The following is a 57,671-nucleotide window of genomic DNA, read 5'->3' on the forward strand; positions in this document are numbered from 1 at the left end:
AGCAGCTGGCCAAGACACTGTGTCATACCGGAGAGACCTCCCGAAAGGGCCTTCTGTTGGCGCAGAACCCCATTTCGACGTCTCTCCGGTTTCACTTCCTCAGCAACTCATGAATAATGCGGGCTAGAGACCGTCGGTAGACAGCGCGAGAACGTTCCCGCCCATGTCCGCCACGTACACCTGCTGTCCGTCACAGGCCGGGGCTGCGAAGACGTACAGTCCCGGGGAGACCTTGTACTGGCTCCGCACCGCGCCGGTCGTTGCATCGAGGATCGTAAGGGTCCCGGCGCCGGAGACGACGCAGACCTTCCCGTCTGCCTCGACCGGAGGTGTCGGGACATAGCCGGTCGGCGCCTCGGCGACCCACAGCACGTTGCCCTCCGGACCACGCTTGCTGACGCGCCCGTCACTGTGGCGGACGTACACGCTCTGACCATCCGCAGCCGCGCCGACCGCGGCGCACTTGTCCTCGCCAAGCAGCAACTGACCGGTCGTTGCGTCCAGGACGGAGAGCTTGTAAGCGCGGTCGGTGACGAACACCTTGCCCTGGCAGTAGACCGGGCCGCAGTCGGCCGGACTGTAGTAGCGCACTGCACCGGCCTCCTTCTCCGTCCCCTTGCTGACGCCACTCCACAGCACCTTGCCGTCTGCCAGGCTCAAAGCGTGGACATAGCGATCCCAGGCCCCGAAGTAGAAGGCTTCCGGACCGGCGGCTGCCGGCGTCTCAATGGTGTAGTCAGCGGCCCTGGTCCGCCAGAGCAACTGCCCGGTCTCGCGGTCCAGCGCCACGACCTCTCCCCCATTGGTGCCGCAAACAACCGTGTTGCCCTGGACGGTCGGCGTGGAGTACATGGGCGAACCGGCGTCGTAGGTCCAGACGAACTTGCCCTCCGCCGTGACAGCGCGGAGTTGCCCGTCTGCCGAAGCGAAGCACACCCGGCCATCGCCCAGCGAGACGATGCCTGAACGCACCTCGCCGCCGGTCGTCATGCGCCACAGGCTCCCGCCTGAGGATGCCTCCAGGCAGGAGACCGACCCATCATTGCTGCCCACGAAAAGCCGACCATCTACCGCCAGCGGCGTTGACTGGCAGGAGCCGAGAAGCTGCTGACGCCAGGCGATTCGCACCGGTCCGCCCTGGAGCCAGAAGGAAAGGCTGTGAGTGGTCACAAGCCCGGCGGCGTCCGTGAACTCCATGCGCAGGACATGAGCCCCGGGACTGAGTCCCTCGCGGTCGAGCTGCACCGTCCAGCGCTCCGGTCCACCTCCGATGCTGCCCTTGAGCTCGCCGTCGAGGAGACAGCGTGCGCCCGTTGCGCCAGGGGCACCGACCGTTGCTTCCCAGGTGAGCGGATCCTCAGCGCCGAAGACCTTGCCGTCGTCAGGCACTGCGGCTACTGAGAGGAAGGGCGACCGCTGGGGCAGCGGCTTCTCAAGGAGCTCTGTGAGCTTCTGCTCACCGTTCAGGAACTGGTGGCAGACGCGGATCACGTTGTCCTTGACCGAGATGATTCCGTAGCCACGGGTGTCGCTGTAGGTGTTGCCGCCCATGACCGCATCGAAGCCGGCGATCTTCATCGCCCGGGCACCGTGGCCGTGACCGACCAGCAACAGTACGACGTTGCGGGTCTGCAACACTTCCAGCAGACGCGCGGAGTCGTAGGCGCTCGCGAACTCGCTGCCCCCCAGGGGATGGTGGCAGAAGAAGAAGACCGGCTGCTCGGCAGGCGTGCGCTCGAACTCGCTGCGGAGCCAGTTGAGGCCCTCGGCGCTCACAGACGGGCGCGGGTCCTGCGCTGAGGCGGTGTCGAAACCGACGAACTTCGCGCCGCTGTACTCGAAGGCGTAATAGACCGATCCCTGGATCTGGCGCAGGCGCGGACGCGAGCAATCCCAGGTGTTATCGTGGTTGCCGAGCTCCAAGTAGACGGGCAGACCACGATCTCGCCACAAGCTCTGGAACTGATCCCAGGCGCCGGCTCCGCCACCGAACTCGTTGAGGTCGCCGGTCACGATCGCAAGCCCAGGCGCCGGAACCGTGATGCCGAAGGGCGTCAGGGCGATCTCCTTCCCCACCGGGAGGGCCTTGACAGTCTCCTTGGTCTGCGCCAGGGCAAAGGGAACATGGCAGTCAGACAGGTGCAGGATCGTGAAGTCCTGTACGCCCCAGGTGGTACCTGCGAGCAGCAGCGCGGAGGCTACGATAGTGGTTCGGAGCATGCCGTCACCTCGTCGGCGCAAGGGTCGCCGTGGTTGGTGGTCGAACTGGCCATTTCGCACGGATCCTCTGCTCTACCTCCCGCCCTTGCGGGAAACTCGTCAGGCAGACTGGACGTTAGGTCATACATGGAGCATACTCTTGGGTGGTAGTCGCCGTGGATACGAGGAGTGAGACGGAGATAGTCGCATGAACACAGTGAAGACGGTTCTTCTCATGGCTCTACTGACCGGCCTGCTGGTTGGGGTCGGCGATCTGGTTGCAGGGCAGACCGGCATGCTGGTTGCACTGGGCCTGGCGGTACTGATGAACTTCGCCGGCTACTGGTTCTCGGACAAGATCGTTCTGACCATGTACCGGGCCCAGCCCGTCGATGAAGTCTCCGCACCAGGACTGTACCGGATCGTGCGGCGACTGACTTCTGCTGCGAACCTACCGATGCCGCAGGTGTACATCATCCCGGACCCTTCCCCCAATGCTTTCGCGACGGGCCGGGATCCGCAGCACGCCGCGGTCGCAGCAACGGAAGGCATTCTGCGCCTCCTCAACGAGGAAGAGCTGGAAGGCGTGATTGCGCACGAGCTGACTCACGTCCAGAACCGGGACATCCTCATCGGTAGCATGGCCGCGACGCTGGCCGGTGCTCTCATGATCCTGGTGCGCATGTTCGCCTGGTCGACGATGTTTTTTGGAGGCGGCCGCAGCGATGATGAAGGCGGCAACCCTCTCGCCGCACTGGCCATGATCATCTTCGCGCCACTTGCCGCGAGCCTGATCCAGATGGCGATCTCGCGATCCAGGGAGTACCAGGCAGACGCCGGTGCGGCGCAGCTCACCGGACGCCCTCTGGGACTTGCAAGAGCGCTTGCGAAGCTGCAGCAGGGCGTCGAGTATGCGCCGATGGACGCCGAGCCGACCACCGCACATATGTTCATCGTGAGCCCTCTCACCGGCCGGTCGGTGCTGAATCTGTTCAGCACTCATCCGCCGATCGAGGAGCGTATCGCCCGTCTTGAGCGGATGGCGCACCACAGCTAGCTCCGCCGCAAGCACACTTTCTTCCTCTTTGTGAGCCACCCCAGCAGGGGTGGCTCTTTTTGTGTCTGGGGCGGTGCACAGCAGGCCATCCCGTCCAGTCAACAACCCAAAAGTACCGCTTGACACAACCAAGGGGCAATTGCCATGATGATGGCGGCAGGCATCGAGCCTGGCCGCGTAGACGACCTTGATTCGGAAAGGACAAGGTGGTTCCCATGCGACGCAGATTTGGTTTCACCCTGATCGAGTTGTTGGTGGTCATCGCGATCATCGCGATCCTGGCGGCGATCCTGTTCCCGGTCTTCGCCAGGGCACGTGAAAAGGCGCGCCAGTCGAGTTGCCAGAGCAACGAGAAACAGCTCATGCTGGCCTACCTGGCCTACATCCAGGACTACGACGAGCGGACCCCGAACCAGTGGTTCTTCTCCTCAACTGCCGGCACGGGGTACATGTGGGTCGACGCGATCATGCCGTACGTCAAGAACCTGCAGATCTTCGACTGTCCCTCGGCCGGGCGACGCACCACATTGTACACGACGGTCAATGGTCTTGGCTTCTACGCCATGAACGCAGGAAGCGTCAGCTACGGGATCAACACCTGCTACTGGGGCGGCTATGCGGGCTCGGCGAGCGGACCTCCGGCCAACCCGATAAACGGTCGCAACCTGGCACAGATCAAGGTGCCGGCTGAGACCGTGTGTCTGCTCGACGCCACCTACACCGAGTACGGTGCCCAGTATGACATCTGGAGCAGCATCTACTCGACGCCCCTCAAAGACCCTCCCTACCGGCACAACGACATGGCCAACGTGTCCTTCATCGACGGTCACGTGAAGGCAATGCCGCGGGGCGGCCTGGCCGCGCTCCATACCGTCTCGGGTGTGGGTGTGTACTACCTGTTCACCATCCAGGAAGACTAGGCTCCGAACTACCTGTGACAAGTACAGCAGAAGCCACCCCTCTGGGGGTGGCTTCTGCCCTTCTGGGTCGCAAGAATAGAGGCCTGTTGCCACGGTAGCGGCTGCAAAATGCCACTTGACATGAAGGTGCCTCAGTCTCCATGATTATAGTTAACAGGCGAATAGCCTGATCACATCATCAGCACGGATTCTGAAAGGGCAAGGTGATCTGGATGCGACGGAAATCTGGCTTTACCCTGATTGAGTTGCTGGTGGTCATCGCTATCATTGCTATCCTGGCGGCGATTCTCTTTCCCGTATTCGCCAGGGCACGTGAGAAGGCGCGCCAGTCGAGCTGCCAGAGCAACGAGAAGCAGCTTATGCTGGCCTACCTGGCCTACATCCAGGACTACGACGAGCGGACCCCGAACCAGTGGTTCTTCTCCTCCACCGGCGGCACGGGGTACACGTGGGTAGATGCCCTTATGCCCTACGTCAAGAACCTGCAGATCTTCGACTGCCCCTCGGCGGGGCGACGCACCACTCTGTACACGACTCCCAATGGCCTCGGCTTCATTGGCGTCAACTCCGGTTCGGTGAGCTACGGAATCAACACCTGCTACTGGGGCGGCTACGCGGGCTCGGCCAGTGGCCCGCCCGCCAACAACGTGAATGGTCGCAACCTCGGTCTCATCAAGGTCCCGGCTGAGACAGTGACATTTCTCGACTGGACCTACACCGAGTACGGCAACCAGTACGACGTCTCCGCCAACATCTACAACGTGCCCCTTGCGGACCCGCCCTACCGACACAACGAGATGGCCAACGCGTCCTTCATGGATGGCCATGTCAAGTCCTACCCTCGGGGCGGCCTGGCCTCGCAGCACACCGTGAGTGGTGTGGGCGTATACTACCTGTTCACCATCCAGGAAGACTAGGCTCCGAACTACCTCTAGCATGTGCGATACGGCCAGACCCTTGCGGGTCTGGCCGTATCGATTCCGTCGGAGGCTTTGCCGGAGACTCCCTGCCACCAAACGCTCCTGGGACGTCCCCGTTATAAGCGCAGTTACACCTGCGGGCTGTCGAGGCATACGCAGCCATCGCGCTGGGCCTTCGCAACGCGCTCCACGTCGGGCCCGTCAATGCTCTCCAGCGAGCGCAGACCCGGGACGCAGTGCGGCCCGCAGTTGCACACGTAGTTCCAGGGCTTGCCGTCGACCACGCCGTCGAGCTTCTCCCACATCTTCAGCGTCTCGGCGCACAGGGTGATCGGCGTCTGCGGACTCAGGCGCCTGGACTCGGCGATGAAGTGGCGGTAGATCTCCTCCTTCACCTCGAAGGGGAAGGGACGCATGCCCTGCTCGCTCTGCGGCCACTTGTCGCCGACTTCCTTCTCCAGCTTCCAGGCGGCGTCGACGAAGCCCGGATCCAGGGCGTCGAGCCCCAGCGTTTCATCCATCTCGGCAACGCTGTCGAAGAAGACCGTCTCCATGCTCAGGTTCTCTGGCTGTACAGTGGAGTACAGGCACTCGAGCATGTGGGTGATCTCCTCGCGCCAGTTGCGCACGGGGATGATCGGCTTGCACTTGAACCGCACGTGGTAGCCGGCTTCCTGACACTTGCGAGCCGCCTCCAGGCGCTCCTCCAAAGTCCCGGTGCGCGCTTCATAGCGGCGACTGACGGTGTGGGTGGAGAGTGTCCACAGCATTATCGTATGGCCCTTGTGATCGAGGTTCAGCAGGTGGTCGACGTTAGCGCTCTTGCTGAACAGGATCAGGAACTCCTTTTCACGCTGCGCGAAGTCGTTCACCAGCATCTCGCAGGCGCCGTACTCGGGCTCAATCGCCAGCACGTCCTGCTCGACGTCATAGCGGAAGGTCTCCTGCCAGGGGTTCGCCGCCATCAGCTCATGGACGTGCTCGACGAACTCCTCGAGGTTGAGGTTGATGACGTACACCGAGCCGCGCTGGCAGTAGGAACAGCGGTGAACGCAGCCCCAGGCGCTGTGCAGGTCGTGTAGGCTCCAGCAGATCCAGCCCGGGTCCCACTTACGACGACCCTCGAGGTGATAGAAGGGAGAGGCCCCCAGCATGGCCTGGATGCGACTGCCGGTGAACCATTGCTTGCAGTCACCGTACTGAGCGTGTGCCTCCACGCAGCGCTTGAACAGGTCGCTTTGCGAGATCGCTTGACGCTCCTCCGGAGTCACCCAGCGCGACGCGTTGAAGATGAGGTCGGGGTCGCCGACGGTGCGGTACGCTCCCTGCCTGACCTCACCGATCCACCCCTGCGCCCGGATGACTTCCGGAAGCTCTTCCGCCTTGAGGACCTGCACCTCGGAGGGCTCGCGCCCCATTCCGCGCACCATTCGGGTCATGCGCTCGACGCAACGCGGGTCATCGGCCGCCCAGTCCATCAGATACAGGTTCTTGGGCTTCATCTCGTACATGACGGGTCTTCTCCTTGTGCGATCACGAGAACTGGGGCAGGTGTGCCTTGTGCGCGGCCAGCAGGTCATCCGCCAGTCGTGTGGCTGCCCTCAAGTCAGTTACGCAACGATCATAGAGCAGGGCCTGCACGAGCAGCTCATGGCTCCCCTGCAAGGCCGCCTCCACGGTGAGCTCAACCCCGTACAGCGCTTCCGTCACCCAGGCAGCTACCCCCACCGGAACCGGCGGCAGGGACAGCGGCAAGCACCCGGCCTGATAGGCCGCCACAGGCATCTCCAGCACGAACCCGGCCGGTATCTGCGGCACGACTTGGTTCGGGACGTTCATCGGGAACACCTCCCCGCAGTCGCCGGACAGGGAGTCCAGGATCGGCACCAGCGCCTCGTGTTCGCCGAGGACGCGATTGAACAGCCCGTCCTCCAGGGGCTCCTCGCCACGGGCCTGTCGCGCCATCTGCTCGAACCGCAGCTCGCCGTTGTGGATCGTCTCGAGGATGTTGTAGGCATCCCGGCCGATGGTCATCCCATAGTAGTTGCCGGCACCGAAGCGCTCCGGGAAGAACTCCATTGCATGCCGGTCGAGGACTGCCGGGAAGGCATTATAGGTGCGGAAGAGCTCCCACGAAAAGGGGTTCTCGTCCTCCGGTAGACTCGTCATCCGCTCCCTGATCCGCGGCCACAGGTCCTCGCCCTCCAGCGTCACGTGGGTGATGAAGGTCAGGTGGTTGATGCCCACATAGAGCGCGGACACCTCACGGTAGGGCACCTGGATCAGCCCGCACAGGTAGCGCAAGGTCCCCTGCACACCATGACACAGTCCGACCACTCCGCGCGAGCCCGCTGCGCCCGTCTTGGTCAGGGCACGACAGATGGCCGCCATCGGGTTGCTGTAGTTGAAGAAGTACGCCTGCGGACAGAGCCGGGCAAGGTCGCGGGCGATGTCGATCATGGGCGGGATCTGCCGCAGCGCCCGGGAGATTCCGCCGGCCATCACCGTGTCGCCCACTGGCTGACGTATGCCATGCTCCAGCGGGACGGTGATGTCGTCCTCCCAAGCCTTGCGCCCGCCGACCGCGATGGTGGTGACGACAGCATCGGCTCCAGGCAGCAGGTCGCACCGGTCGGTGGAGGCCTCAACCTTGACCGGCACACCCTTCTTCTGTACCATCCTTTGCACCAAGCCCTGCGCAACACCGAGGGCCTGCTCGTTGATATCCACCAGCCCGATCGTCCAATCGGCTTCCCTGGTGGAGCTCAGAACGTCGGCCACCAGCCCCACGGTGAAGGACGCACTTCCGGCACCAACCAACACCAGCTTGCGGGGGGTCACAGGCTGCCTCCTCGCGGCGAAGTGTGCCCCAGTTCGCCGGAACACGACCGGTGTCCTGCGCTGTCCTTTTCCAGGGGCGGAGGCCGTCCCGCACGGAGACGTCATCATGCAAGACCTTGTACGTTGCCGCACCCTTCTCGCAGGCACCCTTTGTATGCTCCTCGGGCTGCTATCCCACCCCGGTTGGAGTGAGCCGCCTGGGCTGAGTGCAGCCGTCTCGCCTAGCCTGGCCTCACCCGCCGAGGGCGCGATCAAGCTCGTCGGAACGACGGCCATGGCCGGTGAGGGCAAGGACTACAAACTCCTGGCACCCGGCGAGAAGGTCACCGTCGTCTCGATCACTGGGCCGGCCGTCATCCATCGCCTCTGGTCGACCTCCAGCCTGACCGACGAGACGAAGCTGACGATGAAGCTCGACGGCAAAGACCAGGTCCTGTGGTCGGCGGCGAAGCTTCCCGAGGGCCAGGCGGCCGGTGATCCCCTGCGGGCTATGGACGGCCAGGCCTACTGGTCGTATCTGCCGGTGAAGGTTGGGCAGAAGGCCGAGTTCATCGCCCAGGACCTGCGCGAGAAGTCCGGGAGCGAACCGGCGACAGAGGACAACGGCAACAAGTTCTATGTTCAGGTTGGCTACACCCAGGGCGAGACCGGGATGGCGCCTGCGTCGCTGGTGGCGAAGCTGCGCGCTACCCTCACGCAGGTTCTCACAGACCCGCTCAAGATGCCGGCGTTGGCCGCCGAGCAGAGCGGCGGGCAGCCGCCGAAGCTGGATACTTTTCCGCTGGAACTCGGCAAGCCCCTCAAGCTGACGGACGGCCCGAACTGGGTCGTGCGAGAACTATGCCTCGACACTACCGGCGCGACCTTCGAGCAGCTCGCGGCGACGCGGCTGATCCTGCGGTCCGACGGCTCTCGGGACGCCTGCGTAGATGTGCCTTTGCCCTGTCTGTTTGGGGCGTTCTGGGCTGCCACCGAGTACAAGGGGTTCTACACGGCGATCCAGCAGGGCAAGCTCTTCTTGCGGCTGCCAATCCCCGAGGGTCAGGGACTGGAGTTCGAGCTTCAGCCCTACCAGAAGGGGTCGCCGCTGAAGTCTGCCAGGCTCACCCTCTCCCGCGAGTACGTCAGCCAGGCTCCGGCGTACCGGTTCTGCACCGAGTACCGGGCGCTCATGGCTCAGTCGGGCCAGCCCCTGCGCCTTGCCGAGATCCAGGGCGAAGGCGTGTTCATCGGCTCGCTCTTCGCGGCCGACGGATGCTCACACCGCACCCTCACCTTCCTTGAGGGCAACGAGCAGATCTACGTCGACGGAGCTGAGAAGCCGTCGTGGGAGGGCACCGGGTCGGAGGACTACTTCAATGCCGCCTGGTTCTTCAGCGCCGGCGTCAACGCCCGCGTCTTCCACGGCCTTACCGAGATGCTGCAGGGACCGCCGCCGCGCATCAGCGCATACCGGTTCCTGATCCCGGATCGCATCAGCTTCACCAAGAGCCTGCGCTTCGACATGCAGCACGGCAGCCGCAACACCTCACCGGACACGCTCTACAAGTGCGTGAGCCTGTGGTACCAGAAGGCGCCCTGCAAGGTGATAGAGCCCAGGGAGGCCGCCGCAGCGGCCCCGGGAGCATCGACGCCGGAGGGTACGGCTGCAGGTCAGCAGGGAGGTCAGGAGGCACCGGGTACCGACCCGCTCACCCCGATCCTGCTGGGTGTGGTCGTGCTGTTGGCAGTCCTGGCCGGGATTCGCTACCTGCGACGGTCCAGGTAGTCCCAGGCTGAGCAAACAGGAGGATACAAGGAAAGAGACGCCCTCTGCAGGGCGTCTCTTTGCACTTCGGTAGCAGTTGGCGCGGCGGCTACGAGACTACTCCTCGGAGATAGCCTCAACCGGGCACTCGCCACTGCACAGGTCACAGTCGGTGCACTTCTCGGGGTCGATAACGTAGCACTTGTCGCCCTCGGCGATGGCCTCACAAGGGCAGACCTCGGCGCAAGAGCCGCAAGAGGTGCACTTATCGCAATCAATGACGTGTGGCATTCAGACAGACTCCTCTCTCTCTGAGCAAATGCGGCCGGAGACCAAGTCCGGCCCTACGAAAAGTTACCATGCTCCCTGCTGCGCGTCAAGGTCTCTTGCATCCCCGGGAGCGCAGCCGACAGCCCGTGCCCGGTCTACTTGAGCACCCACACACGCGCTGGGCCAATCAGCCCCGAGGTGCGCGAATCCTTGTCATACAGGTTCACCAGGGAGTTGGCCACCTCCACGGTTATCTCATTGCGCCCGGGCTTGACCGCACTGGTGATGTCCACCTGGAAGGGCGGCCACAGGCGCACCGCCACCTCTTCCCCATTCACGACGATACGACAGCAGTCATGCACCTCGCCCGGATCGAGGATGACCCGGTGCCCGGTGCAGTACTCAGCCGAGATCTCGACGCGCTGAGTGTGAGCAGCGATCCCCACGAAGTGCGCGTAGCCCTGCTCGTTGAAGGGCCCGTGGACCTGTCGCTGCGGCGCGCAGAGGCGATCCTCAAGCACCGCGAAATCGCCAATCAGGTACGCGGGCTCGTTAAGGTGCTCGAAGGGCTCCAGCAGACTGAGCACGTGGATCTCCAGCGTGTTGATGCCAGTCTCGACGAGGTCCGTGAGGTCGGTCTCCAGGAAGTACCGATCCTGCCAGGTCGAAGGCACCAGTGGGCCGGCCTGCTCGCCGTTGATGTAGATCTCCACATTGCGCCTGCGACTCAGGAAGCCCACGTGGGACGGGATAGACTGCTGCACGTCATCCAACACCAGCCGCAGCTGGCGGGGCTTCTCAGCAACCTCAAAGGTCGTGCGATAGCTGTTCACCTGGCCGGGGATCCCGACATGGTGCCGCACACCGGCCTGTCGATCGCGGGCGACGTAGGTCCAGCGGTCCAGGATGAGCACGTTCTCAGCTTGCGGCGAGAAGTCCCAATGGGCATCCAGGGGGATCTTCTCGACGACCTCACGATCGGGCGCCGCCACAGACTGCTCGGGTAGCTCCTCGCCTTCGGTCACCACGACGAGCCGTGCCTCTGAGGGCTCCAGCTCCACCGGGTAGCACAGGCGCCCCTCTTCCTGCTTTCCGCCGAAAAGGTTCGTGGTCTTGCCGGTCTCGAGGTGCCACTCCTGCAGCAGTCCCTGAGCCATGATACGGAGCGTGCCCTTCTGGCTCTCCGCCGAGCGGTTGACCAGAAGATAGTAGTTGCGCTCGGGCGCACCTTCCTCTCCAGAGAGCTTCTCCGCGCGATGGCAGCAGAGGAGGTCCTCGACGGGTCGGCGCTCGTCGTCGTCCAGCATGACGTCCGGGCTGACCAGGTGCGGGATGTTCTGTAGGAGCCACAGCTGCAAGTCCTCGCCGACATGCGCATGAGCCAGGGCCACGCCTCCGGCCTCGTTCTCGTTACGGTGGTCCTCACCGTTGGAGTCAGGACCAAACACGTGCGCAAGGACCTCGGCTAGCTCGTCAGCACTCTCTCGCTCCGCACACTCTGAGGGCAACTCTCCAAGCGCGAGGATGCGGCCACCGCCGTCAAAGAACCGCTTGAGGAATCGCGCGGTCTCCAGGCTGATCACGCGGCAGCCCGGGAGCACCAGCAGCGGGTACGTCTCCTCGGACTCGGCGAAGGCAAGGCGTCCGTCCTGTACCTGTGCCCGCAGCAGCTGGCTCTCGTCGGCGAAGTCGTAGTCATGATGAAGACGCAGGAACAGATCGGAGACGCGGTTGAACAGCTTCTGCGCCTCCGGCTCGCGCACCGTCTCACCGTTCTCGAACATGTCGACCTGCACCGTACGGATCGGTTGCAGCACCAGCGCATCACTGACGTGGCGTCCCGCCGATTCGAGCACGGACAGTCGTGCCAGGTAGTCGGCCCAGTGTCGGTACCAGGGCCAGAAGGGTGAGTGGTAGAACTCCGTGGGCGGCCAGTCGGTCTTCCGGAAGCCCTGGAAGCTGTAGTAGAAGGCGTGCGGGATGAACATGTTCACGCCCAGGCAGGCCATGAAGTTGGCATCGAGACGCCGGGCAGATAGGGTGTGGCCGTGCCCGCTGCCACCGAAGCTCTCGCACATGACCCGAGGCTTGCCCTGGAGGTGTGCCACCGAAGACCCGCATTTGGAGGCCAGGATACGGAAGGGGTTCTCCTTCGTGCCGACACCGTGCCCCAGGTAGTCGAGGCCGGGCCGATGGAAGTTCTCCAGGACGCGAATCTGGTTGCCCTGCGAGCGGACCGCGCCCCACAAGGGGTCCTCGAGAGTGTGGCCGATGTAGTCCAGACCATGCTCGGCCGCCCAGCCCGACAGGTTCCCGTGATAGGCCTCGATGTACCAAGTCGTCAGGGCGTCGTAGTAGTCGCAGCGGATCTGGTGCGTCTCAGGTCCCACGTCGCGCAGGAGGGCCAGCAGCCAGGGTCGCAGGTCATAGCCCTTCAGGGCCTCGAATCTGTCGCAGAAGTCGCGCGTCCAGGCGAGGATCACCCCGGGCAGCGTCCTCTGCGGATCGTCGACGCATGTGCGCATGGCGGCTGTCCCGAAGAACCCATCATGGATCATCAATCCGGGCTCGTCGGTGAAGATGCCCTTCACCGTCTTGCCGAAGTCCTCACGGAAGCGCAGGTAGGGCTGATAGGCCATCTGCTTGAAGGTGTTGACGGCCTCGGGGTTCATCGTGTCGAGGTAGTAGGCGCGGTCCCAGGTCACCCGCTCGGCCACCGGGCACTCCCACAGGGGTACCACGAGCCACTTGCCCGGAGGCGCCTGCCACTGGAGCTTGCCGTCGGCGTAGGCCTCGGTGATGTCTCGACACGGCGGCGTGGAGCCGTCTGTCGAGGCCGGGAGCACGACCTGGCCGTCGTCATCCATCTTCCACGCCTGAATGCCCAGTAGCGTGTTGTCGTCGGCCTCCAGGGTCGTCTGGTACGTCACACCGCCGCTGACCACGATCTGCTGCACCCGCAGGTAGCGCATGCGGAACTCGGGATGCGGCCGGGTGAGCTTGCCGCCGACGGTGCCACTGGGCCAGTCGTCCTCGTCGTAGAGCCAGGCCTCCATGCCCCGCTTCTTGAGCTCGTCGATGCACACGCCGATCATGTCCAGCCACTCGTCGGACATGTACTCGACGAGGAGTCCATGCCGGCAGTGCAGGACCACACCGCCAACACCTTTCTCGTCCATCTCAGCGATCTGGCGTCGCAGCTCGGGTTCGTCGAAGCCGCGGTTGAGGAACCAGAAGGGCATGATGCGATGAGACTTGGGAGGGTTGGCGAAGAGGTCGCGGGTATCAGGCATGATGCTGCCTTTCGCTGACGATGTCCGTGCTTGCCGTCTGAGCAAAGTCCGACCCCAGGGCCACAGCAGGGCACTTCTGAGCGCCCCTGGACCGGCCCACAACAGCGCAACCATAGCACGACCCGGCTTGTGGGTGCAAGTCGGCCGGGCAGCGTCGGACTTGACGCCGACGCTGCCTCCACCGTGCAAAGCCCTGGCCTCTCACTGAGGCGGTTACTGTCGCAACTGCCGGGACTCCATGATCGCCTGCAGGTCGGACCGCATCTTGTCGGCGGTACTCGCGGGCAGGTCACCGATCTCGAAGTTGCGGTCAAACTCAAGCGTGAACTGGTAGGTGAAGGTGTACGCCTTGGCGCCGGAGGCCTGGGCCGGGACCTCGATATCCCAGCGCAGGATTCCGCGCGGGCGCTCGCTGCTCAGGTAAAGCGCATCGGTGCTCAGGGCCGGCTGCGGCTCGGCCAGCGTTACCGTCACCTGGTTGTCGGGCGGCTGCGGCAGTCGATCGTAGACCCGTACCTTCACGGGCTGGTCCGTGAAGTTCTGCAGCCGCAGGCGGTAGGTGTACTTGACCACCTTGTTTCCACCGCGGTACTCCGTGGTCTTGTCCTCCAGCTCGCGCGCTGCACGCAGGCGGGTTTCGGTGCCGAAGCCCACGGTCAGGCTCTGGCCACGAGCGACGAGTCCCAGCGACCCGACGCCGGCGAAGGCCCGCTCCAGATAGGCATTGTAGGAGCCTGCGAGGAGCGCGTACTCGCTGCTATTGACGGCTTCGGCTGCCTGGTAGACGTAGTCGGTGAGCAGGGGCACCGCGGTGTAGTAGAAGCTCGACGCCAGCTCCGGCGCGGCGATGCGGAACATCTGCTGGTCACGGCGACTCTGCAGGCTGATCCGTCCGGGGATGGCGTAGTCGACCGCCAGTCCCTCCATGGTGGGCGTTACTGACGTCCGCGCCATCTTCACCACTTCGTCCGGTGCACTGAGCTCAACGTTCTGCAGCCGTCCCGCCAGGTAGTTCGAGGCCACAAGGCCCTCCTGCTCGGCAAGTCCTGCTTCCACCTGGGCGGGAATCCCGGCTGCCTGAGCCTTCTGGCGAGGTGCTTCCCCGCCCTGAGGACCCATCTGGGCCTGCTGGGCCACTGTCGCGCCCCGAATCTGCTCCGACAGCTCACGCTTGCGCGCCGTGTAGGTCTGCAGCGTGTCAGCCTCCACTCCCGCATGTGCTGTCTTCTCGCCTGCTGCGGCAGCGCTCACAAGGTTGACCTTCAGTGGGGTGAGAACGGGTGCCGAGGCCTGCATCTTGGGATAGGTCGTTGAGAGCGTGAGGCTGACGTCCGGCCAGTCCTCGCCACTCATCTGCGTCACGACGGCATGGTACTCCACCTGCAGCGTGTCTCGCTTATCGTTGAGCCGGACACTGTAGGCCGGAGCCCAGCCGACGTTGTTGACCAGATAGCTGAGGGCGACCCGAGCAGCCCCGGCCTGGTCGGCCTCCAGGAACACCACGGCCTCGCGCTGTGTCTTGGTGTCGCTCGCCGTCAACTCGGCGCGCTTCTTAGTCAGAAGGCCGAGGGCCTCCTGAGCGTCTGTCTGCTGGTTCTGCAGGAGTAGCGACTGCTTGGCCGCGTCATCGCGCTCCTGGAAGAGGAACTTCGCTGTGCCCTCCAGTACCGTCGGGTTGAGTGTCCCCTTCTGAAGCTCCTCGCTGACCTTGGTCGCGGAGAAGTTCTCCAGGGCTGAGAGGAACTCGTTGCGCCTGTTGAGCACTTCGAGCTGCGACTCGATCGAGAGTATGTCCTGATTGGACTTCTTGATCTGCTCGTCGAGGGCCCGCACTTCGGGCCTTGGCTCGGCTTCGACCGCGGAACTGCGGAAGCGGACCGAGCGGATGGAGATGCCACCCTCGCCCGTGGCATAGAGCGACTCAGGAAGGATCGACTCGGGCAAGCTGCCGACCACCAGCTCCTGGGGCCCCTGCGCCGCCTGGAAGTCGACCTCCCGCGTCACCAGGGCCTGCCCACGGTACACCTTCACCTCGCTGATCTTGCCGGTCGTCTGACAGAACACGAGGACCGGAAGCAGCCAGAGACACACGACCAGTGCAACCGACACGACGCGTCGCGTCTGCATCATCGAGTACCTCCCGTCTGGATTGTGCAGGTGATCGTCACCGAAGAGGAGGTCCACGGTCAAGAAGGCAGACCCCTGCGAGCGCAGGAGAGCACGCAGGCCGGCGGACCTCAGTTGTGAGTTCCGGAGGGGCCGTCAGATGAGCGGGACGAGAGCAGGGAGAGAGTGCGGAGGCTGTGAGGTTAGGGGACGGGGCTAGGGTTCGCCCCGTCCCCCGAGACGGGTCAGGATTGGTGCCCCGTCAGGCTACTTGTTGCTCTCGATCCTGGCCTGCACCGCGTCAATCTCGGCCCCGCTGGTCAGTACGCCGAACTCCAGCGAGTACTCCACGACCTCACCCGGCTGCAGGATAACCAGAGTACCGTCCTCGCGGTACTTCTTGCGGCCCTCAACGCGGCAGTTGGCGGGCTCCAGACCTGTGACGTAGGTGCCCTGATCGGGCATCTTCCACTGGGTGAAGTAGGGCAGCGTCGTCTTGTCGTAGGTGAGGTAGGCACCCAGACCGCGACCACCGGCTGCCTCACGGTTCGCCAGGGCAACGGTCGCCTTGTTGTCGCCGTCGACGGCCATGTCGTGGTAGAAGCACTGCTCCTCGTAGTTCGGCGTGGGAGCCTGGAACTTGCGCCACTCGTCGATCCCGGCGGCCGCGATATCATCCCGCGGGAGCGTCTCGCGCGAGTTGACCAAGTACTTCGTGCTGTCTTGGCACAGCGGGAAGCCGAAGTTGCAGTGGTAGACCTGCATGTGCTCCTGCGGCTTGTGACCCAGGTTCTCCACGCGGTCGTGGACCCAGATCTTGTTCTCGCCGAGCTTCGCGCAGACCTTGCGGGTCATCTGCAGGTTGGCCTTGAAAACCTGAGCTTCCGTGACCTTGCCCTGGCACCAGAAGGTGTACTCGTTGCCCTGCCACTCGCCATCCACGTACAGGTTCTTGGCCGGGGTGTGCGAGACGCGACCGTGCAACCCCAGGCCACCTACCAGGTCATAGGAGCCGTCCGCCTGCACCGCCGGATAGCCCTCGGGACCATAGGGGGACGGATCAGCGCAGGGCGCACCGGCCCAGCTCAAGCCACAGGTCAGCAGCAAGCCACCGTGGAAACTGCGCAGCCAGTTGAAGCCCTCCGGGTCGAAATAAGGCGCTGCGACGTCACCGGTATGCGAACGCCAGGCCAGGGACTCTCCGGACCACTCGCAGTCGCCGATGTCCATCCCGCGACCCGCGAGGACCACGAACCGAAGTCCCGCCCCTGTACGGAATTCGACCGCCTCACAACCGGCGGTGTTCCCCTCCACCAGCATCATGCGCTTCGCGCCACCGACCTGATCGACGCTGCCCACGTGGCGCAGCAGTTCCGCCTTGCTCCAGTCTTTGCCGAACAGCTTTGGCATAGGAAAGCCTCCTTGTAAGTTACGCACAGCAAGGGATCGCTTGCACAGTCGAAGGCCGCGACGCCCCGGAAGCAGAGCACGGACCGTCGCGGCCCTTTTGTCCTTCGTCAGCACCTGTCAACCCGACCGGCACGTGCCGGGATGAGGGCCTTGCAGGGCTGGTAGCTACTTCTCGTCCTCGGACACCGTCTTCGTTCCACACTCGGCGCAGAACTTCGCACCGGGCTGAAGTTTGGCACCGCACTCGCTGCAGAAGGCGCCGCCTTTGAGCTTCTCCCCGCAACTGGGGCAGAACTTGGCGTTGACCTCCAGGGAGTGCCCGCATTTCGGGCACGACGCCACGATGGTCTCGCGCCAGTTCTCGGTGGCGAGCTTCTTGTCTTCACTGGCCATCGCGGCGTGTGCCCAGACTTCCTCCACAGAGCGACTGGCCTGAGCCGCCGACATCTCCACACCCAAGTCGGGGGCACACTCCTTGCACAGCCCTCGTTTCTCGTTCCAGCAGCTATCGCGGCAGACCCACCTGGAACACCGCGGGCACTGGGCGAAGTCAGGCTTGAGCTCGGTCATGGCCTCCTGGAAGGCAGCGTCGTGCGCACGCTCCCAGGCCGCCGACTTCACACGCTCGCCGACGTCGGCAGCCCCTCCGAGGATGCCACCGAGGAAACCGCCGGCGACGTTTAGGACCTCCGACACGGTGCCGGTAGCCCAGGTCTTGAACTGACTCCGGAAGCCGGAGCCGCACCGGTCGCAGTAGAACTCGAACTGGAACCCGCGATCGGTGCACTGATCATTGTAGTTGCGGGTGAACTGGATCTTCTCGCTCATTGACTACTCCTTTACGAAGCCGAACTGGGCCAGTGCTGCCCTGGTCTTGGCATACGCATCTCGACGGACCTCGGAGACGCGACTACAGGGCCTTCACTTCGACACTGAGGCCGCTCAACCTCTTGGCGGTAGCCTTCGCAGACGACCACGGGTGGTCGGCGATCTTGCCGCCATAGACGAGCAGCCAGGGACTGTCGGCATCCACGTATTTCTGCCCGGGCTGGAGGGTCACCGGGTCGGCAAGCACTCTCCGGGCGTCGGGGTGCTGCCCGCCGCCGGCGTCAAGCCAGAAGTTGGTGGTGATTGCGTTGGTCAGGGGCCAGCACCCGTAGGCATATCCCAGTTTGGCATCCTGCCAGACACCACCGGCGGCCGAGTAGTAGTTGGGAACATCGGTCACTCCGGCGGTATGATCGTCCTCGGCGCTACCACCGACGAGCCCGTTGAGGTAGAAGAAGTAGCTCTTCAGGATCAGGGGCCGGTCTGAGATGTTCTCGACGTAGTTCAGGCGGGCCAGGAACCAGTTGGTTCCCACCGGGACCAGCAACTGATGGCTGATGCGGAAGCCCACAGGTTGTGCCTGCTGAGCCTGCTGCTTGCCTGCCTCGTCAACGGTGGTGATGGGTGCCGCCGAGCCGCCGGTGGTCGTCACGTTCACCACGCAGGCTGCCGGGCCGAGGCTGATCTGCGGCATGCCTCCGGTGGTCAGGTCTCCGGCATCGGCCTTGACCCACTGGTTCTGCCCATCGACCTCCTGCCAGATCAGCGGATTGTAGCTGCCCAGGAGTGTATTGCCCAGGGAGACGCGGTCCACGACGTTGCCCTCGGAGGGCTTGTTCCACTCGAACTTCAGCGCACCGTTGCTGAGGGTGACGGCGGCCTCGCTGGTCTGCACCTCGATGCCGGGCTTCGGCGCTGCGGATACCCGACCGGTCGAGCGGTAGACCAGAAGCGTGCGGCAGGCCCAGGCCGGCAGATCGGCCATCGACACGGCAATCTGATCGCCAACGACCTGCGACGCAAGCGGGGTGCCGTCGACCGTGGCCACACAAAGCTGTGCGGCACCGGTGGTGGTCTTGTAGCGAGCTGCGAGCGGCAGGTCGGCAAGGCGCACGAACACCACAGCGTCTTTCTGGGGCTCCGCGCTGGCGTTCGTAACAACCAGGGCGGCTGCAGACCTGCTCTGGTCTGCTACCGGTGCCTTGATGCCCGGCACCCACAGCGGCTTCGCGACGAGGTTGTCGGATAGATTCTGATCGCCGCTGGTGTGGTCCGGATCGACCTCCACAACCACGAGGTGCCCGCCGGGAGCGGCGCCCCGAATCACCGGCGCCGGCATCTCTGCACCCGGGGCAAGAGTCATCTCAGTGTCCTTGACCTCGCCATCGAAGCGCACGCGGACCTTCGTGGTCACCGCGGAGTCTCCGTGATTGCAGACCTTCAGGTCCTCGGTGACTCCCAGTTGCGGGTAGTCGCCGCCGTGCAGCTTCGCCGCGGTCGGGTTCACCTTGGTTGCCATCGCCGTCAGCTCGGGATAGGGGACGTCGTCCTCGCTGACCAGACCGTAGTTGGAGTCCTCGGGGAAGGTGTCCGAGATGCCCAGAGCCGGCTCGTCAACCCACATGAAGAAGTCGCTGCCGACCATGAAGGGCAGTCGGAAGAGCATTCCCTGGTAGATCCGGAAGCACTGGCTGCGCTGCGTCTGGGTGTCCACGCGCATCCCTGCGCCGTGCTTGCAGGGCAGACCGGAGTCCAGAGCCGGGAAGGACCACTCGGTCAGCATCATGGGCTTCTGCGCCATCTTGTAGTAATCGGAGTACAGCGCGATCAGGTCGGAGACGTCCTCGGTCTCCAGGTCAATCCGCGGGTACGAGTTGAAGGTGACGATGTCGCAGTACTTCCCGTTGATGTCCCAGATGCCGGCCGGTGCGTTGCCCGCGAACCGGCAACCAATGATCATGTGGTTCGGGTCGTGGCGGCGAATGGCTTCCGTGGTGTACTTGAAGTACATCTCGGCCACGAGACGGGTGTAGCCGAGCTTGTCGGCCTTTACCGCCTCGAGGTTCGGCCCCGTGAGAGTGGACAGGCCCTGGAGTTCGTCAAAGAACTTGAGGCTGATGCCCCAGGCCTTGTTCAGGTCGGCCACCGTCGGGTACTTGTCCTGCAGGTACTTGATCAGGGCCGTCTTCGCCGTATGGCCGGCCGGCTTGAGCATGGCCTCGTCGAACAGGCCGGTCTCGACGTGCGCCTTGCCGTACCACTCCAGCTCGTTGTCCAGGAAGTAGCCGAAGAGCCACGGGTCGCTCTTCTTCTCGGCGCAGGCCTCGCGAGCGCGTCGATCACAGTAAGCCGGCCACTTGGGGCTGAAGACGTTCGGGAAACCCGTCCAGGTGGTCTTCTCGACGATGTTGTCGCTGCTCGAGAAGCTGGAACCAAAGGAGATGAACTCGGTGTGGGTGAGGCCCTTGTAGCGAGCCTCCTGGCCATTGCCCGCCCCGATGAGGTTGAAGCCCCAGGACTTCAGCCGGTCGGTCGCCTGGATGGCCCAGGCGTTCCGGTCGCCCTGCCACTTCGCCTCGTTCTTCCGCTGATAGGGCGAGTAGCCCAGGGTCTGGCACCCATGGCCGTTATAGCGGCAATGGTCGGTCCCGATCGCGTAGAAGGCGTTCCCCTTGGGATCAACCAGCCACCAGCGTCCGTCCTTCTGGATCGTGCGGAAGAAGCCCGTCGCCGGTGCGGTGAAGGTGCCATTGCCGGCCACTCCATAGGGCGGGGCTGTCTTCTCTGCAGCCGGAGTCTCGGGGACAGGATCGGCGGCCACGATCTTGACGTCGTCGAAGCTGCCCTGGAGATTGCCGACCTGCAGGTGCGGCCGGCCTTGCGTCACAGCGTCACCAGTGAACTCCACAACCTTCCTCGCCAGCCTCTTGCCGGCCATGTCCGACACCTCGCCCTCCACGCCCTTCGCGGTCAGGCTGATGCGCAGACGATAGGGTGTGTCAAACTGCCAGTTGAGGTTCATTCCGTCGTCCATGACAGTCTTGGTGCCTGCGCTTGTCGGCCACGCGCTGTCTTTGCCTTGCGCGAGCTCTACCAGATGCCGGGAGTTCTGGTTGTCCGGTGACTCCACCAAGGCCAGGTGCCAGCGGTTGCCCGGGGAGTCGATGAAGCCCAGACCGACGACCTTCCATTCGGGGTTGGTGGCCTTGCGCACCAGAACCGTCGCTTCCATGGTAAGGGTGCGGTAGCGTGGCTGGTCGGCCAGCATGGCCGGGCTGCCCCCGCCCGAGAACTGGTACTTGCCGTCGCGAACCTCCCAACTTACCACGTCGGTCGACCACGTCGGACTGCCATCACTCCCGGCGACATAGCCGGAGAAGTCATCCGTAACAGTTACGGGTTGCGCGAGGGTTGCTGCGCAGACCATCAACGCGGCTACAGCTAGGACATAACGCATGTAGGTCACCTCTTGTCGCTTACTGGCGAGCGAGTGCCGACATGGGTAGGCTCGCCTCGCCACTGAGTTTTCATCAGAGTTGGTAGGTTCGGCACGAAGCCCTCAGACCCCTTCCTCGCTGCGAGGGCTTTGGCCTTGTGCGGAGCTTGCAGTCGGTGTACAATGCGTACCGTACTGAGTTCGGCCTCTCGTGCTCTGGGTGCGAGGGCGAACTCGGGGCACAGTCAGTCATACTACCTTCGGCGTTCAGTTCCGTTGCCCGTCTGCGCGACCCCGTTGAGAGCGCAGGCCTGGCACACCCTCTCTCTCCGGAGAGCTAACGGTACCAGGCTTCACGACCCAGGGGCCACCGCAGGCTGGAATCGGTTGACACAGGACCCGTCACGTGCTATCGTATGGGTCCGCCTCCCCGTGCATCGGGAGGTGAACCCGTTTTGGAGGGCGTGCGAAGTGGCACAGTATCGTAGGGACAGGGAGCAGCAGGACGAATTCCAGGATCGCGTCATTCGCATTGACCGCACCCGCAAGACCGTGAAGGGCGGGCGTATCTCCAGTTCGCGTGTCTGCGCAGTGGTCGGCGACGGGAAGGGTAGCGTGGGCTTTGGCATGGGCCGCGCCCTGAGCGCAACCGACGGCATCGCTAAGGCGCTCGCGCAGGCCAAGAAGCGCATGATCCGCGTTCCGATGGATGGGTACACCATTCCCCATGCAGTACAGGCCAAGGTTGGTGGAGCAGTCATTCTCCTCAAGCCGGCTTCGCGTGGTACCGGGATCATTGCCGGTGGCGCAGTGCGTCAGATCATGGAAGTCAGCGGCATCCGCGACGTCTTAACCAAGTCCCTGGGAAGCGGCAACGTCATGAACCGCGCCAAGGCCTGCTTCAAGGCACTGCAGTTGCTCCGCAACCCGGCAGACGTGGCGGCCCTGCGTGGCAAGACCTCCCACGACATCCTCGGCCGTGACATTGAGGACCCGTACGCCGATGCAGCCGCTCTGGCCGCCGCAGAAGAGCGCCGCAAGAGCGCCTTGGGCTCCAGCAAGGATGACGAGAGCGACAACGGGTAGCCTTCCGTTGCCCTGAAGGTCGTGACCATAGCTGTTGAAAGGGAGAGAGCCGAGGCTCTCTCCCTTTTTTTGTTGTGCCTGGAGACTCGTCGGCCTTCTGGCGAAAGCCATCGTCGGTGCTCAACGCCGCAGCCGGGGCCCGTGCCCAGAAGCCTGCTTGGACGGTCGTGACCAGAACTGATAGAAGGGAGAGAGCCGTGGCTCTCTCCCTTTTTGTTGTGCCTGGAGACTCGTCAGCCTTCTGGCGAAAGCCATCGTCGGTGCTCAACGCCGCAGCCACGGCTCGTGCCCAGAAGCCTGCCTGGACGGTGGAGCCCTTCTACCGGTGGCGCCGAGAGGCACCGCGTTGGTCGGTTGTTCAATGAAGATGGGGGGTCGGTAGGGGAAGACGGCCGGAAGCCCAATCAGGAATCGTCAAATCGGGCCTGCCCCGGGGCAGAAGCAGGCCCGATTCGAGTGCGCGTCCCATGAGCTTCGAGAAAGCGGTGGGTGTGGGCCGCGCAGACCCTCAAACTCAGCCTGGGCGCAAGTCTAGGGGGTGACTTGAGCTGTGTTGAGGGCCGTGGTACAGGCCTGAGTGCGATCGTAGCTTCGTAGCGTGGTGCGACCTGTGCAGCCTTGTACAAGTTCACCCTAACATATCTGCACAGCCTTGTCAACCCCCAATCGCGAATCGCGCGTACTTCCCCGGGGTCCCCGGCCGGGAACACCAGACCACGCGGGGGCACACACGCGCACTTGCGCCGCCGCCTGGACCGGCGACGGCGCGGGCTACGAGCGTGGAAGACAGGCCTTACCTAACGATGGGGACGCCGCTTGTTGAGGAAACGTTGCATGCGCTCCGAGGCCATCTCGGTCTCTTTGCGCTCGGAGACAACGTCAAACCACGCCAGCAGAGGACAGACGACGACGGCCACCAGGAGTATCTTGAGGGCGGCTGAGAGGTTCCAGCAGGCCCCCACCCCGACGATGCCCAGGGTCAGAAGGCAGTAGCCGGTGATGCGCACTACCCACGGATCCTGGTCAAGGTAGTGAGCGACCATACGCGCTCCCAGCACGGCGAGCGCGCCTCCGGCGACGGCAGCGAAGGCGAACCTGAGCCAGTACTCCTCCATCATCCGACATCCCTCCAGTCTGGTAGGACGGCTCCGACCAGGCAACGCTGCTGTACTTCCCAACTGCTCGGGGGTCGTACCGGCGTGGCGAAGGACTGCTTCGGTCGCCTCGAGTCGCAGGGCACCTGCAACCTTCCCTCGGATGCCCTGGACCCGTGTGGCTCGCTCAACCTACGACTTCAGGGATGCAACTGCAGACCTACCACCCCAGCCGCTTGCGCATCCATCCAGGGAGAACGGGCGGGTACTCGTTGCACAACAGGTGCAGCGGCGCTTCGTCCTCGTCGATCGCCGGGAAGCGCGCCACATTGTCGAGGAAGCGGTTGTCGTGCTCGTCGTCATTGACCTTCGAGACCTCGCCAACCAAGGCCGTGCCATGGCCCTCCTCAGCCCAGAAGGTGTGGTAGTTGAAGGAGGGCAGAGTGATGCTCATTCCGGGCGTCAGACAGAGGGTGGCACCGGGCTCCACCTCGTAGCGGTGCCCATCCACGTTGACCGGCACGGGGTTCTCCTTGTCGAGCTCTTCCGTGCCCGGGGTCGAGTTGTAGACCCTCACCATCAGGTTGCCGCCAGCGCGGCAGATGATGTCCTCCATCTTGTCGAAGTGGAAATGATAGGGGGTGTACTGGTTCTCCTTGACAACCAGCAGCTTCTCGCAGTAGGGCTTGTCGTACTGGCTCGAGCCGCCCGGGAAGCCGTTGCGAATCGTGAACAGAGCCAGGCCGACCTTGTTGAAGTCGCCGCTGCCATAGTCAGTGAGGTCCCAGCCAAGCTTGCAGTCGCGGATCTCGTCGTACTCGTGTCCGGCCTTCAGCCACTCCTCCGGTGACCAGAACCCCCACGAAGGCAGGTTGAACTGATACTGCCGACACAGGCCGATGATCTCGCCTAGGACCTCGTTGATCTCAGAGCGTTTCATGAATACTCTCCTTCTGGAACATGCCCAAACCAGGCCGAGAACCGCCCACTGAGCCTTGCCATACCCTTCGCACGTGCGCAGTTCGCTTCGGATTCATGATACCTGCTTGCCCCAGGAGCCGCAAGACCTGCGCTGCCGAACCTCACCCCAGCGAGACCAGGGTGCCCGTGTCTGCCGCCTTCTTGGCAGCCAGAGCCAGAAGCAGCGCCCGCTTGCCGTCCTCGCCGGTCACTGCCGGAGCCTGGTCCCCGGCGATTGCCGCCAGGAAGTTCCGCATCTGCAGAAGGTAGAAGTCGTCACGTTCGAACTCGCACCTATGGCTGCGCCAGGACCGATCATGCTCGGTGTATAGTCGAACCTCGTTGTCCTCGTAGCTCCACTCGATGGTGCCCTTGTCCCCCACCAACTCAAGCCCGCGCTTGTAGTTGAGCTGGAAGTCGTTCAGATGAGCGGTAGCCATCACGCCATCCCCGAAGCGCAGGAGCAGCATCGCCGCGTCCTCCACGTCCTCATCAACCGCGAGCGCATAGTGGCCTGTCTGCGCCTGAACCTGCAGCGCAGGCCCCAGCAGCCACTGGATGTAGTCGAGTTCATGGGTCGCGTTGTACAGCACGCCGCCACCTGTCGCTGCATGAGCCCAGTACAGTTGCGCATACTCCGGCCGGTACTTCCCGATGAAGGAGCCACACTTGATCGCAGCGAGACGAACCGTGCCGATGGCCCCTGTGTCCAGCAGCGCTTTGACCTCGTGCAGATTCGGATGGTGCCGCAGCACGTAGCCAACCTGCAGCACGCGTGACTTGCTCCGACACAGGTCGATCAGCTCGTCCACGCCGTCCGGCACGGTCGAGATCGGCTTCTCCACGAACAGATGGCAGCCTGCTTCGGCGGCTCTCATGGCCTGCGGAAGGTGCTGATCGGTCGGCGTACACACCAGCACGGCATCCTGCTGCGCGAGATCGGCCTCGTCGTAGGAGCCCAGAGTGTGGGCGACGCCGTACAGCTCGCGCATGGCTTCCTGGCGTTCAGGGCGCGGGTCACAGGCTGTGAGCTCCACACCACCGATCTTGGTCAGACACCGCAGGTGACGCTCACCAATGGAACCGCAGCCGAGAACCAGGGCACGCAGCATAAAGACCTCCGAGTCGATAGCAGTGGGGACGACACCATATTCGACCGCCAGAGCGCCATACCTTCGTGATCTCCCCGACGGCAGAGGTGTGCAGGCAGCCACGGGGAACCTGTGCCCAAGGACCTATCGGTACCGCTGGAAGGGCGCCAGACAGGGCCTTGCGGTGCCCGTTGCCATCCTTGTCAGGGAGGCTCCTGTGCCATGACCGCACGCGAACGCTGGCACGCTATCCTGCACCATGAGCCGGTCGACCGCCTGCCCTATAGCTTCGGCGGACCACGTGCCTCGACTTTCGCTGCCTGGCGGCGGCAAGGGCTGTCTGAGGAACTCCAGCGCAATTGGGGCAGTTTCACCGGTAGCGACGGCGGGATGGGCATCGGCAAGCTCTACTGCGGACCTCTGCCGCCCTTTGAGGAACGGGTCCTTTCCGAGGAGGGCAACCTGCGCATCTGGATCGACCACTGGGGCGTCAAGCGCATGGACGCCATTCACCAACCAACCGAGGGCTTTGCGACCCGCAAGTACCTTGAGTTCCCGGTGCGCGACAAGGCAACCTGGGAGGAGATGAAGACCCACTTCGACCCCCACACACCGGAGCGGACCGAGCCGTCGCAGGCGACGACGACCCTCAACCCGGACGGCTACCGCCACAACCTCGGCGGTCAGTCGTGGCGCGACCTTATCGACCGGTGCAACTCGTCGCAGGTCCCCGTCGGGTTCACGGTGCCCTGTCTGTACTGGACCGCCCGAGATTGGTGCGGCTTCGAGGGCCTGTCGATGCTGTTCTATGACCAGCCCTCACTTGTGCATGACATGTTCGAGTTCTGGACCTGGTTCCTCATCGAGCTTCTCGACGAGCCCCTCACGCATCTCAAGGCCGACTACGTCATCCTCAACGAAGACATGGCCTTCAAGGGCCAGTCGATGATCTCCCCCGCTGCGATGCGGGAGTTCATGCTGCCCCGGTACAAGCGTCTCTACGAGTTCTTCCACAGCAAGGGCCTCGACGCGGTCTTCATGGACTCCGACGGCTACAACGGGCAGATACTCGAGGCGATGTACCCCGCGGCCATCGACGGCATCACTCCCATGGAGATTGCCGCCGGCAACGACCCGGCGCAGTACCTGGCACGCTACCCAGGTCTGTACCTGGAGGGCGGAATCGACAAGCGGGAGATGCGCTTCTCGCGCGAACAACTCCGGGCCGAGGTGAAGCGGCGTTACGAGACAGCGTGGGAGTACGGGCGATACGTTCCGCACGTGGACCACGGGGTGCCACCCGACATCCCGCTTCGCAACTACCTGTACTACGTGGAACTCGCGCAGGGCTTCGCACGAGGTGAGGACCTGGAGACCTACGAGCCGGCCTGTGAACTCGAGAAGCAGTTGGGGCCCATCGAGGAGATGTTTGACCCACGCTCGGCCCTTGCGGCGGCCTACGGTGACGAGGAGGATTCCTGAGCTGCTGAGAACCTGCCGGTAGGGCTCAATCTGCATCGGCTGGCGGCTGGTACAGGCCCTGATCCTGTGGGAAGCGCTTCCTGAGGCCGTCGTAGAAGGCCTCTGCACTCAAGGGCGGGCGCCATCCATGGGCGACCCATTGCTGCAGGACGCGCACGAAGAGCATCCTTGCGCTCCGTTCCTCGTCAGTGAGCGGCGTTGCCTTCTGGGGCGTCGCCGCACCACCCTTGCCCGGATCGCCTCGCAGCTCCCGCAGCCGCGCCTCCACGAATCGCCATACGGCCTCCTCGTCATCGCAGCCCGAGGTGCTCTCGCCTTCGGCACCGGACGCAGCCCCCTTCCCCTCCTCCAGGTCGAAGGGCTTGAGAGCGGAGATGACCAGGTCCTTCTGCACCGCGTTCAGCGTTGAGGCCTGCTTGAAGCTGGGTTGGCGCTTGTCGAGAATCCGCACATCGACGACCAGGAACCCGGCGTCCTTGAGGGCCTGCTGGATCGCCGCCCAGACCTCGTTCTGCGAGTTATGGAACTCGACCGTGATCCAGCGTCCGGGCTTAAGGATGCGCCGGAACTCCGAGAAGCACGCCTGCAGAAGCGCCTTGTAGTCCGCGACACTCTTGCGCTGGCGCCGGCTCACGACCGCCTCCGCCCGCTGAGCCGTGCAGATCCCCAGCCAGCTTTCCCACAGGAAGTTGACCTCCGAGTACAGGATGTTCTGGCCGAAGGGCGGGTCCGTGAAGATGTAGTCCACGCAGTCGTCGGGGATGTTGGGCAGCGAGGTCCCTGACTGGGTCGAGATACGGATGTCGTAGAGGTGTGCGGACGCAGACCGCGCGCAGTCGGCCTCCAGGCGCTGCAACATCCGCCCGGCGCTCCGGAACCTGCGCTCCAGCGTTCGGATCACGTTCACTTCGCGGCGCATACGCGGGAAGTACAACACGAGGGGCACCGGTCCCTGGTAGGCCCGGCGCATTCGGGTGAACCCGATCGAGACGTTGAGGATGGTCTGATAGGCAAAATGGCGAACCCGCGCGGGGGCCTCAAGCTCCTGCGCAAACTGTAGAGCCGCGGCGAGAGCCCACAGCGACCGCCGAAAGTAGAAGTCCTCGACCTTCCGCACCCCTGTGTGGTAGCCGCGCCGCCACATGTCGCCCCAGCCTTCAGTCGTGGTCTCGCGGTTCATCATCCAGTTGTCGGGGAACCAGTAGGGGATCTGCTGCGAGGCGACTGCCTCGAGGATTGCCAGGTCCTCAGGGCCCGCCTCGAACTCGGTTGCTTCTTCTGCGGTGGGTCCAGCGTCTTCGTCCTGAGACACGTCGGACCTGCGACGCTTGTGCCGCTCCCAGACGCCGGCTGCCCGCAGCGAAGCCGGTGTGTAACGCACCCTCAGAGGGATCTCGCGGGTGACCCCACTCTCCTCCAGCACCCGCTGCAGCCTGCGTCTGCCGATGGGGCGACCGCACTCGGGGCACACAATCCCTGACGTCGGTCGCCGGGCGGCCAGGTCAAAGCCGAAATCCGCGAAGGGGGCCACGTGGTCGCAGTACGGGCACCGGTACACTTCGCTCCACACCACGTAGTCGGTCTCGCGCCCATCCGGCAGTCGGTATAACCAGTCGCACTCCTCACGCAGCCGACTGAGCACCTGGGCGAAGGCCTCCTGGACAGCCCCCGCGTCGACCGGCAGACAGTACGCAGCAGCAAGAGCTGTCGCCGCAGGAGACAAGTCCGCGAGGAGAGCTCGACGGCCTGTCAGGCGTGCAGCGACCCCGGTCATTCCCGAACCGCAGAAGCCGTCGAAAACGATATCGCCTGCACTCGTGAAATGCTCGATGTAGCGACTGATCGCGCGGGGAGGAACCTTGGTGTGGTAGATCTGGCCCTTGTAGATGGGATCGCCGCGCCCTTCACTGATGTCGGCGGCGAAGGGCGCGGCGATGGAAGCGGTATCAGGGGAGTTATCCTTCACGAACTCGCCGATGAAGGGGTTGGGACACGGCGTGTACTCGGGTGCGAGAGCGACCTGCAGGAGCGTCTCGTCGTCGCCAATCGGACAGCCCTCGACCGACCTCAATTCCGCGAGACCGGCAACAAGACGCTGGTGGCAACCCGAGTTGTCTCCGCGCAGGTAGATCACCTCAGAGTGCGCCGCGTGCGGCAGGATTGGCCCCGCTGCTACTTGAGTTCGGCGACAACCGACTTCATATAGCGCACATCGATTCGGCACTGGTCGACAACCGAGTCCGGCGGCAGGTTCGCATACTCGCAGTGGAAGCTGATCGGTCCCCCGAAGTTCGTGTCCTTGAGTATCTGCATGACCTGCGGGAAGTTGCCAAAGCCCATACCCAGCGGGAACATGTCGATCCGCCACTCGGACTTGCCATCGCGGACATACCGCTGCCGGACGAGGTCCTTGAAGGCCAAGGCCGACATGTAGTCCTTGACGATGTCCAGGGCCATCGGGTAGGGCTCGCCGACGATGGACAGGTGACCCACGTCGGTGAACACACCGACGAGCCTGGGGTCGAAGCCCTTCATGATGTTCATGACCGAGCAGGAGTTCAGGCCCATGGTGCTGCCCGAGTGGTTGTGGACGATGGGCTTCACACCGGTCTTCTCTGCCAGCTTGGCGAAGCCCTCCAGGCGCTGGCGGCACCGGTCGATGGTGGCCCAGTACCCGCCCTCCTCCATGTACCAGTAGCCGAGTTTCACGAGCTTCACGCCAGCCTCCGCGCAGGCCTCGAGCAGCGGCTCGGCGTAGTCGATTCCGGCCTCGGTGAAGTCGCCCGGGGTGGTGATGAGCGGGATGCAGAGCCCGTTGTCCGCGAACATCTTGGCGGCCCTGGGCAACTCGGTCTTGGCGTTCTCGGGGTTCACCGGGTAGCCAGGACGGACACACAGATCGGCGCCCTCGACCCCCGCGTGCTTGAGGCCATCGATGATCTGCTCCAGTCCCCAGCCTGTGAGATGCTTGGTGAACATGATCCACGGTCGCATGGGAACGTCTCCTTTGGCGCTTGGCGTCGCCCGCACGGTGACGGGCGCTTGCTTGTCGTGGAAGGCGCACTGACGGACATGACTTCGCCGCGGGAGGCCCACAGACCTCCTCTGATCGGAGCGTCTCACTAGCTCGTCGTGGGATCAGGGATTCGAACTGGAGGCCTCGTCCGTGTGGGGCTTGAGGGGACGCCAGCGAGCATCTTCGGGGATACGCACATCGATGTATTCGGGCTGGCTGCGCAGGGAGTGGGCGTAGCGCTCAATGGCTGCCGCGCAGATCATCTTGCGGACGAGGTTATCAGGGCCGCCAAGCCGCACCTGCGTGCCGGTCGGAGTCGTCAAGGTGAAGGCGTAGCGTTGGCTCAGGTCGAGGGTGAAACCCAGCCCCATTCCGCCACGTCTGGCGCCCTGGATGCACTCCAGTGTCGCCTGCACACTGTCGGCGTCCAGGCGTCCACCGGTGATTCCCTGGGCATCCAATCGCACGACGACGCGGGGCTGACTGGGCAGAGGGCGCGTCGTGTGGAACAGAAGAACGCCCTCCTGATCGACCAGGGCATAGTCCTTCACGTCCCGCAGCGCGAAGACGGGCTGCCGCTCAGTCACCTGCATCGTGATGCGCCCTGGCAGCTCGCGAAGGATCTCGACACGCAATACCCGGGGACACGCACCAGCCTGTTGGGCCAGGCGACTGATGGGCAGAAAGACGGTGTTGGCTCTTGGCGGGAGTCGGATAAGGTCCCGCACCTCGCGCGCCACCGAAAGATCATCAGCGCGGACGACGACTTCACGCACCAGGAAAAGGTCGGAACGGAGCAACCCCAACAGCGCCGAACCAACGACAACCACGAAGGCAGGGGCGAGGGCACGGAGAACGAACCGCCAGGTCATGTGCCCGGAGGGCCCTCTGGCTTCGTAACGAGCGCCCGCCGGCGCGAGGGTTGGTGCGGACTGGCTACGTTGCATGGCTGCAGAGACTACCGATTCAGATTGCTGGTCCAGACGGCGGTAAGGCTTGCCCCGGCCCGTCTCTGGACACTCCCGAACCGGGATATCGCCAGCTCGCAGCAGTGCTCGCAAAGCAGGGAAGTGCCCCGTGGATCTGCGCTGGCTGCCTCAGACAAGGAGCTCGGCCAACTGCTGACCGACCTTGTAGATATCGCCGGCCCCAAGCGTGAGCACGAGGTCGCCCGGACGCACCAGTTCCTTCAGCGCCTGCGCGAGCTGGGTCTTGTCACGAACCAGCTCGAGGGGCTTGTCGGGCTCGTTGCGCCGGATTTCGTCCACCAGATGGCTGACATCGAAGAACTCCAGGCCATCGTCGCGAGGCTGGTAGATGTCGGTCAAGACCACCAGATCGGCGTCGCGGAAGGACTGCCCGAACTCGGTGAGCAGGTCCCGTGTGCGGCTGCGTAGATGGGGCTGGAACACAGCTACCAGTCGCCCTTCATGGGTCTTCCGAGCCGCCGCAAGCGTCGCCTGGATCTCCGTCGGATGATGGGCGTAGTCGTCGACGATCCGGACACCCTTGCACTCGGCCACGAACTCGAAGCGCCGTCCAATCGTGTGGTAGGTGGCCACTCCCCGGGCCGCCTCGCACAGGTCAAGACCGGAGGCGACGGCGCACCCAAGGGCCGCGAGCGCATTGCTGACCATGTGCTCGCCCATCACCTGGAGGTGAACGTCGCAGACTTTCTCGTCATGGTACAGCAACTCGAAGTCGGAGCCTTGCGCCGTGATCTGCACCTTCCGGGCCTGCAGGTCGGCAGGGACGTGCAGCCCGTAGGATAGATGATGCGCTGTCGGTGAGGTCTCGGCTACCCGAGTGACTACCGGCGAGTCGGCGTTGTAGACGATGAAGCCTTCTCGGTCGGCAACAGCGGCAAAGCGCTCGAAGGCATGGATGACCCCCTCGATGCTCCCATGCTGGTCGAGGTGATCGGCCTCGATACTCGTGATGACCTGCGAAGTGCCCACATAGTGCACGAAGCTGCCATCGCTCTCGCAGGCCTCGAAGATCACGGCATCACCGTCGCCAAGCCGGAAGTTGCCGCCCAGAAGCGGCGATTCGGCCCCGACGAAGACCGTCGGATCGGTCCCGGCGGCCAGGAAGACAGTGGCAGCCATGGCCGTTGTGCTCGACTTGCCATGAGTTCCCGAGATTGCGATCCCGTGCTTGCCCCGGCACATCCAGGCAAGGAGCTCCGACCGGTGATGGATCGGGATGCCGGCGACCTTGGCAGCAACGATCTCCGGGTTGCCGTCGGGCACCGCGGTCGTGCGGATCACGACCTTCGAGCCGGTAACGTTGCTGGCCGCATGGCCGATGTGGACGGTCGCACCGTCTGCGCGCAAAGCCTGCACGGTCGGGCTATCGGCGATGTCCGAGCCCGAAACGGTGAACCCGAGCTTGAGCAAGGCGTGGGCGAGGCCGCTCATGCTGACCCCGCCAATGCCGGCGAAGAACACGTGTTGGTTTTTGTCCAGTTCCATAGCAGTAACGGCGGAGACCAGGCTTCCGCCAGGGCCACGGCAGCATAGGTGTATCACACAAGAGGGCACGTCGCCGCACACGGCAGACGGCTGCCCGGAGATCCATTGTAGACCAGCCCTCCGGGAGTGGCAAGCGGCATTGCGGTCCGGCGGCAGGGCCGTTAGGTCTCGGCCCTGGCTTTGGCCACTTCCTCGAGGATCGCAGCGATTCGCTCGGCAGCATCAGGCTGCGAAGCCAGTCTAGCTGCTTCCCGCATCGCCAGCAGCTTCACCCGGTCCGCCTGGAGTTCACTGACCCGATCCAGCAGCCACTGCGCGGTGAGGTCGGCATTGTCCACCACAAGGGCCGCTCCTCTGTCGACCAGAGGGGCCGCATTGAGCTTCTGATGCGCCGCCGCGTAAGGATACGGCACGATCAGCATCGGCAGGCCCAGGACGCTCATCTCGGCCAGACTGCTGGCGCCGCCGCGAGTGAGGGCAAGATCGGCGGCGGCGATCGGCACCCAGGGCTCCTCATGGAAGGCGAGACACTGGTAGCGAGGGGTGTCGCCCACGGCCTCTGAGGCCTTGCGAGCGATGTCCTCGTAGTCCAGCGAGCCGGTCAAGTGCAGCACATGTACGTCCGGCAGCTCCAGAAGGCGCGGCAAGGCCTCGACCGTGGCGTAGTTCAGTGTACGAGCGCCCTGGCTGCCGCCGGAGACAAGCAAGACGAAGGCCTCCGGGGCGATCCCGAGCTGTGCCCGGGACGCCTCCGTGGTGGTCTGGAGGAACTCGCGACGCACCGGCTGCCCGGTGACCGTGGTCTTCTCGGGTGGGAACTGTGCCGCCGCTACCTCGTAGTGCGTGGTGATCCGCGTAGCCCAGCGAGCAAGAAGCCTGTTCGCACGGTCGGGATGGGCGTCGGAGGCGTGGCAGACCGTCGGGATGTGAAGTTGCGAGGCCGCCAGAATCCCGGCTACGCTCACATAGCCTCCGGCACCAAACACCACATCCGGCTTGAACTCGCGCAGGATCGGGAGACACCGCCGAGCGCTCTGCCACAGAGCCCAGAGCGCGGCCAGCGACTTCAGCGACAGACCGTAGGGGAAGGGCCGGGCAGGGATCAGCCGGTGCGGCAGATGGTGCTCGGTGAGGATCTTGCTGTCCAGGCGGCCTTCAGCGCCGATGAAGAGCACCTCAGCGCCCGTATCGGCCACCAGTCTCTGGGCAACAGCAACGGAGGGGAACAGATGCCCGGCTGTACCCCCTCCCATCAGAATCGCACGCACGCGTTACTCTTCCCTTTCGAGGGGCTTGTATCGGGAGATTGACAGGACGATCCCCGCCGCCATCATCGAGGAGAGCAGGCTACTGCCGCCATAGCTGATGAAGGGCAGCGTCAGCCCGGTGCAGGGGACGGAGACGGTGGCGACGGCGATGTTGATCAGCGCCTGCAAGCCGAGCATGACCCCGATTCCGCAACCCATGTACCACGCCGTGGGTACCGCAGCCCGCTCAGCGATCTTGAAGGTCCGCCCGGCCAGCCACAAGAACATCAGCAGCAACCCGACCCCGCCGGCAAGGCCCAATTCGCCACCGATCACGCAGAAGATGCTATCCGTGTGCGGAGCGGGCAGTGGCCCCCACTTGTCAGGGCTCATCCCCAGTCCGAGACCGCAGATGCCGCCCCGAGCCAGGGTCGCCAGCATCTGGCATAGCTGGTAGCCGCCATCAAGCCGATTGCTGTCACTGTTGAGGAAGGTCTCGATTCGCTGCCAGCGCGCCGGTGACGACATGGCATACACCACGCCCACGAGCCCGCCGCAGCCCGCGAGAGCCGACACCAGCAGCAGGCTGAAGCCACGGATGAACAGCATGCTCAGGGTCACGCCCACCACCAGCAGCGACATCCCGAGGTCTTTCTGCAGGAACAGCAGAGCGATCAGGAACACGCCCAGGGCACCCGAGACACGGCCCAGCATGTGCAGCAGGGTGTAGCGCTTGTCGACAGGTCGGGCGAGGATCCGCGCCAACAGCAGGATGTAGACCAGTTTGACGAACTCACTCGGCTGGATGCGAACGCCCTCGCTGAGCCTCAGCCAGCAAGCCGAACCGGCTGTCTCGTCGGCGAAGGGTCCGAACCGACACAGGATCATCGCCAGGAGCCCCAGCGCGGACGCAACGCCAAGGACACCGTCTGACACCAGGCATCGCGGGCCGACGTAGGCCAGCGCGATCATTGCGACGAGGCCAAGACCCGCGAAGGCTAGCTGCCGGTACAGGAAATACAGGGGATGCGTACCGTACAGCAGGGTCTGCGCGGTCGGGAAGCTCGCCGAGAACACAAAGACGATGCCGATGACTACCAGGCACATCACGATCCGCGCATAGACGGGGTCGACGGAGTTCCGAGTCACCGGAACACCGTCCAGCAGTGTCGCACTCGGGCTCGCAAGTTGTACGGCCACGATCGCTCACTCCTGGGTGCGAGGCCTGGAGGCCAGACGCTGTGCTGCCTCCGCGAACAGGTCACCACGCCGGGCGTAGCTCTCGAACATGTCCAGCGACGAACATCCAGGGCAGAGCGCCACGGTGTCTCCGGGTACGGCCAGGGAGGCTGCCAGGCTAACCGCTTCCTCCATCGAGGACACCCGATGACACAGCTCGGGACGCCCCACGGCCTCTGCGATTCGGGGCGCACACTCCCCCATTAGGATAACCGCTTTCGCACGCTCGGCCAAGCACCGGCCGAAGTCCGCGAAATCGGTGTCCTTCTCCTTGCCGCCGCCGACCACGATCACCGGTCCCCGAATCCCCGCGAGGTCCGCGATGGCTGATGCCGGATTGGTGGCCTTCGAGTCGTCGATGTAGGTCACGCCGCCGAAGTCGCCCACGGGGGTCATCAGGTGGTCGGCGGGTCGGTAGGCACGCAAAGCTCCCGGCATCGTCTCGGCGGGCACCCCACAGATCCTGGCCGCCAGAGCCGCCGTAAGCGCATTGATCACATGATGGTCGGCCTGCAGAACAAGGTCGCTGCGTGAGGCTACCTTGCAGCTCTCCTCGCCGGGAAGCTGAAGGACCAGATCCTCGTCTTCGAGGCGAGCGTTCGCCTTCGGGTCGATCAGGGATACCGTCAGCTTCTGGGCCTCGATCTCCACTTCGGACCTTCGCCGCGCCTGCGGGTCGTCGATGCAGAAGATCGCCCAGTCTTCCGGCGTCTGATTGCGGAACAGGAGCTGCTTGGCAGCCACGTAGGCTTCGAAGTCCGGGTACCGCTCGAGGTGGTCCTCAGTGATGTTAAGCAGGGCCGCGATGTGCGGATGGAAGTGAACGGTCGTTTCGAGCTGGAAGCTGCTGATCTCGACCACAACGACCTCGAGCTCCGCCGATCGCTCCATCTGTCCGATGAGAGGCACGCCGATGTTGCCGGCGACTACGTGGCCCTTGCCGGCGCCCTGAAGCAGTGCCCCCAGCGAGGTGACCGTCGTGCCTTTCCCGCAGGTGCCGGTTACAGCAACCATCGGTGCGTCGCAGAACCGGTAGGCCAGCTCCACCTCACCAAGGATCTCAGCTCCCGCATCGCGAGCAGCCGTCACCAGGGGCGAGGCAACCGGCACGCCAGGGCTGAGGACCAGCATGTCCAAAGAGCCAGGGATCGTCTCGGCGGTGTACGGCGCCTCAACCCGTGCGGCGAGCTGCAGCGTCTGCCGAGTCTCGACCGGCAGGCTGTCCAGGGCGCGGGTATCAAAGGCCGTCACCTGCGCCCCATGCTCGGCCAGGAAGCGGACACAGGCAGCGCCCGTGCGCGCTAGACCGACCACACCCACGCGCTTGCCGGAGAGGTCCCGGTCACCAGTGTAGAGGCAGCTTCGGGCTGCGTCCGTCATGCTTGCCATCCCAGAAGGCCCCGGAGGGCCGCCAAAAGTAAGAGTGGGGTCAGAGGACCGCGGCGACCGCGAAGAGCGCGAGCCCTACAGCAGCGGCCACGATTCCGACGATCCAGAACATCCAGACGACGGCCGTCTCATTCATGCCGAGGAGCTCGAAATGGTGATGGATGGGTGCCATCCGGAAGATGCGCTTGCCGGTGGACTTGAAGCTGATCACCTGCAAGATGACGGACAGGGCCTCCATCACAAACACCACGCCGACGACAGCGAAGAGCAGCTCGACGCGGGCCATGACGGCCACCGTGGCCAGGGCCGCTCCGAGCCCCAGACTGCCGACATCACCCATCCAGACCTGCGCCGGCTTGTAGTTGAACACCAGGAACCCAAGGGTCACCCCTGCCAGAACGAGGCAGAGGGCCCCGAGGCCTGCATCACCCTCATGCGCGACCGGGAGCAGCAGCCCGAGCGCGGCCGTCGCGGTCAGACCCGCGGCGAGCCCGTCCAGCCCGTCGCTGAGGTTCACCGCATTGGCGCCGCCGACGATCACGAACACCCCAAGGGCGATCGCAGCCCACAGCGGCCACTGCCCGCTACCGATCCATGTAGCGGCTGCATGGGTCGAACTGTCCGTCAGAGCAGCGACGACTGTAACGAAGATCGCGACAGCAAACTCGGCACCCAGCCGGTAACGCGCCAGGATGCCCTTTGACTTCACATTGGTGAGCTTATGCAGGTCATCCAGCAGACCGACGAGAGCAAAGGCTGCGATGGAAAGCAGGCACAGCCACACCTTGAGGGTGAGTGCCTTGAAGAAAAGGGCGGCCAGAGGGGTTAGCACCAGCAGCGCCAACACCATGGGCAAGCCACCCATGGACGGCGTACCGGCCTTCTCCAGGTGGCTTTCCGGAACATCCTCGCGCACGTGCTGCTTGGCGGTCAGACGTCGAAGTCGCGGCAGGGCTAGCTGGATGGCAAACGTGCTTACTACACCCGCGCCGTACAGAAGGGCCACGGGAAGCAACTGCTCAGGCAACATCCACAAGCCCCCTGACGACAGCTTCCAGCTTCATCCCTCGCGAAGCTTTCACGAGAACGGTATCCCCCGGTTCCAGCACGGGCAGCAGCAGCGCCAGCGCTTCCTCCGTCCCTGACAGGGCATTGACCTGGATGCCCAGGGCTTCCGCCTCAAGGGCTGCGAAGGCTGCTTCACTGCCGATGGTGATCAGCCATTCAACACCGGCCTCCACTGCGAGTCGCCCCATCCTGCGATGGGCCTCCTCCGAGACCGGCCCCAGCTCCAACATGTCCCCGAAGACGAAGATATGCCGACCGGCGGACTGCGCCAGAACCTTGAGCGCCTCCGGCGTCGAGGTCGGGCTTGCATTGTAGGCGTCGTTGATGACAGTGAAGCCACCAGGCGACTGCAACACTTCAGACCGCATCCCGGCGCCTTCGTAGCTCTCAAGCCCCACTCGCACGGTCTCCAGCGACAACCCGGCACAGATCCCGGCGGCGGCAGCGGCCAGAGCATTCGCAATGTTGTGCCGTCCCGGTAGCTGCAGCGTGACCGGCACCCGCGCAGCCCCCAGACGAAGAGCGAAACGGGCCGGTTCGACCCCGGCGAGGTGAACATCCTCGGCCCACAGGTGGAACTCCACATCCTCCGGCGCGGGGCCAAATCCGAAGGAAGCCACGCGACAGGGCGCCATCTCACTCAGCAACCCGAAGAAGAAGTCGTCGGCGTTGAGCACCGCATGGCCCTCTGGTGGTAGCGCTGTTAGCAGTTCGGCCTTTGCCTTGGCGATGGCCTCGCGGCTTCCCAGGCGCCCAACGTGGGCCTCACCGATGTTCGTGATGACCCCAAGGTGTGGCCTGCATAGCTTGGCCAGGTACCCGATCTCGCCCGGCCCGCGCATGGCCAGCTCAAGCACGCAGTACCGGTGCTCGGGCTCAAGCTGAAGCAGCAGGCGCGGGATACCTACCTCGTTGTTCTCCGTGCCGCGAGTCACCAACGACGGAGCCTCAAGCTGCACAATGCTGCCCAGGAAGTCCTTTGTCGTCGTCTTGCCTGCGCTGCCGGTGACAGCAAGGAAGGTCGCCTTCGATTCGGAGCGACAGACCGCCCCGAGCTTCCCGTAGGCGATGAGAGTGTCGGGGACGATCAACTGCGGGCAGGCAACCTCAACCGGCCTCGACACCAGGACGGCAAGGGCACCCTTCGCGCATGCGTCGGCAACGAAGTTGTGCCCGTCATGGCTCTCACCCTTGAGGGCGACGAACAAAGAGCCGGGTGGGAGGTTACGCGTGTCGGTGGAGACGCTCTGAATCGGGGCCTCCAACTCGGGGCCACGGAGCTCAGCGTCACAGACCTGGACAAGCTGGGCGAGTGTTAGTGGTTTCATCGTGGGCTGCAGTCGCTTGCGTGATGGGTTGGGTTTGCGCCATGACGCCCGGCCGAACACCTTGCTGGGTCGTCAGTCGGTGTGCTATCCCGTGCACGTCGCCCTTTCAGCCGCGGGCTGCCATGGCCTCACGGGCCACCTCGCGGTCGTCGAAGTCGATGCGTCGATCGGCAAACTCCTGGTACGTCTCATGCCCCTTGCCCGCGATGACGACCATGTCACCGGGCTCACACATTCCGACTGCCTTGAGGATGGCCGCACGGCGGTCCACTTCCACCGTGTAGTTGTCCTTCTGGATGCCGCCCCGAATGTCCTCGATGATTGCCAGCGGATTCTCTGAGCGAGGGTTGTCGCTGGTGACCACGGTCAGGTCCGAGTTCTCGGAAGCGATCTTGCCCATGATCGGCCGCTTGCCCCGGTCGCGGTCTCCCCCACAGCCCATCACACAGATCAGACGCCGGGGTGATAGAGCCCGGGCTGCCGACAGTGTGTTCTCCAGGGCATCGGGAGTGTGTGCGTAGTCCACGATCACTGCGTAGGGCTGGCTTCCGGAGACGCGCTGGAACCGTCCCGGCACTGCCTCGAGGCTCTCCAGACCATGCACAAGGTCGTCGACCTCGACGCCGAGACCATAGCAGCAGGCCGCGGCAGCAAGGGCGTTGTGAACGTTGAAATGCCCGGTGAGGTGCAGCTTGATTGGTCGCACGACCGACCCGATGACCAACTCGAAGCTCACGCCCTGGGCCGTAGTGTTGATGCTTCGCGCCCGGACCTGGCTGCCACCGTTCGTCCCGTAACCAATCACCTTGCAGTGCGCTTCCTCAGCCACACGAACGCCCGACGGGTCATCCATGTTCACCGCGCCCACCATCGGGCGCGACGGGTCAGAGGTGTCGGCGTAGTTGGTGAAGAGCTGCAGCTTGGCCTGGAAGTACTCATCAAAGCCGGCGTGGTAATCCAGGTGGTCCTGTGTAAGGTTGGTGAACACCGACCCGGCGAAGCAGCAGCCGTAGACGCGGTCCAGATCCAGCGCGTGGCTGGACACTTCCATCGCGACGTGGGTGATGTCGGCGGCCCGCATGTCGGCCAGCAGAGCCTGCAACTCGATGGCATCCGGGGTGGTTCGCTCACCAGAGCGCCAGGCGCCAGCGATTTGGCGTCCCAACGTACCGATGACTCCGGTGCGATGCCCGGCGGCGCGGAGGATCGACTCCAGCATCAGCGACACGGTGGTCTTGCCGTTCGTACCGGTGACGCCAATCAGACTCAGCGCACGCGAGGGGTGGTCGTAGAATTCGTCGGCCAGGACGGCAGCGGCGCGACGCGAGTTCGGCACACGCAAGGACACCACACCGCAGGACGGGTCCGGCGCATAGGTCTCGTCCTCAAGGACGATCGCCCGGGCGCCGTTCTCGACGGCCTGCGGCACATAGCGATGGCCGTCCGTTGCGAAACCGCGGATCGCGACGAACAGGTCGCCCGGTCGGACGCGACGAGAGTCCGCGCAGATGCCGCTGATGGTCGGGTTATCGGCTGGTATCTGACTGAGGCCCAGAGGACGCAACAGCGACTGTAGTTCAGCAGATCGGGATTGGTTCGAGGTCATCGTGTAGACACTACGCCGTTTGGCACTCGAGTGCAAGAGAGCCCGGGAGAAGAGCCAGCCCGTTTGTGTCATGGCAGAGTACACTGTTTCCATGGCGTATCCCCCTGGTGTGTGCAGCCCTCTCTATGGCGGTTTTCAACCATTCCTGCGATGAAGTCAGGAGATACCGTACGAGCACGCCTGCGTTGCCGAAGGCTCTGTCCCGGTGCCCTGAGGCACCCTGAGTCGGCTCAGGCCGGTTGCCCCTTGTCGTCCGTTGTGTTCTTCGAAGGCGGAGCTGCATCCCACTTGGGAAATAGACCGGGCTGCGTCAGCAGGTACTCGGCGATGCGCCGCGCGATGGGTGCGGCGACATCAGAGCCATGGTCGCCCGTCTGCGGCCTCTCGACCGAGACGCTGATCACAAAGTCCGGCTGTCGGTCCACTGGCGCCGTCAGGACAAACCCCATCACATAGTCACGAGGCCCATCCATCCAGCGGTGGTTCTCATTGTCGAAGATCTGCGCGGTGGCGGTCTTCCCCCCAACGGCAAACCCGGGAATGGCGGCCGCCTTTCCGGTCCCGCCGTCGACGACGTAGCGCGCGAGGCGTCGCATGATCGCAGAGGTCTGTGGAGAGCAGACCCGCCGCAAGGCGCGAGGCTGCATGACGTAGGACTCGCCGGTCACCGGGTTCACGTAGCCGGCCGCGATGTGGGGCTGGTACATGATGCCCCCGTTCATGATGGCGCAGAGAGCCGCTGTGAGCTGCAGATCGGAGACCTGCACGCTCTGTCCGAAGCCGAGGCAAGCGAGGTCTCGCTCGCGCATCTTCGCAGGATCCCGAAGCACTCCGGCAACCTCGCCTGACAGCCCGGCCTCGGGAAGCTCACCGATACCACAACGCTTCAGGAAGGCGCAGAACCGCTCCGCTCCCAGACGCTTGGCGACCTGGGCGGCGCACAGGTTACAGGACTGGGCCAGGATGCCACCTGGTGTCAGGGCGCCGTGACCCCTGCCCGCCCACTGCCCCCAGCACTTGAGTGGACGCCCGCCAACCATCGCCGTGCCCGCACAGTAGAAGGTCGAGTTCTCGTCGATCACGCCGGCATCCAGAGCAGCAGCGATCGTGAGCAGCTTGAAGGAGCTGCCGGGGTCCATGGCACGAGCGACCGGTCGGTTCACCAGCGCAGCCTCGGAAATGGGAGCGCGGTGGCCACGGGCCTTGCTGATCTCATTGGGGTCGAAGTTCGGTCGGCACGACATGGCAAGAACCGACCCGTCGTGGGCAGACATGACCACGACGTTCGCGCCGACGGGATGCCGCAGAGCGACACACTCATCGAGCTCCTTCTCAACCAACTGCTGGACCCCGAGGTGAACCGTCAGGATCAGGTCGTTTCCCGGGGTCGGTGTCGGTCGTGTTCCCATACCCGGCCCGAGGATGCGACGTCCGGTCACGTCATAGCGATCCGCGGCCGTGACACACTTGCCGTCCATGATCTGCCGGTACCATCGCTCGACCCCGTCCGTCGGCTGCTGCTCAGCATTGCAGAAGCCCAGCACGCCCGAGGCAAGGGGACCAAAGGGGTACTCACGGCGTTCAGTGGTCTCGAAGAACACTCCCGGGATCTTGAGGTGCTTGAGGTCCTCAGCTCGCGTCGTATCGATTCGTGCGACGAGCGGCGCATACTTGCCGCCCTGACAGATCCGACCCATAACCTCATCGTAGGGGAGGCCGAGAGTCGCGGAGATCGCGGTGGCTGCACGCCTGATTGCGGGGTTCTGTGGCAGCTGCTCCGGGGGCAACTCGTCAACCCGGCACTTGCTGACCTTCGCAGCCCATTTGCGCAAGTCGTCGGGAGACAGGGACACGGTGCTGGCGGTAACGCTCTCCGCCAGAACCCGGTACATGCAGTCGAGGATGCGACCTCGTGGGCCGCGGATTTCCTTCGTGGACCCGGCCGGTGCTGCAGCTCTCGCCAGGTAGTGGTCCGGCCGGACTACCTGGATATACGACAAGCGCCCGACCAACAGCAAGCTGCACGCCGCTAGCGCGGCGACGAAGGCATTGGCTCGCTTCCTGGACAGGCGCAGGGACTCCATAGATTCACAACTCAGTAGCCGGCCCGCCCCAGCGAGGGTTGCCGGTGGACTGGGGGCTTTGCCGTTCACTGTTGCAGGTGCCAAGGGGCTGCAGGAACTGGCTGGAAGACAAAGACGGCGCGCTCGGTAGCGCGCCGGTCAGCGTTCACCTTTGCCGCCTGTGAGACGCAGGGCGGCCAGCTTCGTAGACCCCGGTTGCGGCCGTGGGCGTTGAGCGAGCGCAGGGGCGGAGGTTCCCGTCACCTCGGCCAGAACAGAACTCTCGACCGGCGGCAACTGGGGACACGGCACAACGTCCTGCTGGACTACGAGCGTTCTCTGGAGGGTGTCCGCAGTCTGGTAGGGAACGGCGCAAGGGTTCAGGACCAGAGAGAGCTCACGACGTGCCTGCATCTGCTCAAACTTGGCCTTTGCGAGCTTGTGGTCCATCACACCGACCTGCGCGTCCAGATCCGCAGCACGCCATGCCAGCACGAGGTACCCAAGCGCCATGACGCCCAGCACACCAATCGTCACGAAGCCCCTTGCATGGGTGCGGCTAACCATCCCAGTACCCCCTGTAGGTCTGGCGGTAGTTCGCCACGGGTCCCCCCATGCCCGGCCGGCTTTGGCCTGACATGGCACCGTGACCAGAACCACAGCATCTGCGTGTGGGAGGTCGCCGGTCCTTCAGCGTCAGGTACCTAGACACATACCCGGTCGGACCGGCGGCTGTCAAGACCCCCGTCGAAGCGCGCCCAGCGAATCGACGGAGGAAAGGCCTGCAGAGACGATGCACCGACTGCGACGAGGGCCATTGGGCATGGGTGAGCGCGCAGGACCCCGCACAGACTGTCGGTACGGCTGGGACGGGCAGGCATCAACTGGCGTGTGTAGAAAGCTTCAACCGTTGGGAACCTTGACCGTGACTGCGGTGTGTGCTACATTAGCTGCGAAGTGTGGTGTGACGCATGAGTGCGGTGGTCTGTTCTTGATCGTTGCTGCGGTGTAGGCTGCGAGGTTGCTGCGGTAACGGTTGACGCCCGCCTGTCCCTTCTCTCCGATGACGCGGCCTGGAGCGTCGTCGGAAAACTCGGTCTCAGCACCCGCGCGACGAGCACCGAGACGGGATTACGTTGGGCACCACTGGCCATTCTCCGTACAGGGGCTCCCTGCCTGAGCAGGGGGCCTTTCTTTTTGCCTGGCACCTTCCGGACTTGGCGACGCGACCCTCAGAGCTTCTCGGCGGCATGAAGCCTCACCGAGCGGGCCGCCGGATTGGCACTGACCTCCTCCGCCGTCGGATACAGAGGCTTGGGCGTCAGCACCTTGATCACGGGTTTCTTATCGCAGGTACAGGGGAGGGCAGGTGGACACTGGCAAGGGTTGGCAAGCCGGCGCAGAAGCTGTCGAGACACACGGTGTTCGGCGCCGTTCCAACTGAGGACTACCAGCCGGGAGCGAGAGGAGAGGAGACGAAAGGCAGCCTCAATTCCGGCCTCCAACTCTGGGAGTTCTTCATTTACTGCGGATCGAATCGCCATCAGATAGGGCGCCGCATCGATACGTCGTACGGGCCTAACTCCGGCGACCGCTGCTGCGATGATGTCTGCGAGTTGTGCTGTCGATTGGATCGCCGAGCGCTCACGCGCCCTTGCGATCCTGGCTGCGACCTTGTGGGCCTCCCGCCCTCTCCCAATACCTGCGAAGATTCGGGCCAAGTCCTTTTCAAGGTACTCGTTGACAACGCGTGACGCCGTCAAGCTCGTAGCGTCCGAGCGATCCATGCGCATGTCCAGGGACTGCTCGCTATCGACGGAAAAGCCCCGCACGGGATCTCGAAGGACGTCCATGGAGATGCCCGCGTCGATCAGGCACCCATCGACCGACCCTATCCCCCGCTCCTCCAGTAACTCCTCAGCCTGCGACATCCGCCCATGTATGAGAAGGACCCTCTGCTTCAAATCACCCAAGGCTGCGGCCGCTCGAGACAGGGACTCCGCATCACGATCCAGACCAACGACAAAGGCACCATGCTGAACCAGTTGGATCGTGTGCCCGGCCATCCCCAGCGTCATGTCAAGGAAGGTCATGCCCTCGGCAGGCCGGAGGTATTCGACAACCTCATTCACCATTGCCGGCAGGTGCACCGGCGACATTGGCGGTCCCCTCAGAGGCCTGCTTCCCGAACAGCTTTCGCGCCAGTTCCTTGAAGGTCACACTCTTGGCGCTCATGAACTGACGGAAGCTCTCGGCCTCCCAGAATTCGATGTAGTCCCCCGCGTCAAAGAACTGGACCTCGCGCTTCTCATCATCGAAGCCCGCCCACTTGAGCAAAGCATCCGGGAAACGCAACCGACCGTTGCCGTCGAGATCGACTTCACAGGTCATCGACGCAAAGAAGCGGACGAAGTCGGCAACGTCGGGGTCGTCCATATCTTGCTGTGCGAGACGGCGCATGAACCCGTCCCAGGTCTTGGGGGCGTAGGCGCGGATGCAGTTATCGAAGCCCGGGGCCAGGACAAGCTTGCGGGGATACACCTGCAGCAGGACGTCCGGGATTACCGTCCGCCCATTGCTGTCCAGTTTGCGGATGACGGCCCCTCCCAGTTGAAACACTGGGCACCCTCCCAAGGCGCTGACCGCGGACACATCTCGCAGTGCCTGCAAACCATAACAGAAAGCACCCCCCATGTCAAGTGAATCAGGGGGATATTGAGGTAGATACTGGCGAGCAGTGGTTGAGAGCGGGATGTGGTCCACCAGAACCGACCCTTCACCCGGCGCCGCTCTTTGCGCGGAATGTGAACAACCTCGGGGCTTTCTGACGTCCTACAGGAAGGTAGACACCCCCGGAAAGACGAATACGTCGACGTGCGGGGAAACGGAAAGAGACCGCAAGGGAGGACCTGAGATGTGCAGACTGCTCGGACGGGTTGCGGTGGCGACGCTCGTACTGGCGTTCCTCGGATCGGCCCAGGCTCAGGAGCGAGGCGTCCAGACCGGCGTCAAGAAGGTGCCGGCCATGACTGTCGCCTACAAGGTGCAGACGTCGACCTTTGAGGATGCCGGCAAGGTGATTCCCGTTACCTTGCGCGAACTGCTCACGGCAGCCCGCGACAATGGGCTCCATCCCCTGGGCTATGTTGTCCTGCGCGTCCAGATGGACGCACCCCCGGTGCCCGGCGAGGCCATCCGCTGGGAGCTCTGGCTGCCGATTGCCGATGCTCCACAGCCTGATGACTTGAAGCCCCAGGCCGTCGTGCTGGTCAAGCAGGTGGAGCAGACACCCGTTGCCTTCACCTACCACCTTGGCCCCATCGAGCAGCTCCAGGAGACCTTCATGGATCTGGTCACCTGGGCCATGGGCCGCGGCGTCGACCTCACCGGTGAGGCAAGGCTCATCACCTATGGCCAGTTGGAGGAGACGAAGCTGCAGGAGATGGTCTGGGAGTGCCAGCTCGGCACCCAGGGCCAGCTACCGGCCGGCCTCTGACGCCCACACCGAGTCGGATACATATTTCAGGCAACCTCGCGGGGACCGAAGCGTCCATAGGCGAGAGCACTGACTCTGCGGTTGCCGTATCACCAGACGGGAGTCTCTTGCGGTATGCCGATTCGCGGACGAGCACCGACCAGGATTGACTTCGCCGGCGGAACCACTGATCTGCCGGCCTTCCGGGAGCGTGAAGGCGGTGCCGTGGTCAACGCGGCTATTGACCGCCATGCTTTCTGCTCCTTGACGCGCAGCAACAACGGGGTGCGGATCACCTCGCAGGACCTCGAGCAGTTTGTCGAGGCCCAGGCCGTGCAGGAGCTGGAGTACGACGGCAACCTCGACCTGCTCAAGGCGGCCTTGCGTGCGCTTGACCTTCCCGATGGCCTGTGCATCACCGCTCGCTGTGCAGCGCCGCCGGGGTCGGGCACCGGGTCCTCAGCCTCCATCGGAGTGGCCCTGCTGGGCTTGCTGGATCGTCTCAAGGCCCAGCACAGCCAGGACGCCCGCCACTGCATGTCGCGGTTCGAGGTGGCCGAGATGGCCTGCAACCTCGAGCAGGACCTCGGCATCATCGGCGGAAAGCAGGACCAGTACGCCGCCGCGGTCGGCGGCATCAACTACATGGAGTTCTACGACCGCGGGCGTGTACTCGTGGAGCGTCTCGAGCTTCAGCCCTGGGTGGTGCTGGAGCTACACAAGCACCTGCTCCTGTGCTACTCTGGTCAGTCACGCCTCTCGGGCGACACGAACCAGCGTATGATCTCAGCCTACGAGGCGGGAGACCCGACGGTCTGCGGAGCCCTGCGGACCGTGAAGCGAGTGGCCCAGGACATGCGCCGGGCACTCCTCGGCGGCGACCTGGACTGGTTCGGCGAGCTGATGGAGGAGGAGTGGCAGGCGCGGCGCAGACTTGCCCCGGGAGTGGTAACGGAGCGTCTGCAGGCCTTGCGTGATGCCGGCAAGCAGGCAGGAGCCGTGGCAGCCAAGGTCTGTGGCGCGGGTGGTGGCGGGTGCATCTTGTTCCTGTGCCAACCGGATGCGGAGGCTGACGTTACCCGTGCCCTGGAGGCCGCCGGAGGGCGTCTTCTGGATTTCGGATTCGACTTCAACGGACTAGAGGTGTGGGAGGCGTAATGACGCCGGAAGCCCCAGCTTGCAGCAGCGCACCGGAGAGTCCGGTGCAGAGACTGAAGCCTCCAGCCACCCAGCGAGAGGCTTTCGTACTCATCTACAGCATCCTCGCACTCACCTTTGTCTACTTCCACGGGGCGCCGCGCAGTCTCCCGCAGACACCTGCGCTCTTTGCCTGGTTTGGCATCAACTTCGTCGTGCTCTTCGCCCTTCCAGCCTTGCTTCTACGATTCTGGCTGGGCGTTCCGCTGTCGCAGTTGGGTCTGCGCTGGGGCGAGGCGAAGGTCTGGTCGCGCTACTTCCTTGTGTTCCTGGCAGTGATGCTACCTGTCGTCCTGTTCATCTCGCGGACTCCCGAGTTCCAGGCCTTCTACCCTCGCTGCGATCTGGCCCGCAGCAGCACCCTGTGGGTCTTCCTCTCGGCCGGCGGTTGGCTGGTCTACTTCTTTGCCTGGGAGTGGATGTTCCGCGGGATGCTCCTGTTCAGCCTCGAGAAGCGCGTCGGCGGCGGGCTCGCGATTCTGTTGCAGATGATCCCCTTCACGATGATGCACTACCCCAAGCCCGAGGCCGAGGCCTGGTCGGCGATCATCGCCGGTCTTGCCCTCGGACTCATGGCGCTGCGAGGCCGTTCCTTCCTGGGTACCTGGTTACTGCATTGGCTGGTCGCGACCCTCATGGACCTGTCCGTCATCCTGTGGCCTCTCGCCTGAGCAGAGGCGGCGAGGTCCTCTTCTGGTCGTCCGCGGCAAGGGCATGACGTACCCCCTATCCTGAAGGGAGGCGTCAGGACAGAATGCGTACCGAGCAGAGTCGGCGCGAGTTCCTTCGTACGGTGGGTGTTGGCGCACTCGGGCTCAGCGGTCTCTCCCATGTGGCCGCTCAGATGGTCCAGCCACGCGGCGAGCGGCCCCCGAACCTTCTGGTCATCATGTCTGACGAGCACGCCCAGCGGGTGACGGGCTGCTATGGCAACGCGCTTGTGCAGACGCCGAACCTCGATCGGCTGGCAGCCGAGGGGATCACCTTTGACGCCTGCTACGACGCTTCTCCCCTCTGTGTCCCCTCTCGCCTGGCCTTCACCGCCTGCAAGTACATCAGTCGCTGCGGCGCGTGGAGCAACAGCACCCGGCTGCCTAGCGACGACTATCCCTCGATCGCCCACGCCATGAATGCCGCCGGGTACGAGTCCTTCCTCTGCGGCAAGCAGCACTACGATGCTCAGCACCGCTATGGCTTCGTCGATGTCGGTGGCAACATGAACAAGAGTACGATGACCGGTCGCGGCGGCCGTCGCGCTCCCGACGACCTGCACATCAACGTCGGCGCTCGCGACTCACGGTTCAAGGACTTCCACACGGGCAATCAAAGCGGAACGATGAACCACGACCGCAAGGTGACGGCTGGGACTGTGGAGTTTCTCGCGAACCGCAAGCGGACCGACAAGCCCTTCTTCCTCTTCGCCGGCTTCCTGGCGCCGCATTTCCCTCTGACCGTCCCGGAGGAGTACTGGCAGCGCTACCGCGACAAGGTGACGATGCCGAACCTGCCGCCGGGTCACGTGGAAAGCCAGCCGCTGAACTACCATCATCTGCGTCGCGGCTTTGGGGTCGTGGAGACCGATCCGCAGATGGTCAAGCTCGGTCGGGAGCTCTACTATGGCCTGACCAACTGGTTCGACGATGAGCTAGGCAAGGTCCTCGCTGCGCTGCGCGCCAGTGACGTCGCGGACAACACGGTCATCATCTACACCACCGACCATGGCGAGAACCTGGGCGACCACCATCTGTGGTGGAAGAACTGCCTGTACGACACGGCAGCCAAGGTCCCGCTCATCCTCCGCTGGCCCGAACGCTGGAAGGGCGGGCAGCGGCGCAGTGGCGTATGCTCCCACCTGGACCTGGTGCAGACCATCGCGCAGATCGGCGGCGCGGAGTTGCCCGAGGACTGCGACGGAGACTCCCTGTGCGGCTGGATGGACGACCCCGCTGCGGCCTGGAAGGATAGGGCGGTGAGCGAGTACTATGCCCACAACATCGCCTCGGGCTATGCCATGATCCGCCAGGGCCGCTACAAGTACGTGTACCACACACGCATGAACGACCAGTACGGTCCGCAGCGCCAGCTCTTCGACATGGTGGAAGACCCCGACGAGTTCAGCAACCTCGCGGACGACCCGGCGCAAGCTTTGCGCGTCGACCAGCTGCACCGGGCCCTGGTGGCCGAACTGGGCCGAGAGCCCGACGAGACTGAGCAGATCTGCCGCCGCGAGATGGCGGTCGGCTACCCGGATGCACCTCGGAAGGGTGCCACTCAGGGCGGAGGCAAAGCGCGGCAAGCTCAGGGTGAAGAGGAGTAGAGACCAGGGACGGGTTGCCAGAACCGGTCGGTACGTAGGATAATGGCGCGTGCAGGGGGAAATGCCCTGTGCGCGCCTGCGCGTGTCTGGTCTTGCGGTCCCTCGTCCAGGGGCCTGCAGTAACTCGGTAGGAGGCAATCTATGCAGCAGTCACGCATCATGGTTCTTGGCGCTGCCGGCAAGATGGGCAAGCATCTTGTCCCCCGCCTAATCGAACTGGGGCACAAGGTGGACGCCCTCGCCCGGTTCAGCGATGAAACAGTCCTGCACCGCTTCGAGGACCTGGGAGTCGGCATCTATCGGTGCGACCTGAGCGACGAACACGGGCTGGAGAGCATCCCGGCAAACTACGACTACGTCTTCAACATGGCGGGGATCAAGTTCGGTTCAGGGGCACAGTGGAAGTACACCGTCGAGTTGCAGGTTATGGCGGTCGCCCGCATCATGGAGCACTTCGCGAAAGCGAAGGGCGTCGCCTACGCCTCCAGTGGCAACGTCTACCCTGACACCGAAGATGGGTGCACCGAGGAGGACGCACCGGGCGCCCCGAGTTTCTATGCCATGAGTCGGTTGGGCGCGGAGTGGATGACGGAGTACTTCTGCCGCCGCAACAACACACCGTCGCTCATCCAGCGCATCTTCTACGCCTATCACGAAGAGTTCGGCGTGCCGACCGATATCGCCCGACAGATCCGCGACGGCGAGGAGATCGACCTCGGCACCGCCTACGTGAACGTCATCTGGCTGGCGGACATCCTTGACCTGATGATCGAGTCGCTGAAGCTGTGTTCGGTCCCCTGCGAGGTGCTGAACGTGACCGGCGTAGAGAAGGTCTCTGTGGTGGAGATTGCGCAGAAGCTGGGGAAGCTGATGGGCAAGGAGCCCAAGTTCAGGGGCGAACCAAAGGGCACCTACCTCCTCGGCAAGGCAGACAAGATGGCCGAGAAGCTATGGACACCGCCGACCAGCCTCGATGAGGGCCTGGCGATGGTCGCCCAGTCGGTCATGGACCACGAGCATCCGCTCGACCATCCCACGGAATGGGAGAAGCGCGACAAGTTCGGCGAGCGTGCTTAGGCGTCCTTGCCCCGCAAGCGTCACCGCCGCACGAACCAGAAGCGGACACCCGGGGACAGAGCCTTCGAGGCGCTGTCCCCTCTGTTTGCCCCGTCCTAGTCCTGCGCCAGCCCCCACAGAACGAACAGCCCGCCTGTCGCAGTCAGCACGATCCGCGGCCAGTCAGCAGGTCGATAGGGAATGAAGGCGGCGGCAATCATCAGAGCCAGTCCCACCACGGTAATGACTCGACGGCGCACGTGCTGCCCCCCTTTCACACGGCCCACAACGAATCCCGAGCACACTTCATCCTGGCTTCACTGCGCTGCTTCTACCCTGTCCTGGTACGCGTGCGTCTGCCCGGACAACACCTCAGCCACCGTCACCCGCCGGCTGGCCAGACTCGACTCCAGCATTGCATGGAGGATGGCAACGGCTCGCAGACCCGTCGCACCGTCCACCTCAGGAGCACGCCCCAGGCGCACGGCCTCGGCGAAGTCATGTATCTCCGCGGCAAGAAGCTTGCGGTCGGTGACCGGCCCCTCCAGCGTGTAGCTCGTTGGTCGTTCGCCGAAGAGCTTCGTCTCGATCGCGTTGAGCTGGTAGTCCGGCAGGACGGCCAGCAGCGCCTCCGGGGTCAGCTCCTCACGACCCCGTTTCAACACCACGGGCCTTCCCGAGCGGTCGCCCGATTGGCCCAGGGTTCCTTCGCTGCCCAGGATCAGGCGCCGGTAGGCCGTCTCTCCAGCGCTGGCGTAGTGCGAGAGCCAATGCCCTTGCGTGCCCGAGGCGAACTGCAGGAGCGCACAGAGGCAGTCCGGCGCGTCCGCGACGACCTCGACTTCCTTGCCGTCGAACTCTTTGCCGCTACGCTGCGACTGAACAAGCTGCGCCTGTGCAACCACCGACTCAAGGGGCCCCAGCAGCATCTCCAGTGCATAGCCGCTGTGAATCGGCACATCCAGCAGGATGCCGCCCATAGCCAGACGGTGACGCCAGGCCGTCGCCAGGATTCCCCCACCGGCGCTGATCTGGGTCTGGATCGCCAGGTGCGGGGTGCCGATCAGACCGGCCTCGAGACATGCCTTCGCCAGCCGGTTCATGGGATCCCGTCGGTTGTTTTCAGCGACCGCCAGAACCCGCCCGGCCTCGGCGGCAGCCTCGATCATCCGCTGTCCCCGGGCCACAGTCACCGCCAGCGGCTTCTCGCACAGGACATGAAGGCCCGCCTGCACCAGCCTCACAACAAGCTCATCATGCGAGCGCGGGTCGGTGACGAGGTCTACGGCGTCCAGGGCCACCTTCCCACCGATCGCTTCCTCCAGGTCAGTGAACACCTGCGGCACGTAGCCCAGCAACTCCGAGGCTTCCGCCGCAACCTTCTCAGCGTACTCTCGGCGCACATCGCAGAGGGCTGCCAGCCTCACGGTGCCCGGTGCAACCCGCTCCAGCTCACCAAGCCCGCGCAGATGCCGGGCGCCCATCATCCCGCAGCCAACCAGCAAGAGCTTCAGGGGCTCCATGTCAACTCACCTCAGGCCTTGTGCGCGTCGCGTGCTGCGTTGAGCATCTTCACGTACTCGCGCATCCAGGGCGCGTTGTCATGGAAAGTGCGGGCAGTAACGATGTTGCCGTCGACAACCACCGGCTGGTCCACATAGGTCGCGCCGCACACCTCGGCGTCGAAGCGGCACTTGGCCACCGTCGTAACCGTACGTCCTTTGATGACGCCTGCCTTCGCCACGATCTCGATGCCATGACAGACCGAGGCGATCGGCTTGCCCGTCTCTCCGAAGTGCCGCGTGATTCGCATCAGGTCCTCGTCGTAACGGATGTACTCGGGGGCCCTGCCGCCGGAGATCACCAGACCCAGGTACTCGTCCTCGCAGACGTCGCGGAAGGCGATGTCGGAGGCAAACACATAGCCCTTTGACTCGACCGTGATGTCCCAGTCCGGCGCCCCGTCATGTTGAACGAGATGGTATGGGCGTTCTTCCGGAGCGGCAACAAGCACTTCGTAGCCTTCCTCCTGCAGACGGTAGTACGGGTAGAGCGTGTCTGTGACCTCCGCTGCATCGCCGATCACCAGAAGAACCTTAGGCATTGCTGTTCTCCTCATGTACGTTGTGGACGTATACCTGTTTCCTCGCGCGAAACAGTTCTTCCTTCAGACTTTGTCAGGATGTGCTACCCACACCACCGGCAGCGGCACCTAGGGCGCGGCGAACACCCGCAACTCCACCAGGTGCACGCTCGGGTTGGCGCTGTTGTGCAGCAGGTTGATGCGGACGAACCTGGCCTCGCAGGGCGCAAACCGATGCAGATTGCCCTCTGCACCTGCCGCCTTCGTGTTCTTGCTCATGTCTGCGACCTGGGCCCAGGTCTTGCCGTCCGGAGACACCTCCACCGTGTACTGATAGTACCGGCCATCTCCCCAGTACGTGAACACCTGCACGCGGTCGATACGGGTCGGGCGCTGCAGGTCGACCTCAAGCCATCTCGGCGTCGGTGGTCCGGCGAACCAGGCCGAGGCATCTCGGTCATAGGCGTTCCCATCAACCGCTCGCTCCGGCCGACGGTCACCTTCAGTTCCCCCGTTCGTCCGCACTGGCTTGCCCACGGCAATGCCAGTCGCCTCAGGTCCCCAGCGACGGGCGAACTCGCTCTTGCGCTCCTGGTCGGTGAGCATCGACGGCGCCACCACCGGCAACGGCTTGTTGCCGGCCTTCACGTACTCCGCATACCGGCGCCGGTACTCGCGCTTGTAGTCCTGCACCACCGTGTCATAGCTCAGAGGCGGCAGGTCGCGTCGCGTCCATCGCAGATTCACCCGCGTGGCGTCCGAGCTGAGCACGATCGTGTCTCCCCGGCGTCCGGCGGTAGTGGCATCCGTCGTGAAACCTTGCAGGGCCACGAAGTAAGGCACATGCACCACGATCTCCGCCGGCGCCGTCCGGAATCGCGGATGGATCGTCAGGAACGCGCCGTCCTCAGTGAAGCGCAAGGTAGCGCTCACTTTGCCCATCTCGGTGGGCATATCCCGGAAGGAGACTTCCTGCCCCGGCACTGCCCAGGCCGGCGAGATCACTGTGAACAGGTGCAGCTCCCGGGGCCCCAGGCCACCCTCTCCCCCGCGCTCCTGAATCAGCATGTTGCGCAGCAGATTGTTGATCTGTGCCGCGCACCAACCGTGGGGTGTGTAGTTCCCGCCGACGTCTCGGTTGCCCCAGGGCTGAGCCCCGAGCTCAAAGCCCTCTTGGCAAGAGCCCGTGTGCGCAAGCATGGCGTAGAAGTCGCGCAGGGCCTGCTCCTGCTCGCCGCGGTAGATGTGGTTCTGCGTTACATTCGTGGTCAGGTACTGATGCAGCCCCGACCCGTAGGTCATGATCCCCTCGCGGTACTTGACCGTGTGCATGCGCTCGAGGGTCGTCGTGATTCGCGGGTCAAAGGGGTCCATTACCTCCGCCGGGAACACGCCCAACAGGTTGCCCCAGTCGTTCCCGCCCTTCACATCGAGGCCGGGTGGGATGTAGCCGTCCTTGCCGCACACGTCGCTGATTCTCTTCTTCAGCGCGGCCAGGTAGTCGTCATACTCGGCACGGAACTCTCGGGCATCGGCCTCCTGTCCGGTCGCCTGCGCTAGACGCACGGCGGTCCGCAGTCCCAGCAGCGCCCAGAAGTTGTGCCCGGTGTAGCGGCCCTCGATCCCCTCATTGTCGTGGGCATTGGTCGGGGGCATCAGGTGGTACTGGTCGGCGGCACGCGTCTTCCTCAGCCACTCCACCGCCGGCGGGAAGTGCGGGTACACCTTCTTCGCCCAGTCGAGGTCACCCGTCAGCAGGTAGTGGTCGCCCAGCGAGTACAGCGCCTGTCCGTAGCCGTCGAGCTGGCCACCCTGAGAGGAGAAGAGGCCATTCTCGCCCTGGAACCGCCGGAAGTACTCCAGGCATCTCTCCGCAGATCGCGTATGGCCCCAGACGTCATAGCTGCGCACGATGTAGGCGCTGTCACGCAGCCAGAAGCTGTCGTACTGCAGCTCATTGACCTTCTGCACCCAGGCGCCGTCGGGCTGCTCGTCGATGGCGATGAGGTCATACACCAGGCTTGCCCGGTGGGTGTCCAGGACCTTGGCCTCAGGAATCCTCACCTGCGCACCCTTGGCGAGTTCGTCGTGCCAGAAGGCCACAGTCTGACGCCGGTACTCGTCGTAGTCGGCCCGCTGCAAGGCCTTGACCTGTGCCGCGTCATCGGCGGGCACGGGCACCAGCGGCATCCGGAAGTAGTAGGTCCGTACCCCACGTGGTCCGAGGTCTGAGGGGTAGCTGAACAGACACACCTCGGCACGTTCGCTCACGTCATACTCGCGCCCGACGAAGGGCTTCGTGTAGGGCACACCTGGCACCGCTTCGCGCTGCGCACCAGGCTTGAACCAGCAGACCACCTTCCCGTCGCGCACCGCGGTGTCCTCGGTCATCTCATAGCGCCAGTCCGGTGAGAAGCCGCCTGAGGCCATCCGGTCGCAGCGGTGGTCTCCCCCGGTGAAGCGCAGGGCGGCCGTCAGGTTACTCGCCGCAGGCTGGTCGCTGGTGTTGCGAACCTGCACACGCACGAAGTTGATGGTGTTCGAGGTCGGCCGACCGTCCAGCGTCGCAGCGAAGGCCTCCACCTCATAGGCAACCGGGCCGTCGAAGAAGCTCCACGAGACGATCGGGAGCCAGCCCTCCGCGAGCTGCTTGACGCGACCCATCATCGGCACTCGCTGCGGGCCGCAGAAGAAGCCTAGCTCCGCCGCGCCGGTGTACAGCGCGCCATCAAAGGTGATCTGGGTGCCCTCGGGACCGCCCAGGACACCAATCTCCGTGCTCGGCTTGGCCAGGTACGAGAACGGCCCATCGCCGTCGATGCTCGGGTCGACCATCGCCGCGAGAACCGGGGACATCACAAGCAGAAGGCAGAGAAGAGTTGGCAGAGCTTTCATCAGGTCCTCCTCTTCAAAGGTAAAGGGCGGGCGAAGCGGGAAGTCGGTTGTAGGTTCTGTTTCCGTTTCCCTACCCGACAAGGAGTCACCTGCGACCGATGCACGCGATCTGCCTCGGCCTCCTCCTCTTCGCACTCACCCCTCACGCCAGGGCGCAGAGCGATCTGCCGGGTCCCTTTCCGTTGCCGGCGCCGGTGCATGCCGTCGTGACTACTCGCAGCGCCGACGGCCAGCCGATCCTGGGCATTCTGCACGGTGGAGGCCTTGATGCGCAGGGACATCTGCGGGGTGCCGCCGTGGCTCTGGCCACTCCAACCGGCACGGTGCTGTGGGATGGCTTCAACCGAGGTCTCCACCCCTGGCATCTGTGCTCTGGCCGTTTCGCGGGCAAGGACGTGCTGCTAGTCGGCGTGCGCAAGACCGCGCCCTTCGACCCGCAGGAAGCGCCTCGTCCCTTCTTGTATACGGTCAAGCCCGGAGGCGCAGGCCTTAGCAAGGTCTGGCTTGGCACTTCCCTTGCCCGTCCCCTGTTCGCGCTCGACCTGGCCGACCTGGATGCCCGCGGCGAGGATGAACTGGTGGCGCTGGAGTACGGTCCCACCGGGCGTCTCTCTGTGGCTGCGTACCGCTGGCGTGGCTTCGGCGTCGAGGGGATTGCGCGTTCTGAGGAGATCGACGGCGCCTGCGAACTGGCGTGTGAGGACGTCTCGGCGAGCCCCGGCAAGGAGGCTGTCGTGCGGACCGCCAGGGGCGGCCGCTATACCTTCCTCGCATACCAGCTACAGGGCGAAGAGCTAACCGTGGTTGCGCGAGTGGCCGTAACGGTCGGGGAAGGGCCGGTCCAGTGGCGCCTCGTCGCTCGCAGCGAGACCGACCCCGGTGGTATCCTGATTCAGCGAGGCGCTGTGCAGCGCCTGCTCCGTTTTGTATCACCCTCGTAGAACCAAGGTCCGCACACGCGAAGGACCTGCCGTCCCTGGAGCGGCAGGTCCCTGTCACACTTTCGTCTCTCCGGTATCCTACCCAGCGCCGTCGTACTAGCGCCGGGGTGCAGGCCGTGGTACAGTCCCTTGCCCGCCCTGACCGGGGGGCGGTGTCGGACTGCCTCACGTGCCGCCCGAAGTGGAGGTTGAGGCTCCGATCCCACTCGCAGCCTGTAGGGCCCTGGCGCGTTCCGTCTGTGCAGCGTCCTGCCAGGCAAGTGCAACCGCCAGCAGGACGAAGGCCAGCACGAGGACCAGGACAATCAGGGCTCGGCGGTCCTCCACAGCACTCCGTCCACCACGCGTTGCGTGCGGAGGGTTTGTGGCGGAGGAGAAGGGCAGCGCGGACGCGCCACACTTGGCGCAGACCGCGTCACCCGGTCGGATTGTCTCACCACACTTGTCGCATCTCATCGCGTCACCTCCCCGCCCTCCACGCGCAGTGGATGTCCAGTGCCCGGCTGAACACCAGCACCTCTGCCTCGCCGCACATCGTGCCTTGCTGTCCTATTGGACGTCGCCCGACGGACTCCTGCTTTCTGCGACCCGGCCGAGGCGCTCTGCAGCATGTTCACCGGCAAGGTAGCCCGTCGTGAAGGCCGCCTGCAGGTTGTAGCCGCCCGTGTCCGCGTCCAGGTCGAGCACTTCGCCGCACAGGAACAGGCCGGGGGCAATCCGCGACTCCATCCTACGCGGGTCCACTTCCTTCAGTGAGACTCCACCTGCGGTCACGATCGCCGCCGCAATCGGTAGCGGACGCTGGATGTTGAACCGCAGCGACTTGAGCTGCTGCAGGATCCGTTCTCGTTCGGCCGCCGTGATCTGGTGCCCGGGCTTGTCGCCAGGAAGGCCGAGCAGTCCCAGCAGTGGCTCGATCATACTGTGGGGGACGAGTTCGGCCAGCAGGCGCCGCAGAGTCCTCCGACTGAACTGGTCGAAGTCACGCTGCAGCCGCTGCCGAAGCTGCACCGGGTCCAGGGCCGGCTTCAGATCGATCGAGACGCTCACCGGGCCCTCTGCCAGCGCATCGGCGACCGCCAAGCTCATGAGCAGCGTCACCGGGCCGCCAATCCCGAAGTGCGTCAGCATCATCTCCCCCATCCGGCTCTCGATCACCGCTCCCCTGGGGCGCCTTCCGGGGATGCCGCGTCCGCAGTCGGCAGTCGGCGTCTGGCTGACGTCGATCTGCTCGGCCCGACCCCGGAAGGCCGTCAGTCGCACATTGCGCAGACTGAGGCCTTGCATCGACTTGGCCAGCGCCACTTCCTCCACCGCCAACGGCACGAGCGCGGGTCGCAAGGGCGCCACCCTGTGTCCAAGGCTCTCGGCGAAGCGGTAGCCGTCGCCGGTCGAGCCAGTGCCTGGATAGGAGGCACCGCCGGTGGCAAGGATGACCGTCTGAGCCTGCAGGCTCCGGGCACCGGTCTGCAACTCGAAGGCCGCAGGTGCGGGACGGTCCTTCCCGCCTTCCTCCTCAGACCCGAGAGCGCGGATG

The 57,671-nt window shown here is 64.3% G+C and carries 44 protein-coding genes (1 of these 44 running past the window's edge); 12 read left to right on the plus strand and 32 right to left on the minus strand.

Going from position 1 to position 57,671, the window contains the following annotated elements; translation table 11 throughout:
- Positions 1-123 precede the first annotated feature (123 nt).
- A complete protein-coding gene (locus tag ABFE16_09170) occupies positions 124-2,220 on the minus strand; it encodes a PQQ-binding-like beta-propeller repeat protein (protein ID MEN6345467.1) in 2,097 nt (698 codons plus the stop codon).
- A gap of 187 nt (positions 2,221-2,407) precedes the next feature.
- Here ABFE16_09170 and htpX point away from each other — a divergent pair, with 187 nt between their 5' ends.
- From htpX to ABFE16_09185, 3 genes are all read left to right on the plus strand, one after another.
- Entirely contained in the window at positions 2,408-3,256 is an 849-nt protein-coding gene (gene htpX / locus ABFE16_09175) for a zinc metalloprotease HtpX (GenBank protein MEN6345468.1), read from the plus strand.
- A 215-nt stretch (positions 3,257-3,471) separates the two neighbouring features.
- Complete coding sequence (locus ABFE16_09180) at positions 3,472-4,176, plus strand: DUF1559 domain-containing protein (GenBank protein MEN6345469.1); 705 nt, start codon at positions 3,472-3,474, stop codon at positions 4,174-4,176.
- 212 nt (positions 4,177-4,388) lie between these two features.
- Positions 4,389-5,093, plus strand: coding sequence for a DUF1559 domain-containing protein (locus ABFE16_09185; GenBank protein ID MEN6345470.1), 705 nt, complete (start codon positions 4,389-4,391; stop codon positions 5,091-5,093).
- A 131-nt stretch (positions 5,094-5,224) separates the two neighbouring features.
- Here the strand turns inward: ABFE16_09185 and ABFE16_09190 are convergent, their stop codons facing one another.
- Together ABFE16_09190 and ABFE16_09195 are read right to left on the minus strand one after the other, a co-directional pair.
- The gene (locus tag ABFE16_09190; protein MEN6345471.1) at positions 5,225-6,607 is read right to left on the minus strand and encodes a radical SAM protein; all 1,383 of its coding nucleotides are present in this window, start codon (positions 6,605-6,607) and stop codon (positions 5,225-5,227) included.
- Between the two features lie 22 nt (positions 6,608-6,629).
- Positions 6,630-7,937 carry a hypothetical protein gene (locus tag ABFE16_09195; protein MEN6345472.1) on the minus strand — a complete coding sequence of 436 codons (1,308 nt, stop codon included), beginning with the start codon at positions 7,935-7,937 and terminating at the stop codon, positions 6,630-6,632.
- 106 nt (positions 7,938-8,043) lie between these two features.
- Here ABFE16_09195 and ABFE16_09200 point away from each other — a divergent pair, with 106 nt between their 5' ends.
- Positions 8,044-9,705: a DUF2961 domain-containing protein gene (locus tag ABFE16_09200; GenBank protein ID MEN6345473.1), complete on the plus strand. Its 1,662-nt coding sequence runs from the start codon at positions 8,044-8,046 to the stop codon at positions 9,703-9,705.
- A gap of 96 nt (positions 9,706-9,801) precedes the next feature.
- Here ABFE16_09200 and ABFE16_09205 read toward each other — a convergent pair whose 3' ends face one another.
- The 6 genes from ABFE16_09205 to ABFE16_09230 all read right to left on the minus strand — a co-directional run bounded on the left by ABFE16_09205 (position 9,802) and on the right by ABFE16_09230 (position 21,048).
- The gene (locus ABFE16_09205; GenBank protein ID MEN6345474.1) at positions 9,802-9,975 is read right to left on the minus strand and encodes a 4Fe-4S binding protein; all 174 of its coding nucleotides are present in this window, start codon (positions 9,973-9,975) and stop codon (positions 9,802-9,804) included.
- Between the two features lie 134 nt (positions 9,976-10,109).
- Positions 10,110-13,247 carry a glycosyl hydrolase gene (locus ABFE16_09210; protein MEN6345475.1) on the minus strand — a complete coding sequence of 1,046 codons (3,138 nt, stop codon included), beginning with the start codon at positions 13,245-13,247 and terminating at the stop codon, positions 10,110-10,112.
- A gap of 213 nt (positions 13,248-13,460) precedes the next feature.
- Positions 13,461-15,377, minus strand: coding sequence for a mucoidy inhibitor MuiA family protein (locus ABFE16_09215; GenBank protein MEN6345476.1), 1,917 nt, complete (start codon positions 15,375-15,377; stop codon positions 13,461-13,463).
- A gap of 243 nt (positions 15,378-15,620) precedes the next feature.
- Positions 15,621-16,763 carry an aldose 1-epimerase family protein gene (locus ABFE16_09220; protein MEN6345477.1) on the minus strand — a complete coding sequence of 381 codons (1,143 nt, stop codon included), beginning with the start codon at positions 16,761-16,763 and terminating at the stop codon, positions 15,621-15,623.
- Between the two features lie 165 nt (positions 16,764-16,928).
- A complete protein-coding gene (locus tag ABFE16_09225) occupies positions 16,929-17,591 on the minus strand; it encodes a zinc ribbon domain-containing protein (protein ID MEN6345478.1) in 663 nt (220 codons plus the stop codon).
- An 82-nt stretch (positions 17,592-17,673) separates the two neighbouring features.
- Complete coding sequence (locus ABFE16_09230; protein ID MEN6345479.1) at positions 17,674-21,048, minus strand: beta-galactosidase; 3,375 nt, start codon at positions 21,046-21,048, stop codon at positions 17,674-17,676.
- A gap of 450 nt (positions 21,049-21,498) precedes the next feature.
- Between ABFE16_09230 and rpsE the strand changes: the two genes are divergently transcribed.
- Complete coding sequence (gene rpsE / locus ABFE16_09235) at positions 21,499-22,113, plus strand: 30S ribosomal protein S5 (GenBank protein MEN6345480.1); 615 nt, start codon at positions 21,499-21,501, stop codon at positions 22,111-22,113.
- Between the two features lie 797 nt (positions 22,114-22,910).
- Here rpsE and ABFE16_09240 read toward each other — a convergent pair.
- The 3 genes from ABFE16_09240 to ABFE16_09250 form a co-directional block, all read right to left on the minus strand.
- A complete protein-coding gene (locus ABFE16_09240) occupies positions 22,911-23,231 on the minus strand; it encodes a hypothetical protein (GenBank protein ID MEN6345481.1) in 321 nt (106 codons plus the stop codon).
- Between the two features lie 196 nt (positions 23,232-23,427).
- Entirely contained in the window at positions 23,428-24,147 is a 720-nt protein-coding gene (locus tag ABFE16_09245; GenBank protein ID MEN6345482.1) for a D-lyxose/D-mannose family sugar isomerase, read from the minus strand.
- A gap of 142 nt (positions 24,148-24,289) precedes the next feature.
- Positions 24,290-25,279, minus strand: a complete 990-nt coding sequence (locus ABFE16_09250; GenBank protein ID MEN6345483.1) for a Gfo/Idh/MocA family oxidoreductase — start codon at positions 25,277-25,279, stop codon at positions 24,290-24,292.
- A 201-nt stretch (positions 25,280-25,480) separates the two neighbouring features.
- Here ABFE16_09250 and ABFE16_09255 point away from each other — a divergent pair, with 201 nt between their 5' ends.
- Complete coding sequence (locus tag ABFE16_09255) at positions 25,481-26,740, plus strand: uroporphyrinogen decarboxylase family protein (protein MEN6345484.1); 1,260 nt, start codon at positions 25,481-25,483, stop codon at positions 26,738-26,740.
- Positions 26,741-26,765: 25 nt separating this feature from the next.
- On the opposite strand, the gene ABFE16_09260 is transcribed toward ABFE16_09255, so the two are convergent.
- The 14 genes from ABFE16_09260 to ABFE16_09325 all read right to left on the minus strand — a co-directional run bounded on the left by ABFE16_09260 (position 26,766) and on the right by ABFE16_09325 (position 44,789).
- Positions 26,766-28,874, minus strand: coding sequence for a DNA methyltransferase (locus ABFE16_09260; protein ID MEN6345485.1), 2,109 nt, complete (start codon positions 28,872-28,874; stop codon positions 26,766-26,768).
- A 38-nt stretch (positions 28,875-28,912) separates the two neighbouring features.
- Positions 28,913-29,734 (minus strand): sugar phosphate isomerase/epimerase family protein, encoded by an 822-nt coding sequence (locus tag ABFE16_09265; protein MEN6345486.1) that lies wholly within the window; start codon positions 29,732-29,734, stop codon positions 28,913-28,915.
- Between the two features lie 144 nt (positions 29,735-29,878).
- The gene (locus ABFE16_09270) at positions 29,879-30,703 is read right to left on the minus strand and encodes a hypothetical protein (protein MEN6345487.1); all 825 of its coding nucleotides are present in this window, start codon (positions 30,701-30,703) and stop codon (positions 29,879-29,881) included.
- 150 nt (positions 30,704-30,853) lie between these two features.
- The gene (gene murC, locus ABFE16_09275; GenBank protein MEN6345488.1) at positions 30,854-32,230 is read right to left on the minus strand and encodes a UDP-N-acetylmuramate--L-alanine ligase; all 1,377 of its coding nucleotides are present in this window, start codon (positions 32,228-32,230) and stop codon (positions 30,854-30,856) included.
- 161 nt (positions 32,231-32,391) lie between these two features.
- On the minus strand, positions 32,392-33,498 hold the full coding sequence (murG, locus tag ABFE16_09280) for an undecaprenyldiphospho-muramoylpentapeptide beta-N-acetylglucosaminyltransferase (protein ID MEN6345489.1): 1,107 nt from the start codon (positions 33,496-33,498) through the stop codon (positions 32,392-32,394).
- 3 nt (positions 33,499-33,501) lie between these two features.
- Positions 33,502-34,677, minus strand: a complete 1,176-nt coding sequence (locus tag ABFE16_09285; GenBank protein MEN6345490.1) for an FtsW/RodA/SpoVE family cell cycle protein — start codon at positions 34,675-34,677, stop codon at positions 33,502-33,504.
- Between the two features lie 6 nt (positions 34,678-34,683).
- A complete protein-coding gene (gene murD / locus ABFE16_09290; GenBank protein ID MEN6345491.1) occupies positions 34,684-36,096 on the minus strand; it encodes a UDP-N-acetylmuramoyl-L-alanine--D-glutamate ligase in 1,413 nt (470 codons plus the stop codon).
- A 49-nt stretch (positions 36,097-36,145) separates the two neighbouring features.
- Entirely contained in the window at positions 36,146-37,135 is a 990-nt protein-coding gene (gene mraY, locus ABFE16_09295; GenBank protein MEN6345492.1) for a phospho-N-acetylmuramoyl-pentapeptide-transferase, read from the minus strand.
- Entirely contained in the window at positions 37,125-38,501 is a 1,377-nt protein-coding gene (gene murF / locus ABFE16_09300) for a UDP-N-acetylmuramoyl-tripeptide--D-alanyl-D-alanine ligase (GenBank protein ID MEN6345493.1), read from the minus strand. The genes mraY and murF overlap by 11 nt, the downstream gene beginning before the upstream one ends.
- A gap of 106 nt (positions 38,502-38,607) precedes the next feature.
- Positions 38,608-40,200, minus strand: coding sequence for a UDP-N-acetylmuramoyl-L-alanyl-D-glutamate--2,6-diaminopimelate ligase (locus ABFE16_09305; protein ID MEN6345494.1), 1,593 nt, complete (start codon positions 40,198-40,200; stop codon positions 38,608-38,610).
- Between the two features lie 137 nt (positions 40,201-40,337).
- Positions 40,338-42,191: a penicillin-binding protein 2 gene (locus ABFE16_09310; GenBank protein MEN6345495.1), complete on the minus strand. Its 1,854-nt coding sequence runs from the start codon at positions 42,189-42,191 to the stop codon at positions 40,338-40,340.
- A 138-nt stretch (positions 42,192-42,329) separates the two neighbouring features.
- The gene (locus tag ABFE16_09315) at positions 42,330-42,737 is read right to left on the minus strand and encodes a hypothetical protein (GenBank protein ID MEN6345496.1); all 408 of its coding nucleotides are present in this window, start codon (positions 42,735-42,737) and stop codon (positions 42,330-42,332) included.
- 665 nt (positions 42,738-43,402) lie between these two features.
- Entirely contained in the window at positions 43,403-44,329 is a 927-nt protein-coding gene (gene rsmH, locus ABFE16_09320) for a 16S rRNA (cytosine(1402)-N(4))-methyltransferase RsmH (protein MEN6345497.1), read from the minus strand.
- Complete coding sequence (locus ABFE16_09325; GenBank protein MEN6345498.1) at positions 44,295-44,789, minus strand: hypothetical protein; 495 nt, start codon at positions 44,787-44,789, stop codon at positions 44,295-44,297. Before ABFE16_09325 ends, rsmH begins: the two co-directional genes overlap by 35 nt.
- A gap of 295 nt (positions 44,790-45,084) precedes the next feature.
- Here ABFE16_09325 and ABFE16_09330 point away from each other — a divergent pair, with 295 nt between their 5' ends.
- From ABFE16_09330 to ABFE16_09350, 5 genes are all read left to right on the plus strand, one after another.
- On the plus strand, positions 45,085-45,666 hold the full coding sequence (locus tag ABFE16_09330) for a hypothetical protein (protein MEN6345499.1): 582 nt from the start codon (positions 45,085-45,087) through the stop codon (positions 45,664-45,666).
- A gap of 114 nt (positions 45,667-45,780) precedes the next feature.
- Positions 45,781-46,803, plus strand: a complete 1,023-nt coding sequence (locus ABFE16_09335; GenBank protein MEN6345500.1) for a GHMP kinase — start codon at positions 45,781-45,783, stop codon at positions 46,801-46,803.
- 44 nt (positions 46,804-46,847) lie between these two features.
- Entirely contained in the window at positions 46,848-47,513 is a 666-nt protein-coding gene (locus ABFE16_09340; protein MEN6345501.1) for a CPBP family intramembrane glutamic endopeptidase, read from the plus strand.
- An 83-nt stretch (positions 47,514-47,596) separates the two neighbouring features.
- Positions 47,597-49,159: a sulfatase-like hydrolase/transferase gene (locus ABFE16_09345; protein ID MEN6345502.1), complete on the plus strand. Its 1,563-nt coding sequence runs from the start codon at positions 47,597-47,599 to the stop codon at positions 49,157-49,159.
- 141 nt (positions 49,160-49,300) lie between these two features.
- On the plus strand, positions 49,301-50,236 hold the full coding sequence (locus ABFE16_09350; protein ID MEN6345503.1) for an NAD(P)-dependent oxidoreductase: 936 nt from the start codon (positions 49,301-49,303) through the stop codon (positions 50,234-50,236).
- Positions 50,237-50,331: 95 nt separating this feature from the next.
- Here the strand turns inward: ABFE16_09350 and ABFE16_09355 are convergent, their stop codons facing one another.
- The 4 genes from ABFE16_09355 to ABFE16_09370 all read right to left on the minus strand — a co-directional run bounded on the left by ABFE16_09355 (position 50,332) and on the right by ABFE16_09370 (position 55,193).
- Positions 50,332-50,475, minus strand: a complete 144-nt coding sequence (locus ABFE16_09355; protein ID MEN6345504.1) for a hypothetical protein — start codon at positions 50,473-50,475, stop codon at positions 50,332-50,334.
- A 57-nt stretch (positions 50,476-50,532) separates the two neighbouring features.
- Positions 50,533-51,738: a Gfo/Idh/MocA family oxidoreductase gene (locus ABFE16_09360; protein ID MEN6345505.1), complete on the minus strand. Its 1,206-nt coding sequence runs from the start codon at positions 51,736-51,738 to the stop codon at positions 50,533-50,535.
- Positions 51,739-51,749: 11 nt separating this feature from the next.
- Positions 51,750-52,319: a DJ-1/PfpI family protein gene (locus ABFE16_09365; protein ID MEN6345506.1), complete on the minus strand. Its 570-nt coding sequence runs from the start codon at positions 52,317-52,319 to the stop codon at positions 51,750-51,752.
- A 108-nt stretch (positions 52,320-52,427) separates the two neighbouring features.
- Entirely contained in the window at positions 52,428-55,193 is a 2,766-nt protein-coding gene (locus ABFE16_09370; GenBank protein ID MEN6345507.1) for a discoidin domain-containing protein, read from the minus strand.
- A gap of 98 nt (positions 55,194-55,291) precedes the next feature.
- Here ABFE16_09370 and ABFE16_09375 point away from each other — a divergent pair, with 98 nt between their 5' ends.
- Entirely contained in the window at positions 55,292-56,134 is an 843-nt protein-coding gene (locus ABFE16_09375) for a hypothetical protein (protein MEN6345508.1), read from the plus strand.
- Positions 56,135-56,299: 165 nt separating this feature from the next.
- Here the strand turns inward: ABFE16_09375 and ABFE16_09380 are convergent, their stop codons facing one another.
- Together ABFE16_09380 and ABFE16_09385 are read right to left on the minus strand one after the other, a co-directional pair.
- Positions 56,300-56,590 (minus strand): hypothetical protein, encoded by a 291-nt coding sequence (locus ABFE16_09380; protein MEN6345509.1) that lies wholly within the window; start codon positions 56,588-56,590, stop codon positions 56,300-56,302.
- A 93-nt stretch (positions 56,591-56,683) separates the two neighbouring features.
- Positions 56,684-57,671, minus strand: the 3' portion of a protein-coding gene (locus tag ABFE16_09385; protein ID MEN6345510.1) for an NAD(P)/FAD-dependent oxidoreductase. 386 nt of this gene lie beyond the right edge of the window; 988 of the gene's 1,374 nt are visible here — the last part of the coding sequence; its start codon lies off the right edge, out of view; its stop codon occupies positions 56,684-56,686.

This window comes from Armatimonadia bacterium, from assembly GCA_039679385.1.
Lineage (GTDB): Bacteria > Armatimonadota > Zipacnadia > Zipacnadales > JABUFB01 > JAJFTQ01.

What these genes read in the sequence shown, in the direction of transcription:
- ABFE16_09380 (MEN6345509.1), bottom strand. Translation starts at nt 56,590, where the DNA reads ATGAGATGCGACAAGTGTGGTGAGACAATCCGACCGGGTGACGCGGTC.
- murF (MEN6345493.1), bottom strand. Translation starts at nt 38,501, where the DNA reads ATGAAACCACTAACACTCGCCCAGCTTGTCCAGGTCTGTGACGCTGAG.
- ABFE16_09250 (MEN6345483.1), bottom strand. Translation starts at nt 25,279, where the DNA reads ATGCTGCGTGCCCTGGTTCTCGGCTGCGGTTCCATTGGTGAGCGTCAC.
- mraY (MEN6345492.1), bottom strand. Translation starts at nt 37,135, where the DNA reads ATGTTGCCTGAGCAGTTGCTTCCCGTGGCCCTTCTGTACGGCGCGGGT.
- ABFE16_09205 (MEN6345474.1), bottom strand. Translation starts at nt 9,975, where the DNA reads ATGCCACACGTCATTGATTGCGATAAGTGCACCTCTTGCGGCTCTTGC.
- ABFE16_09185 (MEN6345470.1), top strand. Translation starts at nt 4,389, where the DNA reads ATGCGACGGAAATCTGGCTTTACCCTGATTGAGTTGCTGGTGGTCATC.
- ABFE16_09240 (MEN6345481.1), bottom strand. Translation starts at nt 23,231, where the DNA reads ATGATGGAGGAGTACTGGCTCAGGTTCGCCTTCGCTGCCGTCGCCGGA.
- ABFE16_09370 (MEN6345507.1), bottom strand. Translation starts at nt 55,193, where the DNA reads ATGAAAGCTCTGCCAACTCTTCTCTGCCTTCTGCTTGTGATGTCCCCG.
- ABFE16_09180 (MEN6345469.1), top strand. Translation starts at nt 3,472, where the DNA reads ATGCGACGCAGATTTGGTTTCACCCTGATCGAGTTGTTGGTGGTCATC.
- ABFE16_09210 (MEN6345475.1), bottom strand. Translation starts at nt 13,247, where the DNA reads ATGCCTGATACCCGCGACCTCTTCGCCAACCCTCCCAAGTCTCATCGC.
- ABFE16_09245 (MEN6345482.1), bottom strand. Translation starts at nt 24,147, where the DNA reads ATGAAACGCTCTGAGATCAACGAGGTCCTAGGCGAGATCATCGGCCTG.
- htpX (MEN6345468.1), top strand. Translation starts at nt 2,408, where the DNA reads ATGAACACAGTGAAGACGGTTCTTCTCATGGCTCTACTGACCGGCCTG.
- ABFE16_09255 (MEN6345484.1), top strand. Translation starts at nt 25,481, where the DNA reads ATGACCGCACGCGAACGCTGGCACGCTATCCTGCACCATGAGCCGGTC.
- ABFE16_09215 (MEN6345476.1), bottom strand. Translation starts at nt 15,377, where the DNA reads ATGATGCAGACGCGACGCGTCGTGTCGGTTGCACTGGTCGTGTGTCTC.
- murC (MEN6345488.1), bottom strand. Translation starts at nt 32,230, where the DNA reads ATGGAACTGGACAAAAACCAACACGTGTTCTTCGCCGGCATTGGCGGG.
- ABFE16_09190 (MEN6345471.1), bottom strand. Translation starts at nt 6,607, where the DNA reads ATGTACGAGATGAAGCCCAAGAACCTGTATCTGATGGACTGGGCGGCC.
- ABFE16_09220 (MEN6345477.1), bottom strand. Translation starts at nt 16,763, where the DNA reads ATGCCAAAGCTGTTCGGCAAAGACTGGAGCAAGGCGGAACTGCTGCGC.
- ABFE16_09330 (MEN6345499.1), top strand. Translation starts at nt 45,085, where the DNA reads ATGTGCAGACTGCTCGGACGGGTTGCGGTGGCGACGCTCGTACTGGCG.
- ABFE16_09305 (MEN6345494.1), bottom strand. Translation starts at nt 40,200, where the DNA reads ATGGAAACAGTGTACTCTGCCATGACACAAACGGGCTGGCTCTTCTCC.
- ABFE16_09375 (MEN6345508.1), top strand. Translation starts at nt 55,292, where the DNA reads ATGCACGCGATCTGCCTCGGCCTCCTCCTCTTCGCACTCACCCCTCAC.
- ABFE16_09360 (MEN6345505.1), bottom strand. Translation starts at nt 51,738, where the DNA reads ATGGAGCCCCTGAAGCTCTTGCTGGTTGGCTGCGGGATGATGGGCGCC.
- ABFE16_09225 (MEN6345478.1), bottom strand. Translation starts at nt 17,591, where the DNA reads ATGAGCGAGAAGATCCAGTTCACCCGCAACTACAATGATCAGTGCACC.
- ABFE16_09335 (MEN6345500.1), top strand. Translation starts at nt 45,781, where the DNA reads ATGCCGATTCGCGGACGAGCACCGACCAGGATTGACTTCGCCGGCGGA.
- ABFE16_09270 (MEN6345487.1), bottom strand. Translation starts at nt 30,703, where the DNA reads ATGCAACGTAGCCAGTCCGCACCAACCCTCGCGCCGGCGGGCGCTCGT.
- ABFE16_09200 (MEN6345473.1), top strand. Translation starts at nt 8,044, where the DNA reads ATGCAAGACCTTGTACGTTGCCGCACCCTTCTCGCAGGCACCCTTTGT.
- ABFE16_09230 (MEN6345479.1), bottom strand. Translation starts at nt 21,048, where the DNA reads ATGCGTTATGTCCTAGCTGTAGCCGCGTTGATGGTCTGCGCAGCAACC.
- rsmH (MEN6345497.1), bottom strand. Translation starts at nt 44,329, where the DNA reads ATGTCGCCGGTGCACCTGCCGGCAATGGTGAATGAGGTTGTCGAATAC.
- ABFE16_09365 (MEN6345506.1), bottom strand. Translation starts at nt 52,319, where the DNA reads ATGCCTAAGGTTCTTCTGGTGATCGGCGATGCAGCGGAGGTCACAGAC.
- ABFE16_09350 (MEN6345503.1), top strand. Translation starts at nt 49,301, where the DNA reads ATGCAGCAGTCACGCATCATGGTTCTTGGCGCTGCCGGCAAGATGGGC.
- ABFE16_09315 (MEN6345496.1), bottom strand. Translation starts at nt 42,737, where the DNA reads ATGGTTAGCCGCACCCATGCAAGGGGCTTCGTGACGATTGGTGTGCTG.
- ABFE16_09265 (MEN6345486.1), bottom strand. Translation starts at nt 29,734, where the DNA reads ATGCGACCGTGGATCATGTTCACCAAGCATCTCACAGGCTGGGGACTG.
- murD (MEN6345491.1), bottom strand. Translation starts at nt 36,096, where the DNA reads ATGACGGACGCAGCCCGAAGCTGCCTCTACACTGGTGACCGGGACCTC.
- ABFE16_09345 (MEN6345502.1), top strand. Translation starts at nt 47,597, where the DNA reads ATGCGTACCGAGCAGAGTCGGCGCGAGTTCCTTCGTACGGTGGGTGTT.
- ABFE16_09310 (MEN6345495.1), bottom strand. Translation starts at nt 42,191, where the DNA reads ATGGAGTCCCTGCGCCTGTCCAGGAAGCGAGCCAATGCCTTCGTCGCC.
- ABFE16_09170 (MEN6345467.1), bottom strand. Translation starts at nt 2,220, where the DNA reads ATGCTCCGAACCACTATCGTAGCCTCCGCGCTGCTGCTCGCAGGTACC.